Genomic DNA, 54167 nt, shown 5'->3' with positions numbered 1-54167 from the left:
CTGGTTCCTCGCCGCGACCGGGCTGCTGTTCGGCTCGGCGATCCTCGGCGCGTTCTTCGACAACATCCCATACGTGGCGACGATGGCGCCGATCGTCGAGGACATCGTCGCCACCACCCCCGACCCGGCCACCGGCCAGTCGCTGTGGTGGGCGTTCGCGCTCGGCGCCGACTTCGGCGGCAACGGCACCGCGGTCGCGGCCAGCGCCAACGTCGTCGTCCTCGGCATCGCCGCCCGCTCGGGCGAGCCGATCAGCTTCTGGCAGTTCACCCGCTACGGCATCGTCACCACCGTGATGACCACGGTCGTCGCGTGGGGCTACGTCTGGCTGCGGTACTTCACATGACCGCCGAAGGAGGCATCATGCACACCACCAGCACTCCCCTGCCCGGCATCGGCACCCTCCACCTGCTCGCCGCCCGGGACGGTCACCGCGTCGGGGTCGTCCGGCACGCCGACGACCGCCGGGAGCTCGTCGTCTACGACCCGGCCGACCCGGACACCCGCCTCACCGGTGTCCTGCTCACCCCGGCCGAGGCGGCCGTCCTCGCCGACCTGGTCGGAGCGGCCGGCCCGATGACGCACTGCGCGCGGCTGGACCGGCACGCCGGCGGCGTGTCCGTGCTGCAGGTGCTGATCGGCGCCGACTCGCCCCGGGTGGGCCGTCCGCTGGCCGGCACCGGCGTCGACGGCGCGGCAATCGTCGCGGTCGACCGTGGCGAGCACGTCATCCCGGCCCCCGGCCCGGCGCTGCGGTGCCGGGCCGGCGACGTCGTCGTGGTCATCGGCCGCCCCGACGCCGCGTTCGAGGTGATCGACGCGGTCACCTGACGCTCCTGATCCGGAAAAGACCTGGTGCACCACAGGTCTTTTCCGGATCACAGGGAGGTCAGGTCCACCGAGGTCCCCAGCGGGATGCGGGAGTAGTCGGTGCCGGCGGTCTCCGTCAACCAGTCGTCGAACGACTCGAGACCCTGGGCGCTGAGGTTGATGTCGTGGATCGGGAACGCGCGGGCCGGGCGGACGGCGCGGGTGAACTCGATGACCTCGCCGAGCTTCACCCACGGGCCGGAGGCCGGGACGAGCAGGGTGTCGACCGGCTCGGCGGGCACGAACAGGGCGTCGCCCGGGTGGTAGACGCCGTCCACGATGTATCCGACGTTGGGGCAGCCGGGCAGGCCGTCGACGATCTCGGCGTGCACGCCACCGACGACGCGGACGGTGAACCCCGCGGCGGTGAACGTGTCGCCCACCTCCACGGCGACCGCGCCGACCTGCGCGGCGAGGGCCGGGTGGGTGTAGACGGTGAGTCCTGGATGGGCGGCGAGGGCGTCGACGTCGACGTGGTCGGCGTGCTCGTGGGTGACGAGCACCGCGGTGGCGCCGGTCAGCGCCTCCGGCTCGGAGTACACGCCCGGGTCGATCACCAGGGCCCGGTCGCCGTCGTCGAGGCGCACGCAGGCATGGCCGTACTTGGTGATTCGCATCCGGTCAATCTACCCGCGGACGACCGCGACGCCGCCGACGCGGGCCGTGACGCCGCCCGCGGTGGCGGTCGCGGTGGCGTGGACCAGCGACGGGCGGCCGAGCGCGGCGCCCTGGTGCACGTCGATGCGGCCGGTGCCGTGCAGCACGGCGAGATGGGCGGCGAGGCAGCCCGTGCTGTTGGCGTTGACGACGTCCTCGGCGACGCCGATGGCCGGGGCGAACATCCGCGCGGTGAAGCCGGGCACATCCGTCCGCGCAGCCACGCCGGGCGCGTAGACGAAACAGCCGAGCAGCCCGAGGCGGCGGCTCTCGGCGGCGAGCCGGTCCAGGTCGGGCCGGATCGCGGCGAGCACCCGGGTCGTGCGGACCGGCAGCAGCAGCCGCGGGGTGCCGGGCGACGCGACGCACGCCTCGTCGCCGACCTCGCCGGGCCGCAGGCCCAGCGCCGCGACGATGCCGCCGAACCCTTCGGCCGGCCGCAGGTCCACGGTGCCCTGGTCGAACCAGACCTCGACGCCGTCCGTGCCCCGGACCGCCTCGACGGCGATGACCCGGCCGCCGGTGCGCTGCCCGCCCCGATGCGCGGTGACGCCACGGCGGGTCAGCAGGACCGCCTGCGCGGCGATGGTGCCGTGGCCGCAGTTGACCAGCTCGCCCTGCGTGGTGAAGAAGCGGACCGCCGAGGTGTCGCCGGCGGTGACGAACGCGGCGTGGGAGGTGCCCGCCCGCCGGACCAGGTCGCGGCGGGCGGCATCGGTGAGCTCCGGATCGTCGTCGAACACCGCGGTGGGGCTGCCGCCGCCCGCGTGCAGCGTGCAGGCGTCGACGATGACCATGCGTCGAAACTACCCCGCGTCGTGGATCTCGATCACCAGTGCCGGGCACCGCGTCGCGGCGTCGTGCGCCGACTCGTGGTGCCGGGCGTCGGGATGCTCGTCGAGCAGCACCACGACGCCGTCGTCGTCGCGCTGGTCGAACACCTCCGGGGCGAGCAGCACGCAGACCCCGGAGCCGATGCACCGGTCCGCGTGCACCTCGACCCGCATCAGGCGCCCGATTCCACGGCCGGGAGGATCTCGTCCCAGGCGACGGGCACGGCGACCGGGCCGAGCACCGAGCTGTTCACCTTGAACCGGATCTCGTCGAACGGCACCGCGAGGCGCAGCGACGGGATCCGCCCCGGCAGGGTGGCCAGGACGGTGGTGAGCTCGAGGCGGGCCAGCTGCTGCCCGACGCACTGGTGCGGGCCGTGGCCGAAGCCGAGATGCGCGCCGCTGGCCCGGCCGACGTCGAGGCGGTACCCGTCGGCATACAGGGCGGTGTCGCGGTTGGCGGACTGGACCGCGACCACCACGTAGTCGCCGGCCTTCACCGGCTGCCCGGCGATCTCGGTGTCCTGGGTGACCTCGCGCAGCAGCCCGCCGCCGACGCCGAGGTAGCGGACCAGTTCCTCCGTGGCGGTGGCGGCCAGCGACGGGTCCGCGCGCAGCCGCTCCAGCTCCTGCGGGTGCTCCAGCAGCGCGAGGACGCCGTGGCTGATCAGGCTGGCGGTGGTGTCATACCCGGCGATCAGCAGCGCCGCGGCCATCGTAACCAGCTCCATGTCGGTGAACGGCTGGTCGGTCTGGTCGCTGCGCACGATCATGCGGCTGATGACGTCCTCGCCCGGAGCGGCGCGGCGGGTCACGACGGTCATGTACAGGTACTCGAACAGGGGCTGCAGCGCCGCCGCGACGTCGGTGGCGCTCGACCCGCCCGCGGACAGCGCCTCGGCGGCCCGTTTGAACAGCGGCTGGTCGGCCTCCGGGACGTCGAGCAGCTCGGCGATGACGGCGGTGGTGACGGGCCGGGCGAAGTCGGCGTACAGGTCGACCGGCTGCGCGGTCGCGGCCAGCGCGTCCAGCTGCCGGTCCACGATCCCCTGCACCAGCGGGCGGAGCTGGTTGATCCGCTTGATGTTGGACACCTCGGGCGCCATGTGCCGGCGGAAGCGCAGGTGCTCGGCGCCGTCCATGCGGGGGAACTCGCCCTCGCTGACCGGGACGTCGGTGCCGCCGCCGAACCCGAGCAGGATGTGCGCGGCGACGCCGGCCCGGTTGCTGAACAGCTCCGGGTCCCCGAGCACCCGGCGGACGTCGGCATACCGGCTGACCAGCCACGCGTCGACGCCGGTCGGGCAGGCCACCCGGATCACCGGCTGCCCGGCGCGCAGGTCCTCGTATTCCGGCGGCGGCCCGAACGGGCACTTCTGCTCCCCCGGCAACGGTATCGGCGGCAACGCACCGGCCTGATGTTCGCTGACTGCGGTCACAAGAAACCCCCGACGTCGTGACTGGCGACAACCATCCACCTGCATCAAATCATCGATGAAACGCGACGGGCAAGTAGGGTGGACGCCGATGGTCACGATGCGGATCGAGGACGCCTTCACCGGCCCGGACGGGCGCACGGTCGTGACCGGCCGCCCGGACGGCGGCGACGTGCCGCTGGGCACGCGACTGTGGCTGACCGGTGACGACCACGCGCCGTGGCCGCTCACCGCGGCGGCGTTCCTGCGCATCTGCGGCCGGCACGACGCGACGCGCGCGCGGGACGGCGAGAACACCGCAATGGTCCTCGACGGCGTCCCGCCCGGCGCCGTCCTCGTCGGGCGGACGCTGCACACCGGCGAGCCGTCAGCGTGACGGCAGGCCGAGGCGCTCCAGGACCTGGCGCAGCCGGTGCCGCCCGGCCATCGCCTCCGGGCCCCTGAGCCGCTCCAGGACCCGACCGCTCCAGTCGCCCGTGAGCCCGAACCTGGTGTTGTACGCCGTGAGCCGCTCGTCGTAGGCGGCGATGTGCTTGTCGGCGGCGTCGGCGTCGTACCGCTCCCGGTGCAGCACCGCGTCCTGCGGCAGCCGCGGCTTCACCCCGGCGTGTTCGGTCGGGTCGGGCCGGCCGACGGCGAGCCCGAACGTCGCAACCGTGTGCGCCGGCAGCCCGAGCTCGGCGGCGACCTCCTCGGGGTGGTTGCGGATGCCGCCGACGAACACGGTGCCGAGGCCGAGCGACGCGGCCGCCACGACCGCGTTCTGCGCGGCGAGGGCGGTGTCGACGAAGCCGATGACGGTGGTCTCCAGGTAGTCCGCGGCGCCCAGCGCCGTCCCGGCCCGGTCCGCGAGCCGGCGGGCCCGGCCGAGGTCGGCGACCCAGACCAGGAACAGCGGCGCCTGCACGATGAACGCCTGGTGGCCGGCCAGCGCCGCCAGTCGCGCCTTGCGGTCGGGGTCGCGGACCGCCACGACGCTCCACGGCTGCAGGTTCGACGACGTCGGCGCGGACTGCGCCGCCGCGATCAGGGCGGTCAGCTCGTCGTCGGTGACGTCGCGGGGCTGGAATTTCCGCACGGAGCGGTGCGCCAGCTGGAGACTGATCACGTCGGTCAGCGCGGCCAGGGTCGCGTCGGGATCGGCGTATCGGATGGCGGCGGTCGTCATGCCGGGATCTCCTCGGGAGCGGGTCGCGAATGGAAGGTCATGCGGCGGCCGGCTGTGCCGCGGGCCGGTGGCAGGTCGCTGTCCAAGGTGTAGCAGGAACCCGAGCCGGCCCCGATGCCGGTCACAGTCGCAGCCCGGTGCCGTGCACGCCGTGCTCGTCGATCAGGGCCAGCTCCTGCCCGGTCAGCGGCGGGAACTGCAGGGCCTTCACGTTGTGCTCCAGCTGCCAGGTGGAGCTGGCGCCGATGAGCGCCGAGGTGACCTGCGGTTGGCGCAGGACCCACTGCAGCGCGAGCTGGGCCAGGGACTGTCCACGTTGGACGGCGAGGTCGTTGAGTGCCGACGCGCGCTGCCGGTAGGTGTCGTCGATGACGTCCGGGGTCAGGAAGGCGCTGTCCCGGGCCCGGGCCCCGGCCGGGATCCCATCGAGGTACTTGTCGGTGAGCAGGCCCTGCGCCAGCGGCGAGTACACGACCAGGCCGAACCCGTCCTCGGCGGCGAGTTTCAGCAGGCCGTCGAGCTCGGGGCGGCGGTCGAACACGGAGTAGCGCGGCTGGTGCACAAGCAGCGGCACACCCGCGTGGCGCAGCAGCTGCGCGGCCTCGTGGGCGCGTTCGGGGGCGTAGTTGGAGACGCCGACGTAGAGCGCCTTGCCCTGTTCGACGGCGCTGACGAGCGCGCCGACGGTCTCGTCGAGCGGGGTGGTGAGGTCGGGGCTGTGGCTGTAGAAGATGTCGACGTGGTCGGTGCCGAGGTCGCGCAGGCTGTGCTCGAGGGAGGTGAGCAGTGACTTGCGGGAGGCGCCGCGCAGATACGGGCCGGCCCCGATCGGGTTGCCGGCCTTCGTCGACAGGATCAGTTCGTCGCGGTGCGGCGCGAGGTCGCGCTTGAGGATGCGGCCGAAGAACTGCTGCGCGGCGCGGTGCGGCGGGCCGTACCGGTCGGCGTTGTCGAAGTGGGTGATGCCGAGGTCGAAGGCGCGCAGCACGATGTCACGCTGGGCCTGGAACGGGTGGTCGGTGCCGAACTTCTGCCACAGGCCGAAGGAGAACGCCGGCAGGTCGAGACCGGAGTTGCCGGCCCGCCGGTATTCGAGGGTCTCGTAGCGGTCAGCTGCCGCGGTGTACGTCATCGGTGCGGTCCCCTTCAGAACAGGCCGGTGGTGGGCGGTTCTTCGCCGGTGATGTGGTATGCGCCCGCGACCGCTGCCTTCCACTGTCGCGGGTTGTGGTTGGCGACCGTGCGGGCGTTGCGCCAGTGCCGGTCGAAGCCCAGGCCACGGTCGGTGATGGAGCCGCCGCCGACGTCGAAGAGCAGCTCGGCGGCGCGCAGGGCGGACTCGATGGCGATGACCCCGGTCTGCGCGACGGTGACCGCGGCCTCCGCGCCGGCGGCCCGGGCCGGTGCGCCGGTGAGCCCGCGGACCCGTTGCACGGCCTCGGCGGCGAGCGTCACGACGGCGCGGGCGGCGTGCGCGCGGGCGGCGATCTCGCCGACGGTCTGCCGCACGTACGGGTCCTTGACGCTGCGGCGGGCGCTGCTGTGCTTGATCGGGCGGGCCCGCTCCCGCACGAACCGGGCCGCGTCGTCCAGGGCCGCCGCGGCGATGCCGGCCTCGACCGCCGCCAGGTACAGCTGCGCGAACGAGCCCAGCCACGGGTTGTCGAGGCCCGCATGGTCCCGGGCGAAGACCTCGTCGGCGGCGACGCGCACGTCCACGAGGCGGGTGGTGCCGCTGGCGGTGAGCCGCTGCCCGATGGCGTCGAAGTCGTCGAGGCGGTGCACGCCGTCACGGTCGACGGGCACGGTGAAGCTCACCACGGCGCCGTCCTCGTCCTTGGCCAGGCCGGTGAACCACGACGCGTACAGGCCGCCGGTCGAGTAGTACTTCTCGCCGTTGACGACGTACCCGGCGCCGTCGCGGCGGATGGTGGTGTTGACGGCGCCGCCGGGCCCGCCGCTGCGCTCGTTGGCGGTGCCGGCGAGCAGGTCGCCGTCGCGCAGCCGCCGCAGGACCACCGCGCGGTTGGGCAGGTCGGGCCGGCTGGCGACCTGGTTGGCGATGAGGAAGCTGCTGCGCAGTGCCTGGGCGATGTTGGAGTCGGCGCGGGCGACAGCGATGATCAGGTCGGTGACGTCGCGGACGGTGCCGCCTGCGCCGCCGTCCTCGGTGGCGATGCCGAGCAGGGTGATCCGCGCCTCGGCGAGGGCCCGCACGTCGGCGAACGCGTGGTCGCGGCCGGCCTCGCGCTCCCGGGCGGTCGCGGCGAGCCGGCGCAGGATCGGTTCGGCGGCCGCGCGGATGCCGGCCACGGTGTAGCCGACCTCGACGAGTTCGGCGCTCACCCGGCCACCTCCGCCGGCGAGGGCAGGCCGAACGCGGCCCGCAACGTCGGCGGGCCGGGGTTGGGGACGGTGACGTTGATGTGCGGTCGACGGGTCACGTCGCGCTCCCTACTGCGAGCCGGGCCAGGACGGTCTTGACCTGCTCCTTCCACGACTCGTAGCCGAATGGGCCTGGAGCAATCCGGAGGCATTCTATACTATACCTATCGGGCTGATATGATTTATATGGTGACGCGGACCACAGATCCCCCTGGAGGAGATCGATGACGGTAACCGCTGCGACCATTGCAAACCGCATAGGGTATTTTCCTACCGCCATAGTGGGTATTATGGGTGCGCCGCAGCCGCAGAGAGGAACCGCGCATGAGCCGACCGCCCGCCCGACACATCGCCCGGTGAAGGGGCACCGGCTGCCGGTCACCCACCGGAACTCCGCGCTCGTCGCCCAACTGGCCGGGGCCCGGGCCAACCCCGGCCCGGCCGCGCTGGCCACCGTCACCGGCCTGCTCAACGGCATGACCATGGTCGCCGCCGCCGCGGTCGTCGGATGGTCCACGGACCACCTGGTGATCCCCGCGCTGGCGCACGAGCCCGTGCCGGCCCGGGTCTGGTGGACCAGCGCGCTGCTCATCATGGGCATCTCCGTGCTGCGGTGGGGCACCATCCTGGTGCGTGGCATCGCCACAGGCCGGGTCCAGTACCGGGCCCAGGCCGAGACCCGCCGCGCGGTGGTGCACCGCTACCTCGAGCGCGACCCGGACTGGTTCCGGCGCCACTCCCCCGGCCAGCTGCTGGCGCATGCCGTGTCCGACGTGGACGCGCTGTGGTCACCGATGCAGTTCGCGTACTTCGCGCTCGGCCAGGTGTTCATGCTGCTGCTCGCGCTCACCGAACTCTTCGTCCGCGACCTCGTCCTGGGCCTGGTCGGGCTGGTCCTCGTGGTGCTGGTCCTCGCGCTCAACGTCCTGTACCAGCGACTGCTCGCACCACGCGCCCGGGAGGCACAGGCGGCCAGGGGCACGGTCGGCGGGGTGGCGCACGAGTCGATCGAGGGCGACCCGGTGGTCCGCAGCCTCGGCCTCGGCGCCGTGGAGGACGCCAGGTTCACCGTCGCCGTCGAGCGGCTGCGGACCGCCGAGCTGCGGATGGCCGCGGTGAGCTCGGTGTTCGACCCGCTGCTGGAGCTGCTGCCCACGGCGGCCGTGCTCGCCGTCCTGGCCGTCGGCGCGCCGCGGGTCGACAGCGGCCACGGCAGCCTCACCGTCGGCGAGCTGGTCGGCGTGGTGTTCCTGCTGATCACCATCGCGATCCCGCTCAACGTCATCAGCCGGTTCCTGTCCATGCTGCCCATGTCCGGGGCCGGTCGCGCCCGGGTGCACGCGGTGCTGGACGGCCCCGACCCGGCGCGGACCGGCGACCGGCGGCTGACCGGACCGCACCGGCTGCGGGTCGAGGTGCGCGGCGCCGCCGTCCTCCGCGACGGGCAGCGGCTCCTCGACGGCGTGGACCTCGTCCTGGAGCCGGGCACGGTCACGGTCGTCGTCGGCACCGTCGGCGCCGGCAAGACCACGCTGCTGGACCTGGCCGGCGGGCAGGAACCCCCGTCCCGCGGGGTGGTGCGCTTCGACGGTGTCGACGTGCGGGACCTGGCCCCGGGGACCGTGCCCGCGCACGTGGCGCTGGTGTCGCAGACCTCGTTCCTGTTCGCCGAGTCGATCCGCGACAACCTCAGCCTCGCCGGGCATCCCCGCACCGGGCACCCCTACACCGACGCGCAGCTCTGGCACGCGCTGCGCGTCGCGGCCGCCGACGACGTGGTCCGGGACCTGCCGGACGGACTCGACACCGTCGTCGGCGAGCGCGGCGCCACCCTGTCCGGCGGCCAGCGCCAGCGGATCTGCCTCGCCCGCGCGATCCTGCGCGAGCCGCGGCTGCTGGTGCTCGACGACGCCATGTCCGCCCTCGACCCGCGGGTCGAGGGCGCGGTGCTCGACGGCCTGGTCGCGCAGACCGCGGCCGGCGGCCCGACCGTGCTGCTGGCCACCAGCCGCCCGCGGGCCGTCGGGATCGCCGATCAGGTCGTGCTGCTGCACGGCGGCCGGATCGCCGCCGCCGGCACGCCCGCGCAGCTGCTGGCCGTCGAGGCGTACCGGCGGATCGTGACCGCATACGACCACACGGAGGAGGTGGTCGACGGTGTCCGGTGAACGGCAGGGCTTCGTGGTGACCGGCGGGCTCGCCCTGCTCGCCGGCGCCGGGCGGGTGATCGCGCCGCTGAGCGTCCAGCACGCCGTCGACGCGGACCTGGACCCGGCCACCGTCGTGCGGGCCGTCGCGGTCGGCGCCGGCGCCGTCCTGGTCGCCGGGACCGCGTCGATCCTGCTCAACCGGCGGCTGCACGACCAGATCGGGCGGAGGCTCGCCGGGATGCGGCGGGCCGGCCTGCGCCGCGTCCACGACATGGCCGCCAGCACCGCCGACCGCCTGCCGAGCGCCGACCTGACCGCCCGGCTGACCAGCGACCTCGACCAGGTCACCACCTTCGCGCAGGGCGGCGGCATCCAGTTCCTCACCAACGCCGCGCAGCTGGTCATCGCGACCGGGATCATGCTCGCCTACAGCTGGCAGCTCGCGGTGCCCGTGCTCGTGCTGGCCGCCGCCGCGTTCGCCGTCATGCTGGGGATGCAGCGGGTGATCGCGCGCCGGTACGGCCGGGCCCGCCGCGACCTGGCCGAACTGCAGGGCACGGTGACGGAGGCGGTCCTGGGGGCGCCGGTGATCCGCTCCACCGGCACCGGGGACCGCACCCGGGCGAAGCTCGACGCCGCGGTCGACCGGGCCCGCGACAGCCTGGTGCGGACCCTCGCACCGTTGCACACCAACAACGCGCTCGGCGAGCTGGCAATCTCCACGATGACCGTCACGGTCCTGCTCGGCGGCGTCTGGTGGGCGCTGTCCGGCGACCCGGACCGGCTCACCGCCGGCCAGGTCGTCGCGATGGTGTTCCTGGTCAGCTTCTTCGTCCGGCCGCTGCAGTTCCTCGTGCAGAGCCTCGGCGAGGCGCAGAACGCCCTCACCGGCTGGCGGCGGGCGCTGGAACTCATCACCACCCCGAGCGCCGAGGTCCACGACGGCGTGACGCTGCCCGACGGCCCCGTCGACGTGCGCGTCGAGCACGTCTCGGCCCGCTACGGCACCGGGCCGCTCGTCCTGCACGACGTGACCGTGTGCATCCGGCCCGGCGAGCACGTCGCCGTCGTCGGCCGCACCGGATCGGGCAAGTCCACGTTCGCGAAGCTGCTCACCCGCCGCCTGGAGCCGGCGACCGGCGCGATCCTGCTCAACGGCGTGCCACTGGACCGGCTCACCGACGCGTCGCTGGCCGGCCGGGTCGTCGTCGTCCCGCAGGACCCGTTCCTGTTCGACGACACCATCGGGCGCAACATCACCCTGGGCCTGCCCGGCGCGACCGGCGACGACGCGCTGCGCGTGCTGCACGACCTCGGGCTGCGCGAGTGGTTCGCGGACCTGCCGCGGGGCCTGGACACCCCGGTCGGGCTGCGCGGCGAGCGGCTCTCCGTGGGCGAACGGCAGCTCGTCGCCCTGGCCCGCACCGCCCTGGTCGACCCGGACCTGGTCGTGCTGGACGAGGCCACGTCGGGCGTCGACCCCGCCACCGACGTGGCGGTGCAGCGGGCTCTCGCCGTGCTGACCCGCGGCCGCACGACGGTCTCCATCGCGCACCGGATGATCACCGCGGCGACCGCGGACCGGGTCCTCGTCTTCGCCGCCGGCCGCCTCGTGCAGTCCGGCGTCCACGACGCGCTCGTCGATGCGCCGGGGCCCTACGCGGACCTCGTCGCCGCGGCGATGTCACGGTGACGTCGCCGCGCTCGTGACAATCGTCGTGCGTGGCCGGCCGGCACTGTGGCACGATCCCACCGCACGCCGCAGCACCAGCCGTGCGGACGTTGGGAGAGGACGGATGGCCGGACTGAGCATCATCGTGTGCCTGCCGCCGGACGCGACGGCGGACGTGGTCGGCGCGCTCGACGTGGCGTTGGCACCGTTCGAGGCGTATCAGGGCTATCCGGCCGAACGGGACCAGTGGGAATCCTGGCGCATCGCGGGCGGCAACGACGGCTACGGCTTCCACATCCTGCCCGGCGCCGAGGACGACCCCCGGCTCATCCACGACCAGCCGCACTGGAGCCTCGGGGAGCAGCCGAGCCTGCCCGGCATGTGCGCCGGCGGCCCCCGCGGGCTGCTCGACCTGACCAGCGCCGGCGCAGCGGCGGAGGCCGCCGCCGGGCAGATCTGGGACCTGTTCCACCAGCTCCGCGACGAGCTGCCGCCGGCCCTGCCCATGGAGCATTTCGCCCAGCTGCCGCAGCACCAGATCCCGCACGTGCCGATCGGGCCGGACGGGCAGGGCGGTTTCAAGCTCCTGCCGGACCCCGGCCGCCTGCAGGCCGGGGAGCAGTACCGGGCCCAGCCGCTGATCCGGCAGCTCCTCGAGTCGCCGCACTTCGGAGCGGGGGCGGTGGCCCAGCTACCGGAGATCCTGCCGTGGTTCGCCTTGTCCCGGGAGCGATACGTGGCCGCCCGGGCCGAGGAGATGCGACGCAGGTCCGCGCTGCTCACCCTCGACGGCTGGTGGGTCGACCTGGACCTTGAACCGGTCCACAGCGCCTGCGACAGCCTCAGCACCTGCCCGCACCGCGACGGCTGGACCGAGCCGTGGACCCGGGCCCGGATGGCCACCTACCTGGAGCAACTCCCTGACGACGTGATCATCGTCCGGCTGCGCTGCCAGGTGTGAAGCACCCTGGTGATCCGGAAGACCTTGTGCAGTCAGGGGTGCACAAGGTCTTCCGGATCATGAGAACTGGTCGGCGGCGGCCATCGTCTGCTGGTGGGCCAACAGGCCGGCGACGCCGTCGGCGGTCATCGGCCGGGCCAGGTGGTACCCCTGGCCGAGGGTGTAGCCGAGCTCCCGGAGCACCGCGGCCTGCTCGGCGCTCTCCACGCCCTCGGCGACCGTGTCCAGGCCGAGCGCGCGGGCGAGCTGGATCACCGCCCGGGCCACCGCCTGCCGGGCGTCGGCGGCGGCCGGCTGGCCGTCGTCGATCTCGATGCCGTCCACGAAGGACTTGTCGAGCTTGACGATCGCGGCGGGGAACGCGCGCAGCAGGCTCAGCGACGACTCGCCGGTGCCGAAGTCGTCCAGTGCCAGGCGGATGCCCATCCGGTCCAGCTCGTACAGGGTCCGGGAGACCTGCTGCCCGCGCAGCACCGCCGACTCCGTCACCTCGAGGACCAGCCGCTCGCAGGGCAGCCCGCTGTCGGCGAGCGCCGCGGTCACGTCGGACACGAAGTCGGGGTCGTGCAGCTGCCGCGCCGACACGTTGAGCCCCGCCTCCGGCAGCGCGTCCGGCCCGAACTCGGTCAGCCACGCGGCCGCCTGCCGGCAGGTCTCGCGCAGCACGAACCGGCCCAGCGGCACGATCAGGCCGGTCCGTTCGGCGGCCGGGATGAACTCGGCCGGGCTGATCACGCCACGGGTCGGGTGGTGCCAGCGGACCAGCGCCTCGACGCCGACCATCCGGTGATCGGCCAGCCGCAGGATCGGCTGGTACACCACGCGCAGCTCGCCGTCGTCCAAGGCCCGCCGCAGCTCACCGCCGAGCTGCATGTGCGCCAGCACCGGCTCGCCCATGCCCTCGACGTATCGCACGAAGCCGGCCTTGCCGCGCTGTTTCGCCGTGTACATCGCGACGTCGGCGTTGCGCAGCACCGAGTCGACGGTCGCGCCGGGCGTGGCGGTGGCGATGCCGATGCTCGCCTGCACCAGGAGGCGGTGCTCGCTGATCGGCTGGTTGAGCGCGTCGACCAGCCGGCCGGCCAGCTCCTCGGGCTCGGCGTCGGCCGCGGTGAGCAGCACCGCGAACTCGTCGCCGCCGACCCGCACCGCCAGGCCGTCGTCGCCGACCTCGGCCCGCAGCAGCCGCGCCACGGACACGAGCAGGTGGTCACCGACGCCGTGGCCGAGCAGGTCGTTGACGGTCTTGAAGTCGTCCAGGTCGACCAGGAGCACGGTCGCCCGTTCCGTCCTGGTCAGCGCGGTCGTCAGCCGCCCCCGGAACAGCGCCCGGTTGGCCAGCCCGGTGAGGGCGTCGTGGCTGACCTCGTACTGCAGCCGCTCCTCCTGGACCCGCGTGTTGTGCAGCAGCCGGGCGTTCTCCTGGAACGCGAGGTACTGCCGGACCGTGACCAGCCCGGTCACCACCACCGCGGCGATCACGACCACGCGGGCCGGCCAGTGCACCGGCGCGCCGAACGCGACCGCGATCAGCGGCGCGTCGACCGCGACCACGGCCAGGTAGGGCAGCAGCACGCCGCCGCGGTTCGTGTCGCGGCGGGGACCCCGGTCGGCCCGCCACTGCGCCGCGACACCGAGCGCGACCAGCGCCGGGGCGAGGGGCATCACGACCGCCTGGGCGGGCACGGTGGCCGCATACCCGAACCGCACCGCGAGCACGGCGACGACCCCGGCGATGACCCCACCGCTGGCCGCCACGAGCCGCAGGGCGGTGGGGTCGATGGGCCCGCCGGCGACGTACGACACCTTCGTCACGGCGCCGACCGTGACCAGGAACGCGAGCGCGGTCAGCACCATCGCCTGGCGGCTCCACGGTTCGCGGGCCGACAGCATGGGGGCCAGCACGGCATACCACAGCACGGCCGCGCAGCCGAGGAACGCGATCGCGCGGTCGAGCAGCATCCGCGACCATTCGGTGCTGCCGGTGGTGGCGACCGGCACCCGGGCGATGGCCCAGATGGCGATCCCGAACCCGACCGCCGCACAGGCCGCGGCCGGCACCGGCATGGTCCGCGTGTGCGCCGTGTCGGCGTGCACCAGCATGTCGACCGCCAGCCAGCCGTAGCCGACCGAGACCGTGCCGACGGCGACGAGCACCGTGCGCCAGAACCGCCGGGCGACCCTGCCGAGGTGCCCGCTGCGGGCCAGCCGGTGCACGGCCGCGATCGCGAACACCCCGCCGAGCGGCGCGAACGCATACGCGAGGGCCTCCGTGCCGGCGCCGACCGTGAGGAACGCGACGCACCAGGCGATGCCCAGGACGGCGTTGACGATGCTGGCCGCGACGTACCGACGGGTCACCGCATCGACCGCGGGGGCGGCCGTTGATCGAAGCGCCTCCCGCGTCACGTCCCGACACTATCGTGCCGGTTACGTACCGGATCTCACCCGAACGTTCGACTTTCCCCGCCTGGTCAGAGCCTCAGCATGCCGTCCACCAGGCGGTGCCGCACGTCCCACTGGCCGTCCTCGCCGGACGGCCAGGGGAACCCGCCCTCGCTGAACACCCAGTTCAGGTAGGACACGAACGGCATCGTGGTGTCCCAGCTGAACAGCCCGTCGACGCACCGGTCGGGCAGGACGATCCCGTAGGGCCCGCCGCCACTGACGTTCTCCTTGTGGTAGCGGTCCGGCGCCAGCGGCAACACGAACAGCCCGGCGTAGCCGGGGTCGTCCTCCCGGTCCTTCTGCCAGTCGGTCCAGTCCTCGTCGAAGTAGTCACGGATCGACGAGTCCGGGTGGTGCGTGCCCTCCACCTGCAGCACCAGCGGGTCGGCACTCGCCGAGGTGGCCCACTGCGGGTGCGTGCCGACCAGCCAGACGTCGCCGACGATCCGCACCCAGGACAGCAACGTCATCGGCACCGCCCCGAACCGCTCCTGCAGCCAGGCCGCCTGCGCCTCGGCGCCAGGCCCCGGCGGGATGTGGCCCCGCGTCGGGGTCTCCTCGTCGTCGTTGTGGTGGAAGCGGTACCCGTCCGCGGTCAGCCGCTCGACGATGAGCTCGACGTTGTGCCGGGCCCGGTGCGCCATCTCGTCGCAGACCAGCTGCGCCTCCCCGGCCCACTCGGACTCGCGGACCGCGCCGCCGAGCATGCGCAGCTCCTGCCAGACCTGATCCTGCTGCCCGTCCCTGTACCGGCTGAGCCACCGCGGCGAAGTCCCCATGCGTCCATCCTGCCGGACCCTCCGGCCGCGCCTCCGACCGGACCCGCGGGCACCGTGCCGGGCGACCTCAGGACGGCGGGGTGACCGGAATCGATCGCCGTGGGACGGTGAGCGCCGCGCCGGCCAGGGCGCCGAGCAGCGCCGCGCCGCCGTGGATGTCGGCGAGGACCAGGAGCGTCAGCGCGGCGATCAGGCTCACCGCGGCCGCCGAGCGGCCCCGGCGGTCCACGTCGCGGCCGACGACGGCGGCCGCCGCGAGCGACCCGGCGAGACCGAAGATGACCAGGGACGTGCCGGCGCCGACGGGCTGGACGACGAGGCCCCACAGGTTGCCCAGGACCTGCACGGCGAGCGCGATGGCGACCCACAGGGCCGGGCCCCAGCGGCGTTCGGCGAGGGTACCGATGACCGCGAGCGCGGCAAGGTTGAAGATCGTGCCGGTCCAGCCGCTGTCCTGGACGGTGAACGACGTCACCAGGCGCCACAGCTCGCCGTCGCCGATCGCCGTCCGGTCCCGGCGCAGCGCCTCGAACAGGCCCGGCGCCACGGTGAGTTGCACGAGCGACGGCACGGCGGTGAGGGCGAACGCGATCATCGTGGCGATCGGGGCGCGGCGGGGCGCGGAACGCACCAGCTGCGTCCCGGCCATTCCGGCGGTGACCAGCAGCACGACGTACAGGACGGACAGGAGAGCGGACACGGGACCATGGTGGACCACGACCCGCCGGGTAGCGTGCCGGTGGTGCGGATCCTCACTGTCGGGCACGGGGCGCGGTCGATCGGGGCGCTGCTGGAGATCCTGGTCGAGGCCGGCGTCGGCACGCTGGTCGACGTGCGCCGTTCGCCGGGGTCGCGGCGGCACCCGCAGTTCGGCCGGGACGCGCTCGCCGACGCCGTGACCGGGGCCGGGCTGCGGTACACGTGGCGGGGCGAGACGCTCGGCGGGCGCCGCGAGGCCCGCCGAGACTCACGGCACGCCCTGCCCGGCCACCCGGCGCTGGCCGGCTACGCCGATCACATGGACACCGCGGCGTTCCGCGGCGCCGTCGACGACCTGATCACGCCGGCCGCGACGGAACCGCCGGCGATCCTCTGCGCCGAGACGCTGTGGTGGCAGTGCCACCGCATGCTCATCGCCGACGCGCTGGTCCTGCGCGGAGCGGTGGTCGAGCACCTGGTGGAGGCCGGCGTCCGGCAGCCGCACCGCCGCACGGACGGGGTCCGCGCCGGCGCGGACGGCTGGCCGGTCTACGACGCCCAGCAGGCGCTGCCGGGGCTGTGAGGGTCACGCCGGAGCGTGTTCCTTGAGGAACGCGTCGATCAGGTCGGTGACCTTCTTCGCCTGGCCGCCGCCGAGCAGGCCGGTGCCATGCTCGGCGCCGATCGACAGGAACACCTCATGCGGGACGGTCTTCGGGGCGGTGGCGGCGAACTCCTGCGCGGCCTCCGCGAACGGGTGGTCGTTCTCGGCGGCCAGGAACAGCGCGGGCGACGCCAGCCGCGGGACCGCCTCGCCGGCGGAGATCCCGGCGAACAGGGTCGGGGCGGACAGCGTGACGACCGCCGCCGGGGGCGGGCTGAGCGTGACCGCGGCGGCGAGCGACGCGGTGCCGCCCTTCGACGCGCCGATCAGCACGATGGCGCTCGCGCCGCCGGCCCGCAGGTGGGCGGCGGCCGCGGTCACGTCGTCGTCGAGCCGGTCGTCGCCGAGGTGCCCTTCGGAGTCGCCGTCGCCACCGAAGTCGAACGCGAGCACGTGGTAGCCCAGGCCGGCGAGGCGCTCACCGAACGGCAGCCACTCGCACAGGTTTGACTGGTTCTGGTGGGCGAGGACGACGCCTTTCGGGCCGGCGCCGAGCTCGATGCCCACCAGCCGGGTGCCCGCCGGGGTCGTGAACCGGACCGCCTTGCCGTGCGCAGCGGCGTCGGCGCACTGCGACCCCGCCTTCAGCGGTGCCGACGACGGGTCCGCCGCCGGCGCGGCATCGGAGCAGCCGGCCAGCAGCAGCACGAACAACGGGACCAGGGTGCGACGCATGCAACCTCCTTGGGAGCGCTCCCGCGATGGTACCGGCGACGCCCGCGCCGCGGTGCCCGTGTTAAAAGACGTCGTTCGATATTGCCGGGCGCTCGACGGAGGAATTCGGGCGGCCTACCTTCGCTGGCACGGCTCCCGCCGCCGCCACGAGGGGAATGTCGAATGAGCAGTGCAATGGACCGCCGCGCCATGCTGCGCGGGCTCGGTGCCGCCGGGATCGGCGCCGGCTGGGCGCTCGGACCGGGTGACGCCGCCGCGACCAGGCCGAACATCGTCGTCGTGCTCATCGATGACCTGGCCCGGCGGGAGCTCGGCTGCTACGGCAACACGTTCAACGAGACCCCGCACATGGACCGGCTCGCCGCCGACGGGGTCCGGTTCACCGCCGGGTACACCGCCGCGCCGGTCTGCTCGCCGACCCGGGCCAGCATCATGACCGGGCAGTACCCGGCGCGGGTGGGCATCACCGAGTTCCTCGGCCCGTCCGGCGACGACTTCCTGCCGACCAGCCACCGCACGCTGCCGGAGACGCTGCGCGACGCCGGGTACCGCACCGGCCTGATCGGCAAGTGGCACCTCAGCGAGACCTACACCGGCCCGGTCACGTCCCGGCCCGGCAACCCGTGGTCGCACGGGTTCACCGACGTCATCGCGTCCGAGCAGCAGTACATCGCCGGCGGCGACTACTTCCACCCGTACTTCATGCTGCCGGACCTGCCCGCCCGCAAGCCGAACGAGTACCTGGTCGACCGGCTCAACCTCGAGGCCGTCGACTTCATCACCGGATCGCACCAGCAGGGCACGCCGTTCTTCCTCTACCTCGCCCACTACGCCACCCACGCGACCCTGGCGGCGCCGCAGGCGCTCGTCGACAAGTACACCGCGAAAACCGGCAGCGGACAGCCCGGCCGCAATCCCGTCCTGGCCGCGATGCTCGAGGTCATCGACGACGGGGTCGGCGCGATCCGGGCCACCCTCACCCAGCTCGGCATCGCCGGCAACACCGTCATCGTGCTGCTGTCGGACAACGGCGGCGACAGCGCCGTCGCGACCAACGCACCGCTGCGCGGCAGCAAGGCGACCCTGTACGAGGGCGGCGTCCGGGTACCGATGATCACCTACCATCCGGCGGGCGCGCCCGGGCGGGTCGTGGACACGCCGTTCAGCACCGTCGACTTCATGCCGACGCTGCTCGACGTGGCCGGCGTGGCCCGGCCCGCCGGGCAGCAGCTCGACGGGGCCAGCTTCGCCGGGCTGCTCAGCGGCGGGGCGGCACCGACCCGGGAGGACCTGTTCTGGGTCTACCCGCACTGGCACGCACCGGGCGCACCGACCGCGTCCGTCCGCAGTGGACGGCACAAGCTGCTGCGGCACCTGCACGACGGCCGCGAGGAGCTGTTCGACCTGGTCGCCGACCCGGGTGAGGCCACGGACCTGGCGGCGAGCCAACCGGCCCGGGTGCAGGCGCTGCACGCGGCCCTCGACGCGCACCTGCGCGACGTCGACCTGCTGCCGCCGTTGCCGACGCCGGAGAACTATCCGGCGGTGGTGCTGGAGCAGGAGTTCGACGCCGGGCTCGGCGGGTTCACGGTGCTGGCGCCCGCGCCCGAGGGCCGGGCCGGGACCGTGCAGGCCGCCGGCGGGGTGCTGACCGTCGCGGCGGGCGGCGCGCCGGCGTTCGCGCTGCTGCGCTCGACCGTGGCCGCGACCGTCTCACCCGTCGCGGTCATCGCCAGCCAGCGCTCCTACGCCAACGCGGCCGCCACGGGCCAGGACACGCTGTTCGCCGGGCTGGTGAAGGACGCGCAGAACTACCTGCTCGTCTGGTACAACCACAAGCTCAAACGCACCGGCTGGGACGTGCGGATCGCCGGCACGCTCACCGGCCAGCGCGTCACCCAGCTCGACGGAAACATCAACTATCCCGGCCCGAACGCCCGCCTCGCGTGCGTGCTGCACCGCGACGAGCTCAGCGCCTACGCCGTCGCCGCGGGCGGCGCGTGGCAGTACCTGTTCACCGCCGACGTGGGCCGCTTCGCCCGTCTCGACGATCCGGCCGTGCGGGCGCAGTACCGCTACGGCTTCGGGATCCGCGTCGACGGCGGGACGTTCACCGCTGAACGGTTCGCCGTCCGCCGTCGCTGACGTCAGCGGGGGCTCAGGCCGTCGAAGACGATTTCGAGGGCCCGGGACGTCACCTCGGCCTCGGTGGCCAGCCGGGACGTGGCCACCAGCAGCGCGTAGACCTCGGGCAGCTCGACGTCGTCGCGGACGGCGCCGGCCCGCTGGGCGCGCTCCAGCAGGGCCCCGACGGCGCGGCGCAGGCCGTTGGACGCCTGCACCGCCTGGCCGTCGCTGTCGCCGCCGGCGTGCAGCAGCGCCTCGCCGATGGCGATCTTCGTGGCGGCGTCGGCGACGAGGTGGCGGAAGAAGTCGCGGAACGCGGTGCCCGGGTCCTCGGCGGCGAGCAGGGCTTCGGCCTGTTCGCGGAGGCGGTCGTACCGCCGGACGAGCACCGCCTGCAGCAACGCCGCCTTCGTGGGGAAGTGCCGGAACACGGTGGCGATGCCGACCCCGGCCCGGCGGGCCACCTCCTCGGTCGACGCGGCCTCACCGCCGGCGCCGAACACCTCCTCGGCGACGTCGAGGATCCGGCCACGATTGGCCTGGGCGTCGACCCGCTGGGTCCTGGGCATGCGGCGTCCCTTGATATCCGGAGTGACGACTCCATATAATCGGAGTCAGCACTTCGGATACTACGTGAGGAAACGCATGACTCCGCGAGAGGTGTTCCTGGCCCTGGTCCACGGCGTCTCGGAGGGGCGGTGGGACGAGCTTCCCGACCTCTACGCCGAGCAGACCGACGTCGTGCACCCGTTCGACCCGCTGCGCGCACCCGCGCTGCGCACCCGCGACGAGCTCCGCGAGCACTTCCGGCCCACCGGCACCGGTCCGGAGCTGGACCGCCGGCCGGTCAACATCACCGTCCACGAGACCACCGATCCCGAGGTCATCGTCGCCGAGTTCGAGTATCAGGGCACCGCCGCCGGCGAACCGTTCTCACTGCCGGGCATCTTCGTGCTCCGCGTCCGCGACGGTCAGATCGTCAGCTCCCGCGACTACTTCGACCATCTCACCGCTGCCCGGATCCGCGGCCGCCTCGAGGAGGTCGTCGCCGCCGTCCAGCAGCGACCGGCCGGAGGCTGAGCAACAGGGCGACTCACGTGTCGTAGAGTCCGTCGAACGGCGGGAAGAACCCCATACCCTGCGGGTAGAGCTCGGCCGAAGCGCCGCCGCGGTCGGGGTGGGACTCGTCGACCAGACCGAACCGGACCCCGTCCTGCACCACCTGGAACAGGCGGATCGCGATGTCGCCGAAGACCGCGTCCGGCAACTGCGAGAGCAGCTCCGCCAGCACCGCGTCCGCGTCGTCCAGTGGGATGCGGCTGCGGATCGTGGACCCGGTGTGCACTCCGCCGTGGTCGAACAGGTGCAGCATCACGGTGATCTCACCCAGGCCGTCGATGTCCGTCCCGTGGATGTCACCATAGAACTGGCCCTGCGCGTAGCGGCCGATCGTGGACGTGCGGAAATCGGGCTCGTGTGCGATCGGAATGACGTCGGGGAGATCCATCCGGCGCAGCCTACGCGACGACGGGCTCAGCGGTGGCGGCTCGCGGCGGTCAGGCTCCGGTGGCGGCGGACGGCGTCGCGGTTGCCGCAGGCCGGGGAGCAGTACCGCTGCCGGCCGGTGCGGCTCAGGTCGGCGAACGGCTTGGCGCAGCCGGCGGCCGAGCAGCGGCCGAGGCGGTGCATGCCACGGCCCGACAGGTGCAGGGCGGTGCCCACGCTGATGAGCGCCCGCAGCGCGCCGGCCAGCGGCAGGTCGGGATCCCGGTAGTGCAGGTGCCAGCCGTCCTCGGCGTGGTTGGACAGCCGGGGATACGCGGCGGCCCGCTGCAGCAGGACGTTCAGCCGCCCCGCCCGGGTCGCGTCGTCGGGGGCGTCGACGACGGCGAGCCAGTCGTCGAGGAAGGCCAGGGTCTCGGTGAGGTCCTCCGGGCGCACGGCGACATCGATGACGAATCCCGCCTCCCGGCACCGTGCGGCAAGCGCGGCCGCCGTCGCCGGCGGGTCGTTCGCCAGGGCGAGGGCGAGCCGCACCGGCTCCTCGCCGTAAGGGTTGATATGCACAAGACCATTACAGCATGCTCGGAGTCATGCAGGAGCACACTTGGCGGACCACATCGAGCCATGTCACCAGCGGCGGCCGGGTCAGGTACGAGCACTGCCGGTGCGGACAGTGGCGTGTCGTCGTCGACGAGGCCGCCGCGCCGGCCTGGCGGACCGTCGCGACGCCGGGCGCACCCGACCGCTGACCGCACGGCCGGGTCAGCGGCGCACCGGCGTCTCCCGGCCGATCCGGGACAGTTTCTCCGGGTTGCGCACGGCGTAGAGCCCGGTGATGCGGCCGTCGTCGATGCGCACGGTGATGACGGTGTCGACCGCGTCGCCGACCCGGAGCATCAGCGCCGGATGCCCGTTGACCTGCGCCGGTTGCAGCACCGCCCCGGCGGGCACCTTGCGGCGGCCGACGAGCAGCAGCCTGGCCACCTTGCCGGCGCCGGCGATCGGCCGGCGCACGGCCTGCACCACCCCGCCGCCGTCGCCGAACAGCACGACGTCGGGCGCGAGGATGTCGAGCAGCGGTTGCAGGCCACCGGTTTCCACCGCCCGCTGGAACGCGGCGAGCGCGTCGCGGGTCTGCGCCGCCGACACCTCCCCGCGCGGCCGTCGGGCGGCGACGTGCGCGCGGGCCCGGTGCGCGATCTGCCGCACCGCCGCCTGGCTCTTGTCGACCGCCTCCGCGATCTCCTCGTACTCCAGGGCGAACACGTCGCGCAGCACGAACACCGCCCGCTCCGTCGGCGCGAGCGTCTCCAGCACCAACAGCATCGCCATCGACACGCTCTCCGCGAGCTCGACGTCCTCCGCCACGTCGGGCGCGGTCAGCAGCGGCTCCGGCAACCACGGCCCGACGTAGGACTCCTTGCGCCGGCGCAGCGTCCGCAGCCGCATGAGCGCCTGCCGGGTGGTGATCCGGACCAGGTAGGCCCGCTGGTCCAGCACGGCGTCCAGGTCGACGCCCGCCCATTTCAGCCAGGTCTCCTGCAGGACGTCCTCGGCGTCCGCGGCCGAGCCGAGCATCTCGTAGGCGACGGTGAACAGCAGGTTGCGGTGCGCGACGAACGCCTCCGTGGCCGGGTCCATGGTTGCTGCCTGCTCCTTCATTCGACGGTGCCACCCCACCGGATGCCGGTCCCGGCCGCGATGTGACAACCGCGGGCGGTGGCGTACGTCACGCCGCCACCCTGTCACGGGGGCGGGACCGGCGGCACCTGAATGGCACCCGAACACCGATGCAACCAAGGAGCTTCCTGATGAACCTCGCCCTGTGGATCGCCGCCGGTCTGCTGACGACCGTCCTGCTGATCAGCACGTCCAAGATGTTCGTGCCGAGGGAGAAGATCGCGGCCATGGGTGGCCACGCCGCCGCATGGGTCCTGGACTTCAGTCCGGGGGCGCTGCGGGCCATCGGCACGCTGGAGATCCTGGCCGCGGCGGGCCTGATCCTGCCCGCCGCGCTCGACATCGCGCCGGTGCTGGTGCCGGTCACCGCGGTCTGCGTGGCGGCGCTGTTCGCCGGTGCGGTGGCCATGCGCCTGCGCCGCGGCGAACGGGCGACGATCGTGCCCGACCTGATCTACCTGGCCGTCGCGGTGTTCGTGGCCTGGGGCCGGTTCGCCGGTTGAGCCGGTTCAGGCTGAGCACCGCGCTACAGGTCGTCGTGGGCCGCCGGCACGCCGTGGCGGACGCACCGGGGGCAGCAGTGCGGCCCGCCGGTGGTGCGTTCGCCGAACCATCCATACCGCCGCAGCACGCTCCAGGCGAGATCCCAACGGTGCAGGGCGGCCCCGAGACCGCGCAGGATCAGTCCACAGCCGTCGCATCGCAAACCGAAGTCGGTGCCGTCAACCGCGGTCATCATTGATGCCCCCTTGAACCGCCGTTCCGGTCGAACTCTCACCATCGTCACGCCGCTGCATTGCAACAATCCCTCGAAAATATGACAGCTGTACGACAACCTCACCCGACCAGCGCGTCGCCCAGCGGGGTGCGGCGATACAGCACCGACCGGCCGGACCTGGCGCGCTCCACCAGCCGGGCGCGGTGCAGGACGGCGAGGTGGTCGCCGACCGCGCCGGTGGCCATGCCGAGGGCCTGGGCGAGCTGGCTGGTGCTGGCCGGGTCGGCGAGGGTCACCAGGAGCACCGCCCGGGACCGGCCGAGCAGTGCCGACAGCGACGCGGGCGCCTCGGGCGGGCCGTGCTCCAGCAGGGTGCCGACGCCGCGGGCCGGGTAGACGACCGCCTTCGGCCACGGCTCGTCCGTGTAGAGGGCGAGCTGGGGCCAGACGAACACCGACGGCACGAGCAGCAGCCCGGCGCCGTCGAGCCCGATCTCGCGGCGCCCCCGGCCGATCACCTCGACCGCGCCGTCGCGCCACCGCACCTTCGGGTGCAGCCCGGCCAGGGCGGCGGCCCAGCCGGCCCGGCCGAGCTCGCCGACGCGGTGCACCACGTCGCGTTCGCACAGCAGGCGCAGCCGCGGCCAGTCGTCGGCGAGCAGCTCGGCCCACGCGGTGGACAGCAGCCCGGCCAGCCGCTCGACGACGTCGGGCCCGGTCAGGACCGCGCGCGCCGCGTCGGTGATGTCGCGCCGGCGCAGGTAGAAGTCGATCTCGGCGCGGACCGCCCCGGGTGGCGCGGCCCGCAGCTCGGCGAGGTCGTCGTCGATCGTCTGCCCGAGCGCCCGCGGCGGCGGGGAGAAGAACGTCGCACCCGACCGCGGCGCGTGCAGGGCCAGCACGGCGTCCATGACCGGGTCGGCGCGCAGCGGCGCGAACCGCGGGCGGAGCCGGGCCAGCCACGCCTCGGGCACGCCCTGGCGGTGCCGGCTGGCGAGGGCGCAGATCAGGTGGTGCAGCTCGAAGATCGGCGAGAGCGCGAACCGGGTGCGCAGCAGGTCCTCGGCCCCGACCACGAACCGTGGCATCCCCCGACCTTACGCCACACGGCGAATCAATCGCTGCCGCGCAGGCCCGGCCCGCACGCTCGTCACATGACTGTCGTCGACCGCCCCGCCACCTACCGCGAAGTGTTCGCGGAGGGGTCGTTCCGGGCCCTGTTCGCCGCCCGGACCGTGGCCATCGGCGCCACCACCCTGCAGATCTTCGCGCTGTCCGTGCTCGTCTACGCCAGCACCGGCTCACCGCTGCTGAGCGCCCTCGCGTTCGGTGCCGGGTTCCTGCCGCAGGTCGTCGGCGGCCTGCTGCTCGGCTCCCTGACCGACCGGCTGCGCGCCCGCCCGCTCATCGTGGCCGGCTACGCGGTCGAGGCGCTGCTGGCCGCCGCGCTGGGGCTGCTCGACCTGCCCGTCGCGGTCAGCCTGACGCTGGTCGCGGTCGTCGCCTGCGGCACACCCGTCTTCGCCGGCGCGGCCGCCCGGGTCATCGCCGAACGGCTGACCGGCGACGCGTACGTCCTCGGCCGGTCCGTGTCGAACATGTCCTCCTCGGCGGCGCAGCTGCTCGGGCTCGCCGGCGGTGGCGTCGCGGTGGCCGCCGTCGGACCACGCAACGCGCTGCTGTTCGCCGCCGGATGCCACGTGCTGGCCGCCGCAGTCGTCCGGTTCGGCCTGCCCACGGCCGGTCGAAGCGCGGCGAAATCGGGCGGGGCGGTCCGCGACAGCTGGACCGGAGCCGTCGCCCTGCTGTCCGACCGGACCATCCGGCGGCTGCTGCTGGCGCAATGGCTGCCGTCGGCGTTCGTCGCCGGCGCGGAGGCCCTCCTCGTCGCCTACGGCGCGAGCCGCGGGTTCCCGCCCGGGACCGGCGCCGTGCTCATGGCCGCGCCCGCGGTCGGCATGCTGGTCGGCAACTTCGCCGCCGGCCGGTTGATGCGCCCGTCGCTGCGGGAACGGTCCTCGCCGGCCTTCCTGCTGGTGCTCGGCACGCCACTGATCGGGCTGCTCGCCGCGCCGCCGCTGCCGCTGCTGGTGGCTCTGCTCGTCGTGGCGGGCACCGGCTTCGCCTACGGGCTGGGCCTGCAGCGGGCCTTCCTCGCCGCCGCCCCCGAGGACCGCCGGGGCCAGCTGTTCGCGCTGCTGTCGACCGGCCTGATGGCGCTGCAGGGCGTCGGACCGCTGCTGCTGGGCACCCTCGCCCAGCTCACCACGCCGGCCCTGGCGATCGCCGTCGCTGGTGTTGCCACGGTGCTGGTAGCGCCATCCCTGCGCCGTGCCCAAGACAGGGCGGCACCGCTCAGCTGACGGCCAGCCGGGCGGCGGTGACCGCGCTGTTGAAGGACACCTCGCTGAGCAGGCCCGGCGCGGCGACCAGGTCGCCGGCGAGGTACACGCCGTCGCCTCGGTCAACGGCCGGCCGGTCGTGCCAGGTGTGGCCCGGCAGGTCCAGCGCGCCGGAGCGACGGTTGGCGACCCCGTCGCGGCGCCAGGTGGTGCGGGCACGCCAGCCGGGCACGGCCAGGTCGACCAGCGCCTCCAGCCGGGCCAGCCCGGCGGCCTTGCCTTCGCCGTCGAGCAGCGGCAGCTGCGCCTGCACCAGGGACTCGCCGGCCGGCGCCAGGCTCGGATCCGGCAGGGTGTAGCGCTCCAGCCAGCCCGCCGCGTCCAGGTCGGACACGACGAAGGCGTCCCGGCAGTCGGCGCGCACCGCGAGGTCCAGCAGCACCGCCCGGCCGCTGGGCACGGCCGGCAGCGCGGTGCCCAGCAGGCGGGCCGCCGCGTCGAGTGTGGTGGCCACGACGACCGGGGGCGTGGGCAGTTCGGTGACGCGGGCACCCGTTTCGATGGTGACGCCGAGGGTCCGGGCGTACGCGGCGAGGCGGTCGATGAGCCCGTTCCAGCCGCCGGTGAGGTACCGGGCCGGTGGGCTCGGCGCGAAGACCCGCAGCAGCCGCGGCCAGACGAACGCCGCCGACAGCCGGCCCGGGTCGGCGTCGAAGGTCGCCACGCCCATGAGGTTCGACGCGGCCGATGCCGCCGCCTCGCCGTGCCGGTGGCTGATCCAGGTGCGGAAGTCGACGTCGACCGGGGCGCTGCGGCGGCGCCGTGCCAGGACCGGCAGCAGCGCGGCCGGCGGGGTGCGGCGCAATCGGCCGCCGTGCCGGAAGCGGAAACCGGCGAGGCCGGACAACGGCACCCCGGACGACCGGCCGATCAGGTCGCGACCGGCGAGCCACCGCCACCACGGTCCGTCGCGGTACAGCACGTGCGGGCCGTCATGGGCGACGTACGGGCCCGCGGTGGCCCGGGCACGCCCGCCGAGCGTGTGATGCGCCTCCAGGAGCCGGACCCGCGCTCCGGCCTCGGCGCAGGTGACGGCGGCGACAAGGCCGGCGAACCCGCCGCCGACCACGGTGATCCTCTGCATGCCCGGGTGACGACGTAGGCCACAATCGTGTGACATGGACGATGGCGAGCAGCACCGCCGCTACCTGTTCGCGGTCGCCTACCGGCTGCTCGGCAGCGCCGGCGACGCCGAGGACGCCGTGCAGGAGGCGTTGCTGCGCTGGCACGCGTCGCAGGCCGACGTGGCGAACCCGCGGGCCTGGCTGACCACCGTGACGTCGCGGATCTGCCTGGACCTGCTGGGTTCGGCCCGGGCCCGGCGCGAGACCTACCCCGGCACCTGGCTGCCCGAGCCGCTGCCCGGCTACGACGACACGGACCTGGGCGACGCGGCCGCGCTGCGGGAGTCGGTGCGCACCGCGGTCCTGCTGGTGCTGGAGAGCCTCTCGCCCGCCGAGCGGGTCGCGTTCGTGCTGCACGACGCGTTCGGCATGGACTTCGACCGGCTCGCGGCCGTCGTCGACCGGACCCCGGCGGCGTGCCGGCAGCTCGCGTCGCGGGCCCGCCGTCGGGTCCGCGCCGAGGCCCCGGCGCGCGAACCGGTCTCCGCCGAGGAGCACCGGCGGGTCACGGCCGCGTTCCTCAAGGCGGCCACGGACGGCGACCTCACCGAACTGGTGAGCCTGCTGGACCCGCGGGTCGTGCTGCGCTCCGACGGCGGCGGCGAGGTGCTCGCCGCGCGGGTGCCGGTGCTCGGTCCGGAGCGGGTGCTGACGCTGTTGTCCGGGCTGGGCCGCCGCTACGCGGGGGTCCAGGCCCGGCCGGTCCGGCTGGCCGGCGGGGCCGGCTTCACGCTCGAGCTCGGCGGGACCCTGATCGGCGTGATCGGCATCGAGCTCGCGGGCGGCCGGATCACCGAACTGAACCTGGTGGTCAACCCGGCGAAGCTGCGGAGGCCGGCCTGAACCGGCTCAGGTGTCGCGGTCCGCGATCCAGGTGAACCGGTCCGGGCCTGCGCCGGGACGGTCGCGGAACACCCACCAGCGCGAGGCGACGTAGGTGAACACGGCGACGGTGCCGGACGCGGCGAGGCGGGCGACGCGGAAGTCCAGGCCCAGCGCGGCAAGTCCGGAGGACACACCGACGGTCAGCAGGTAGTCGCCGACCGCGACGAGCGCATACCGCAGCGCCTGCCGGCCCACCGGCGCGTGGGACCGGAAGTTGACGGTGCGGTTGAGCGCGAAGTTGAGCCCGAAGGCGACGAGGTACGCGATCGAGACCGCCACCGGCAGCGGCAGTCCGGTCGTCCGCCGGAGCAGGACCAGCAGCGCCAGGTCGACGGACAGCGTGAACCCGCCGAGCATCGCGAATCCGACCAGGTCGCGTGGCAGGAACCGGCGCAGTCGCGGCGGCAGCCGGTCGACCCAGCCGGTCAGCAGGTCGCCGGTGCGTTCGGCCAGCCGGGTCGCGCCCATACGGCAGATCCTGCCGCACGGTCCCGGCGCCGAAGTGTCCACCCGGTGACGTCCGGATCACGGACCCGCGGCGGATCACGGGCCGCTTCGAATCACGGGCCGCTTCGGTTCACGGGCTGCCTCGGTTCACGGGCCGCTTCGGTTCACGGACCCGCTTCGGTGGCGCGCAGTGCGAGCATGGCGAGGCGGACCCGGTTGGGGCTGCCGGTCTTCGTCATCAGGCTGGTCACGTGCGACTTGACCGTGGTGACGCCCAGGTGGAGCTGCTCGGCGATCTCCTGGTTGGACAGGCCCGCCGCGATCAGGCGGAGCACGTCGCGCTCCCGGGGGGTCAGCCTCGGCAGTTCACCGCCCGGCGCCGGCTGGCGGGAGCGGACGGCCCGGTCCACCAGGCGGCGCAGCACCCCGGGGCTGAACGGGCTGTCCCCCTCAGCGGCCCGGTGGATCCCGGCGAGGAGGTCGGCGGGCGCGGCGTCCTTGACCAGGAAGCCGCAGGCGCCGGCGGCGAGCGCCGGGTACAGGTGGTCGTCGTCGTCGAACGTGGTGACGACCACGACCCGGCAGGCGGGGTGCGCGGCCCGGATCCGTGCGGTGGCGGTGGTGCCGTCCATGCCGGGCATCCGCAGGTCCATCATCACGACGTCGGGGCGCAGCTCGTCGACGAGCCGCACGGCGTCGCGGCCGTTGTCGGCCTCGGCGACGACGTCGATGCCCGGATCGGACTCGCACAGCATGCGCAGGCCGGCCCGGACGAGGTGCTGGTCGTCGACGAGGAGCACCCGGATCATGCCGGCTGCTCCGTCCGGGCGGAGGTCGCCGGTGGCGGCAGCTCCGCCCGGATCCGCCAGCCGGCCCCGGCCGCGATCGGGGCGGCCTCGAACGTGCCGCCGACCACCTCGACCCGCTCGCGCAGCCCGATGATGCCGTGCCCGGTGCCGTGGCCGTCGCTGTCGGCCGAGGCGCCGGGACCGTCGTCGGTGATCTCGCACTCCAGCGTCTGCTCCCGCATCGTCAGGCGCACCCGGGCGCGGGCCGCCGGGCCGGCGTGGCGGGCCACGTTCGTGAGGCCCTCCTGCACCAGCCGCAGCACCGCCAGGCTGCGGATCGCGTCCAATGTGGACACGGCGGGGTCGACGGCCGTCTCCACGGTCACGCCGCCGCGCCGGGCGCGGTCCACGGCCGCCTCGATCCCGGCCGGCAGCGCGGCCGGCTCGATCGACATGACGGCTGCCTCGCCGACCGGTGCGTGCGGGTCGCGCAGCAGGACGAGCAGCCGGCGCAGGTCGGCGAGGGCGGCGCTGCCGGTGGCGTGCACGTCGTCGAGGACGGCGCCGGTCCGCGGGTCGGTGCCGGCGAGCACGTGCCGGGCCACGCCGACCCGCAGCACGATCGAGGCGACATGGTGGGCCAGCACGTCGTGCAGCTCCCGGGCGATCGCCGTGCGCTCGTCGGCGCGGGCGGCGCGGGTGTCCGCGTGCCGGCGCTGCTCCTCCGCCTCCGCCCGCTCCTGCGCCTGCCGGGCGATCCGGCGGGCCGCGCGGATGTTGGCGCCGAACAGGACCGGCACGCCGACCAGGATGACGACGTTGAACAGCACCCCGACGGTCCCGCCCGGCAGCAGCCGCCAGTCGTCGGCCACGTGCACGAGGCTCAGCGCGGCGACGGCGGCACCGAGGCGCCGGCCCGGCACCCGCAGCGCCAGCTCGAGGACCGCCCAGCTGGCGCCGACCGCCGGCACGACCGGCTCCGCGGGTGACCAGGTGTCGGCGACGGCGAGCACGGCGGCGAGCGCGAGCGCACCCGCCAGGGGCCACCGGGCGCAGCCGACCGTCAGCAGCACCGCCGCGGCGTCGGTCGCCCAGGTGATCCAGGTCCGTGGTTCGGCCGGGTCGCGCAGCAGCACAACGTACCCGAGGCCGGCGAGGGCGAGCAGGAGGAGGCGCCGCACGGCGTACCGCTCGTCGAACAGCCGGGTGAGCACCGCCTCACCATAGGGGGTCATCGGTGCGGCGTCCGCAGCACCGACGCCGCACCGACGCCCACCGCCACGGTCAGCAGCCCGAGCGCCGCCCAGGTCGCCGCGTCGGGGCGCAGCAACGGCTGGCCGCGCAGCGCCTGCCAGGTGAGCAGGACGATCAGCCCGACGTAGCCGGCCGCGCCGACCAGCACGAGGCGGAACCGGCGCCCGGCCGACACCCCCAGGACCATCGCCAGCAGCGGCAACGCCTGCAGCCCGTGCATGCCCACGAAGTGCGGGATCCGCAGGTCGCCGCCGGTCAGGCTCCACCCGGTCAGCGGCATCCCCGGTCCCCCGTCGGGCACGCCGACGCTGTGCGCGCCGACGACCGTCTCGACGTCGGCCGACGCCTGCTCCGGGGTGGGCCTGAGCATCAGCAGGCCCACCGCCATGCCCCCGAGGGCGACGAGGACGCCCAGCCGCACGGCCCACCGGCTGGCCGGGTCACCGATCGGGCTGAAGAACAGCACCACTGCCAGGACCAGGGTGGCGACCCACAGCACGCCGATGGTGATGCCCATCCACATCCACAGCGTGTCGTCGAGGTCGGTCGCCACGTTGTAGTGGCTCAACCGCCCCCGCGCCGCCTGGAGCACGATGATGCCGACCTCGGCGAGACCGGCGACGGCGACCGCGGTGCCGGCCGCTGCGGCGATCCGGCGGCCGCGGGTCACCAGCGACAGCATCCAGGCGAGGGTCAGCGCGTAGACGCCGAACGAGAGGCCGAACTTCAGCGGCTTGAGCCAGACCGACACCCCGAGCAGGCGGCGGTCGTCCACCAGCAGGCCGACGACGCAGACCAGGACCAGGAGCGCCATGACGGCGGCGAGCGCGAGCAGCGGCCGGTGCCACCGCAGCGCCGGGCGAAGATTCATCATGCCCTCGACGATCCCGAGCGCCGCAGCCCCGCACCTCCTGCCCGGCGCCGCACCCACGGCCCGCGGATGGTGGTGCGCCTCCTACCAAAGGAGGAGGCGGCTGTCCCACGACGTCGAGTTCGACGAGGTGGCGCCACGATCGACCGCGTCGCGTCGGACATGACGGGCGACCCCTGACACACGGTGGCAAAATGGGCGAGCGTGGCCGACTACCCGCACCTGCTGCACACCGTGCTGGACACCACCGACGCGCGGGGGCTCGCCGAGTTCTACCGGCAGCTCCTGGGCCTGCGGTACCGGCCTGGCGACGAACCGGGCGGCGACGACAAGGACTGGCTCGTCCTCGTCGACGCGGCCGGCACGCGAAAGCTCGCGTTCCAGCAGGTCGACCGGCTGGAGCCGACGACGTGGCCGGACCACACCGTGCCGATGCAGCTGCACCTCGACTTCACCGTGCCCAGCGTCGAGGAACTGGAGCGCCAGCGGCAGCGGGCCGAGGCCCTCGGCGCCCGGCTGGCGCTGGACCGGACCGCCGACGCCGGTGAGCCGCTGTACGTGTTCCGGGACCCGTCCGGACACCCGTTCTGCATCTTCGTTGGCTGAGGCCGTCCGCTGGCTGGCCGGCCGGCGAATGGACGGCCCGGTGCGGGGTAACCACCGGGCATGGCTACCCACAGGCAGAAAACGAACGAACTGGACGCCGCCGACCGCAACGCCATGAAGGACAGTGCCTTCGCGTTCCCGCGGCTGCGTAAGGAACCGCTCAACGACGCCTCGCACGTGCGGAACGCGATCGCCCGGTTCGACCAGGTCCGCGACGCCACCGACGCGGAACGCGACGAGGCGTTCCGCCGGATCAAGCGGGCCGCGAAGCGGCACGGCGTGGACGTGACCGAGTCCCGCTGGCAGGAGCTCGGCAAGCCCCGCGCCGCGGCGAGGGCACCGCGCGATCAGAAGGCACCGCGCAACCGACCCCGGTCGGAGCGCTCACGGGACGAGCTGTACGCCGAGGCGAAGCGCCGCAACGTCAGGGGCCGCTCCACGATGACGAAATCCCAGCTGACGGACGCGCTCAAGTGACGGTGACGGGCGCGTTCAAGCGCGGCTGACCGGCCGGAGGGTGCTGTGCCCGGTCCCCTCCGGCGGCGAGCGGTGAACTGCACGGCGGTCCTGGACCGCGCCGGCCTGGAGCGCTACTACGCCCGCCCCAGGTCCGGCTCAGCCGGACTTGCTGGACTTGCCGGGCTCGACGCGGGCGTCCACACCAGGGAAGACCAGCGCGTCGTTGCCGGTGTCCAGCCAGTGCACCTCGTACGGCGGGGTGCCGTCGTCGTGCCGCAGCGCGGTCACCACCCCGACCCGGCGGTGGTCCCCGACGTGGGTGCCTTCCTCGATGATCCGGTCGCCGACCTTCGCCTTCATCGTCATCTCCTTGACGTCGTCAGTCTGTCGGTCATGACCTTCCCCGCCCTGCAGGCTGTAACCCCGGGCGAACCGCGGTGCGTGTTCGGATCGGATGCCGACGCCGATGAGGTACGCCGGCACGACGGACAGTCGCGGAAATCGCCGCAGCAGGGCGAGGACGGCCGCGGGTGGGCCGACCCGCCGGCCGGCGATCGCCGGTGCGATCAGTCCCCGGTGCAGGAGCCGCTGCATGGCCTGCACGGCGACGGTCGGCAGGAGCCGGCGGGCGCGGACCGCGGCGAGCGCCGCCGGGGTTGGCGGGCCGTGCCGCAGCGGGCCGGCGAGCAGGGTCGCGGCGGCGACGGCGTCCTGCACCGCGAGGTTGATGCCGACACCGCCGACGGGTGACATCGCGTGCGCCGCGTCGCCGATGCACAGCAGGCCGTCGGTATGCCAGCGGCGGAGCCGGTTCAGCCGCACGTCGAGGTGCTTGACGTCGTCCATCGACGCCAGCGCGCCGAGCCGGTCGGCCACCTCGGGCAGGAGCGCCGCCAGGTCCCGCCGGAAGTGCTCGATCCCGGCCGCGCGCAGCCGCTGGTCGGCGCCCTTCTCCGCGAGGTAGGCGATCTGCAGGTACCCCGCCCGCGGGATCACCACGGCGAGCCGGCCCAGTGCGGCGCGTGGTGTGAGTGCGTTGCCGTCCTGCGGCAGCCGGGGCAGACGGAACCACCAGGCGTCCATCGGCACCGGGAACTCGCGGGGTTGCAGGCGCGCGTCGGTGTGCGCGATCGACCAGCGGCCGTCGCAGGCCACGGTCAGCGCCGCCGGCAGTTCCCCGGTGGTGCCGTCCGCGGTGCGGTACCGGACCCCCCGCACCCGGCCCGACTCGTTGATGAGTCCGGTCACCTCGGTGTTCATCCGCAGCGTGAAGGACGGCTCCTGCCGCGCCGCGTCGGCAAGCAGGTTGAGCAGATCCCATTGCGGCACCATGGCGATGTACGGGTGCGGCTGCCGCAACCGGCGCAGGTCGGCCAGGACCACGGACCGGTGGGCGTCGACGGGCCAGCGGATCTCGTCCAGCCGGCTGTGCGGCAGCTCCTCGAACCGCCGCCCCAGGCCGAGCTCGTCGAGCAGCCGCAGGGTGGACGGGTGCACGGTGTCGCCACGGAAGTCCCGGAGGAAGTCGCCGTGCCGCTCGAGCACCTCCACCCGCACGCCGGCGCGGGCCAGCAGCAGTCCGAGCATCATGCCCGCCGGGCCGCCTCCGATGATGACGCAGGTGGGATCGGCCATTTCGGTGGCCTACCCACCGGTCCCCCGTCCATGCCGGCCGCCTCACCCGGGCGTCCGGAGGGCCTCGCCCGGATGGTGATCCTCGCGGGCCGGGCCGGGTGGAGTTCGGGCACCCGCGTCGCTGCGGCCCGTGAAGCTGCCAGATTGGCGGGCAAAGCGGCGTGCGGCGCCGCAGCACATCGCGTGGGAAGGAGGGGCGATGGTGGCGCACGAGGTGCGGCGGCACCGGGCACCACGCCGGTTCGGCCGGCTGGGACTCGCCACGGCCGGGGTGGCGTGCCTCGGCGCGGGTGCCGTCAGTGTCTGGCTGCTCGTCCAGTCCGTCGCCGGGCTCTATCGCGCCCCGGCCGGTGGGTCGGTGCCGGAGTCGGCGGAGGTCACTGGGGTGGCCGCCGACGCGAGGTCCGCCGCACCGACGGACCGGGCCGTCTTCCCCGAGCTCCGCGGCCTGAAGTGCGGCCAGGCGTTGCAGCGGCTGCGGCTGCTGGGGTTCGAGCGGGTGACGCTGGTGTCGGTGGACCTGAAGATCGTCGACGTCAGCGCGCCGAACGACTGGTCCGTCGCCGCCGAGGCCGCGACGCCGAACCTGGCCGGCGAGGTGGTCGCCCTGCACTCGCTGATCACCGTGCGGTGCCAGTGGGACGGCGCGGGCATCGTGACACCGCCCGCCGACCCGCACGCACGGCGCGCGGCGTGACCCAGCCCGCCGACCCGCTGCCAGTGACGGGCCGGGCCGGTCAGCCGCGCTGGACGGTGCTCTCGATCAGGTCATGGCCCAGGTCGAACCGGATGCCGTCGGGGTTGGTGAGACGCGAGTCGGCGTACCACGTCTGGTCGGCCTCCGGATGGGGACCGACGACGCCGACCCGCCCGGCGCCGTAACCGGTGACGACGGCCGCGGCACCGCCGGTGCCGTACGTGGCCAGGACGGTGGCGTCGGCACTGGTCCGGGGGCGGAACAGCGCGCCGTCCTGGAAGTACATGTGCCGCCGCCGCCCCCGCCAGTCCACCTCGACGACGGTGTCGTCCGGCTCGTGGACGGCGGCCTCGGCGCTGTAGATGTAGCCCTCGACGCCGACCCCGATGAGCAGACCGAACCCGGGGTCGGCGCCGGCGAGGTACGCGCCCAGGCAGAACCCGAGGTAGCTCCCGCCGTTGTGGACGAATGCGCGGACGTCGTCGGCGGTGGTGCGCAGGCGCCGCCACGCCTGCCGGACGTCGCCGCCGCCGGGCTGCGCGTACACCGCGGCACCGGCGAGCGTGGCCGCCGACACCTGGAGCGCCTCGCCGGGGCCGCAGAACTCGGTGCGGAACCGGGTCGGTGTGCCGCGCAGCAGCGCCGCCACCGCCTCGGAGCAGCCGGCGCAGGACGCCGGGCCGCGGTAGACGAGCGCGAGGGGCCGGTCACCGGACAGGACGGCGTATCCGGCCCCGGCCACCCCACCCAGCGCGGCGAGGACCCCGGCGGCGCCCGCGCCGAACAGCAGGCGCCGCCGGTTCACCGGCCGCTGGCTCATGCGCCGGTGGCTCACGGCCCGGCACCCGGCAGTGACCGGCGGCGCGCGGTGCGGCGCCGGCCGTCTTCCGAGCGGTGCGGCCGGCGCGGCGCCGGCGGCTTCACCGAACCGGCGACCCCCACGGGCGGCAACAGCACCGCCGTGACCGGTCGGACCACGGCGGTCCTGGCCGCGACCCGGGACGCGGTCCAGCGCCGGGCGCGGGTGGCCAGCGCGGTGACCGTGGCCTCGAGCGGCCCCCGCCCGACCGTGGCGCGGACCGCCAGGGCGATCAGCACCGCCCCGATGACCTGCACGAGGCAGCCGGTGCCGGCGCTGTACGTGTCGAACTCCGAGTTGATGAACAGGACGTGCGCGGTGTAGAAGGTCAGCGTCATGCTCCCCACCGCGGCGACCGCCGCCAGCACGACCGTGCACAGTGGACGCAGGATCCGGTGCCGGACGTGCCCGGCGAGCAGCAGCAGGCCCAGCACGGCGATCGCGCAGCCGCCGGAGCCCAGGATCTCGAACGAGGTGCTGGTGTGCGGGCCGTTCACCGCCAGCCACCACCACGTCGAGGACGGCGTGAAGCCGTCGCCGCCGAACTTGAGCAGCTCGGTCGTCTCCGCCTCGGTCAGTCCGCTGCCGGGTTGCGCGGCCCAGATGTGCGCAAGCCCGCCGAAGCGGTGCAGCAGCAGCGCCGAGACGGCGTTGGCCCAGACGGCGACGACCGTCCCGCCGGCGACGAGCAGCGCGGCGAACCGCGGCCTGGTCAGGTCCGACCGGCCGATGACGAGGCCGGCGCACACGTACGCCAGCCACGTCGGCGACGGGTAGAACCCGGTGAGGGTCAGTTCGGTCAGCATCCCGACCGGGTCCCCGACGAGCCGGCTGAACGACGGGTCGCCCAGCGACGGCTCCGGCAAGTGGGGCAGCAGGACATGGTTGACGAACGGCCCGACGGTCGCCAGCAGCACCCCGATCATCGCGACGACCCGGGTGCGCAGGAACACCAGTGGGATCGCGAGCAGGAACACCACCCCGTAGTACGGCAGGATCACCGCGTCCAGAACCGTGTCGGCGGCGCACACCAGGAAGCCGATCGCGGCGATGACGAGACCCCGGGTCGCGATCATCGCTGCGACCGCGGGACGGTCGGCGCGGCTGACCTGACGGCGGCCGGTCACGAACGCGATGCCGACGCCGACGAGCAGCGCGAACGCGGCCGCGGCCCGCCCGCTGAAGGCCGTCGCCGACCAGGTCGGGTTACCGGCCGCGTCGGCCTCGTACAGCGCGTGCAGGCAGATCATGCCGAGCAGTGCCACGCCCCGGGCGGCGTCGACCCCGGCCAGCCGGGGCCGCTTGACCGGCACCGGCACCTGCACCACCGCCGCGTCGCTGGCCGGCGGGTCCAGGACCGCGGTCATGCCGCCACCTCCGCTGCGCTCCGGCGTCGGCCTGACCCAACCCTGCCACATGATGACCGGCCCGAGACGCTGCGCTGGCCGGTCATGCCGCCACATGATGAGCGGCCCGAGACGCTGCGCTGGCCGGTCATGCGGCCATCACCGCGTCCACCAGGTCCAGGCCCAGGTCGACACCGAGCCGGTCGACGCACAGCCCGGCGTCGCTGAACCAGTCGCCGGTGGCCTCGGGATGCGGGCCGACGACGCCGACCCGGCCCCGGCCGAAGCCGGCGACGAGCGCGGCGACGGTGCCGTTGGGGTAGGTGGCCACGACGGTGGCCTCCGCGCTGGGCCGCACCCAGAAGTACGGGCCGTCCTGGAAGAACAGCGTCCGGCTGCGGCCCCGCCACGCGACCTCGACGAGGGTGTCCGCCGTCGAGCCGACGGTGGCCGCCGTGGACGCGATGTACTGGTCGGTGTCGCCCGGCAGCAGGTCGAAGCCCGGGGTGGCACCGGCGAGGTACCCGCCGAGGCAGAACCCGAGGTATCTGCCGCCGGAATGGACGAAGCCGCGGATCGCGGCGCGGTGCCGACGCAGCTGCCGGTAGCCGTGCCGGAGCTGGCCGCCGCCGGGCTGGGCGTAGACGGCCGCGCCGGTCAGGGCGAGCGCGGAGACCGGCACGTCCTCGCCGGGGCCGGCGTAGCGGACGTCGAAGCCCCAGCGGCTGGAGCGCAGCAGCGCGGCGACCGCCTCCGGGCAGCCGGGCGTGGACGCCGGTCCCCGGTACACCAGCGCCACCGGTGACCGGGTCACCTCGACCCCCTCGGTGGCGGGTTGTCCAGGGTCAGCGCGGTGCACCGCACGCCGCCGCCGCCCTTGGTGAGCTGGGTCGTGTCCAGTTCCATCACGCGCAGCCCCCGGGCCCGCAGCATGGCCGCCAGCTTCGGCGCGCCCCGGGTCATGGTCACGGTGGTGCCGTCGCTGATCAGGTTGAGCGCCAGCCGGGTCGCCTCGCCGAGATCGACCTCGATGAGCTCCAGCCCGAGCCCGCGCAGGCGGGCCAGGCTCGGGTCGTCGAGCGCCTGCGGGCAGTAGGCGACGGTGTGCGGCCCGATGACGGCGAGGGCCAGGTCGAGGTCGTACCAGCGCGGACCGACCGTGCGCAGCGGCACCACGTCGTAGTCCAGTTCGTGGGCGAGCACCTCGTGCATCCGCCGGTCGGTGCGCTGCCCGTAGCCGGCGAACAGCAGGTCGCCGCAAGCGAGGGCGTCACCCTGGCCGCTGAACGGGAACGGCGCCTCCAGCACGTCGTAGCCGCGGTCGACCAGCCACTCCTGGAAGTAGGACGTCTCCGCCTTGCGTTCCGGCGGCGGGAAGCCCAGGACGGCACGGTCGCCGCGGACCACGGCGGCGTTGGCGGTGAAGACCATGTCCGGGCATTCCGGGGCGGAGGCCACGTGTTCGACGCGGCGTCCGGCCGCCAGGTGCGCGGCGACGATCGCGGCGTGCTCGGCCGTCGCGGCGGCCGGGTCGGGCTGCAGTTCGGTGTGCATGTACGGGTTGATCTCGTAGTCGATGCGGAAGTGGGCGGCGTCGGATACCAGCAGTTCGGTGTTCACCGGATGGTGCGCTCCTTGTTGTGTGGTGTGCGATGGGTTGTGCCTGTTCAGACGGCGACGATCACCGGTTTGGCGACGCCCTTGGCGGTGATCGCCGGTTGGGTGGTGACCCCCTGGGCGGGGATGCCGCGCCACCGGCTGCCGGGCGTGAGGTGCTCGCCCTTCATCAGCAGCGACAGCGAGCCGAGCGACACGTCGTCGCCGACGACGGCGTCGTACAGCACGATCGCCCGGGTGCCGAGGGTGGCGCCGGCGCCGACGGTGACGACGGACATCTTCATCACCCGGTCCTCGAACAGGTGGGTCTGCAGTGACACCTCGGCACCGACCGTGGCGTCGTCGCCGATCTCGACCAGGTCGAACTCGGTGAGGTACGTGGTGCCGATCCAGGTGCGCCGGCCGATGTGGGCGCCGAACCAGCGCAGGACCGGCGGCAGGAACGGGGTGCCGACGAGCATCCCGACCCCGGCCGGGATCGCGGCGGCCTCGTACAGGCCGGTGACGAACTCGGTGCGCCGCACGAACGTGCTCCACAGCGGCTCCACCCGCGGCCGGTAGACGCCGATGACGCTGCGTTTCGTCGCCGCGCAGCAGCCGATCACCGCGGCGCCGGCGGCCATGACGACCAGCGGCGAGACCAGCGCCGGCACCGGCAGGTCCCGGCCCCGGGCGAGGCTGGACAGCACCCACAGGTACAGGTACACACTCATGCCGAGCAGCGACGCGGGCGCGGTGACGCGGGCGAACTCGACCGCGAGGCGGTGCACGACGAGCCGCCGCGGCGGGCTGAACGTCTGCTCCTCGCTGAACGTGCCGCTGCTCTGCCGCAGCGGCAGGTGCATCGCCGGCGACCCCAGCCACGACGTCCCGTCCGGGACGTCGTCGTCCGGTGGCAGGGTCTGCACGCCGACGAGGCTGCCGGCGCCGAGGGTGGTGCCGGCCGGCACGAACGCGGCGTTGCCGACGAACGCCCGGTGGCCGACCTTGGTCGGCAGCAACGCCATCCGGCCGTTGGCGAACGTGGCGGCGCCGACGCTGGCCATGTCGGCGACGAAGCTGTCCGGTTCCAGGGTCAGCAGGTCGGGGTCGAGGTGTGCGGCGGTGGAGACCTCGGCGCCGCGGCCGACGCGGGCGCCGAGCAGCCGCAGCCAGGGCACGGTGTACAGCGTCGAGTACAGCGAGTTGGTGAAGAGCAGGCTGAACTCGAGCAGCTTGTCCGTGATCCACTTGCGCACGCCGAGCCCGGAGCGCGCCGGGTGGATGCCGGCCGGGGCGTGCCGCAGCACCAGCCGCTTGCCGAGCGCCACGACCGCGCAGGTGGTCAGCACGTACAGCGGCCCGGCGGGAACCGTCGCGAACAGGCCGGCGAGCAGCCCCCATTGCAGCAGCACCCACCACACCAGCACGACACTGGGCAGGATCGTCGCGATCGCGCTGAGCTCCAGGCCGACGACGCCGAGCGTGGCGGCGAGCAGATGCTTCGGGTGCCAGCCGCGGGCGAGGCCGCGGCCGGCGGCGCCGAGCATCGTCTCGACGGTCGGGCCGAGCGCGGCGACCGGCGTCGCCGGCGAGCCGGCCCAGCGGCTGCCGGGCGGCACGGTCTCGCCCTGTTCGAGCACGGACTGTTCGCCGAGCCCGGCGTTCGCGCCGACCGTCGATCCCGGTTCGAGGACGGCGTTCGCGCCGACGAACGCGTGCGGTGCGACCCTGATCGGTTCGACGACGACCCAGCCGTCCTCGACCCGCCACGGCCGCATCGACACGCCGTAGCCGACGCTGGCGTCGGAGCCGACCTCGATCAGGGTGGGCAGGCTCACCGAGCTGGTCGCGATGGTCGTCCGGGCACCGACGCGGGCGCCGAGCAGCCGCAGGTACAGCGCCATCAGCGGCGACCCGCTGAGCACGGCCATCGGCCCGATCGCCAGCAGCAGGTTCAGCGTCCACAGCCGCAGGTAGGTCGGGCCCCACAACCGGTACCGGCCGGGTCTGATGCCGGCGGCGACCGGCCGGGCGAGCAGGACCGGCACGATCCATCGCACGCCGAGGTAGCTGACCAGGATCGCCACCATCAGCTGGACGAGGACCTCGACCGACACCCGGCCGTTGTTCCAGGTGTACACGTAGGACACCGGCAGCGTGACGAGCAGCACCAGCAGGTAGATGACCAGTGCCTGGCCGGTGCCGGCCGCGGCGATCCGGCGGCTGTCGTGGCGCACCGGCGCCAGGCGGGGCGGGGCGGTCGGCCCACTGGTCACGGCCATCCGCCGGGCCATGCCGCGCACGGTCGGGTGGCTGTACAGGTCGCGGACCGCCGCGCCGGCGCACACGTCGCGGGTCCGCAGCAGCGACACGACCCTCGCTGCGAGCAGCGAGTGCCCGCCGAGGTCGTCGAAGAAGTCCGCCTCGACCGACAGTTGCTCCGGTGGCAGGCCGAATGCCTCGGCCCACACCGCGCGCACCTGCTCCTCGAGGTCGCCGTCGGCGGCCACGATCGGGCCGGCGCTCCGGGCGGGCCGCCGGTTGACGGGGGGTGGCAGCCGCTTGCGGTCCACCTTCCCGCTCGGCATGGCCGGCAGCGCCGCGACCACGTCGAGGTACGCGGGCACCATGTAGGCGGGCAGGCGGTCCTGCAGCTGCTCGGCCAGCCGGCGCACCACCACGTCGTCGGGCTCGCCGCCGGCGGCCGGACGCACGACGTAGGCGGCGAGCTCCTGGGCCTTGTCGAGGGCCACGACCGCCTCGGCCACGCCGGTGTCCTCCAGCAGCACGCTCTCGATCTCGCCGAGGTCGACCCGGTGGCCACGGATCTTGACCTCGGCGTCGGCACGGCCGAGGTACTCGATCTCGCCGTCGGCGGTGAGCCGGCCCAGGTCGCCGGTGCGGTACAGGCGGGACCCCGGCGGCGCGAGCGGATGCTCGATGAACCGGTCCGCGGTCAGCTCGGGCCGCCCGACGTAGCCACGCGCGACGCCGGGCCCGCCGATGCAGATCTCGCCGACCTCGCCGTCCGGGATCGGCCGCCGCTGCTCGTCCAGCAGCACGACGCTGTAGGTCGGCAGCGGCCGGCCGATGGTGACGGTCCGCCCCGGCAGCAGTTCGCACCAGGTGGCGGTGACGGTCGCCTCCGTCGGGCCGTACGTGTTGAGGATGCGCCGGCCGGGCCGGCTCCACCGCTCGACCAGCTGCCCGGGGCAGGCCTCCCCGCCGACGAGGATGCTGCGGATGCGGGGCAGCTCCCGCGGGATCGTGGCGAGCAGCGTCGGCACGCAGTAGAAGACCGTGACGGCGTTGACGTCCAGGAAATCGGCGAGTTCGACACCGAAGCGCCGCGAGTCGGTAGGCCCGGCGACCAGGGTCGCGCCGACCGACCACGTCGGCCAGATCTCCTCGATCGAGAAGTCGAACGCGATCGTCATGCCCTGGTACACCCGGTCGCCGGGGCGCACGTCGTACACCCGCGGCACGACGTCGAGGAAGTTGCAGATGCTCGACTGGGCCACCTCCACACCCTTCGGCCGGCCGCTCGACCCGGACGTGTAGATCACGTAGGCGGCCTGGTCGCCGCCGAGGTCACGGGTCGGGCGGTGGCTGTCGGTGTCGGGGGTGTCCTCGGCGATCAGAACCGGACACGGCAGCCCGTCCGCCCGATCGGCGAGTTCCGCCGATGTCAGCAGCAGCGCGATGCCGGAGTCCTCGGCGATGTAGGCGACCCGGTCCGCGGGCGACTCGGGGTCGATCGGCACGAACGCCCCGCCGGCCTTGCCGACGGCGAGCAGCGACACGTAGGTCGCGACGGACCGCTGCATCAGGATCGCGGTGCGGGCGCCCCCGCCGATCCCGTGCGCCCGCAGCCGATGGGCGAGGCGGTTGGCGCGTTCGTCGAGCTCCCGGTACGTGAGGCTGGCCCCGTCGCACTCGAGCGCGACGGCGGTGGGGGTGCGGTCGCAGGCGGCTTCGAACACCTGATGCAGGCGCCTCGCGGCGCGGTCACCCGGCTGGCGCGGCACGACGCTCGCCGTGGTGCGTGCATGGCTCACTAATACAGCCCAATCTCTGCTGATGCCGGCGGTGGCCCTGGGCGGACCGGCAGCGGGCATGACGAAGCACCCGCGGCGGGGCGCGGGTGGCGATGCTTGATCGTTTTTGGTCAAACGCAGAAGCGACACCCTTGATGGGGTGCCGCTCCTTCAGGTTGCCGTTCTGTTACGCGCTGTGCGGCTAACGTCAGGCAGTTCTCACCACGAGACCACCCTCAATCGCAGGTGGCGGTGTTTCCGGGCTTCTGCGCCTCACACAACGCCTCACGCTCGGGTCAGGCCGGAGCGGCCGGTCGGGAATCCGGGGCCGGGTGGGGTGGACTTCGCCATCGCCGTCGTGCGCCCGACCTTGACCGCCGCCTTGGCCGGTGTCGCCTTGGCCGCCGCCGCCTTTCGACCTGTTGCCTTGGTGCCGGTCTCCGCGGCTTTCGCAGTTTTGGCCGCTTTCGCGGTCTTGGCTACTTTCGCGCCTTTGCCGCGGGGCGCCGTCCTGGCGGGAGCGGCCTTGGCCCGCCCCGGCGAGCTTGTCGTTTCGGCCGTGTAGGTGATCAGGAGATCCGCAACCGCGATCGTCTTCCCATGTTTTGCCGCATCGCGGGCCTCGGCGACAAACGCCTCCAAAGCCTCTGCCGCGGCGGTCCGGTCACCCAGCCGGCCGGCCAGTCTGTCGAGGAATGCGTCGCGATTCATGACCCGGTCCAATCTGAATCTCCGCTTCCCGCACGACGATACTCGCGGCACCAGCCGGCAAGACAGCCGCCAAAAGTGTCGCATCATGGAAACACCGGGACCGTGTCGACCGACATGGGGGTTGCGCCGTGAGCGACATCGTCAAAGGAATCATGGGCGGCGGCTGGACGCTGCTGGTCGGCTGGTTCCTGCCCGCCGCGGTCAACGTGTTGCTGCTCGCCTATGTGGTGCTGCCCGCCAGCGAAGCCGAGGCCCTGCTCACCTCGCTGGACCGGGCCGGCGTCAACAGGGACCTCGCCGTGGCCGGCGCCGGCGTTCTCCTCGGGGTGCTCCTCGCCTCTGTCCAGACACCGCTGTACCGGATTCTTGAGGGCTACATCGGCTGGCGGCCGCAGGCCGCGGCGCGGCGCGCGCTGCCGCGCTGGGTCCCGTCGCTGTCGCTGACGCGCTGGCAGGAACGGCAGGTGAGCCGCAGAAACCAGCTCCTCGGCCGCCGTGATCTGCTGGAGCTCACCGAGCTCGAGGCGGGCGGCACACTCGACGCCGACGATGTCGCCCGCCTCCGCGAGTTGCGCGCCGACGACACCCTCCGGCGCTTCTTCGTCGAGGATTCCAGACGCAGTGCGGCACAACGAAACCTGCTCGACGAAAAGCTGCAACGGTATCCGGTCGACGAGCAGCAGATTGTCCCGACCCGTCTCGGAAACGCCATTCGCCGGTTTGAGGAATACGGCTACGACCGCTACCGTCTCGACTCGCAGAGAATGTGGAACGATCTCACCGCGACGGCGCCCGAACGCGCTGCAAAACAGGTCGAACAGGCCCGCACCACGGTCGATCTGTTGATCTGCCTGCTCTACGGACATCTCATCGTCGGTGCGGTCGCGCTGGGCACAATACCCATCGCCGTTGCCGATCACGAATGGTTGTTGGCGGCCGTCGGGGCAGGGCTTCTCCTGCTCGCCAGGATCTGGTACGAGGTGGCCATCCGCAGCACCGACGACTGGGCCGCGGCGGTCCGTTCACTGGTGAACCTGGGGCGCAAACCCCTCGCCGAGGCATTGGCGCTCGACCTGCCGGAGACCATCGAGCAGGAGCGGCAGATGTGGGGCCTGGTCGCGACGTTGACCGCCCGCCCGTATCACCGGGGCCGGCGGGCGGCGCTGGACCAGTTCCGGACCCGATCGGGCGCCGGCGGCAGTCAGCCGCCGAGGACGCCGTAGACGCGGGCCGGGTCGATCAGGACGGCGGTGCGGCGCTGCTCAGCCATGACCCGGTCGTACTCGTCCCAGTCGTCGTGGCTGCCTCCGGCCGCGGTGAACACCTCGCGCAGCAGCAGGCGCAGCCGCTCCGCGTCGACGCCCGGGGCAGGGTCGTCGGGGCCGATGAGCGTGGCCGCACCCTCGACGGTCGCCCAGGCCCAGCCGGACCGGATCGTCACGGCCAGCTGGGGGCGGGCCCGCAGGTTGGTCAGCTTGACCTTGCCGTAGGTGACGAACGCGAGCGCCGGTGCGCCGGTGAGCGGGTGCGGCAGCACCCCCGCGTTGACGAGCGACGCCTGGATCGTGCCGTCCGACCGCAGCGTCGACACGACGACCAGGCCACGCTCCTTGGCGGCCAGCGCGGCGAACCCGTCCAACGTTGTCATACCCACTCCCGTCGTAGGCGATCCCAGCAAACATATCGCGTCAGGAAAAACCATTTGACAGCCGCGATACGTTGATCCTCCGTACCTTTGGGCCGGCCGCACAGGCGCAGACCCGGGAGTTCGAGGGGGGCCATGCCCCTCCCGAAACCCAGGAGTCACGATGCGCCGGGCACCCGCCCTCTCCTTCCTCCTCGTCACCGTGTTCATCGACATGCTCGGCCTCGGCCTGATCGTGCCGATCGTGCCGGCGTTGCTGACCGACCTCACCGGGACCGCCGCCGACGGCGCCCGCTGGAACGGCCTGATCGGCTCGAGCTACGGCCTGCTGCAGTTCCTCGCCTCGCCGCTGCTGGGGCGCCTCTCCGACCGGTACGGCCGGCGACCCGTCCTCCTCGCGTCGTTGACCTGCCTCGGCGTGGACTACCTGGCCCACGCGGCCTCGCCCACGGTGTGGTTGCTGGTGCTGTTCCACGCCGTCGCCGGTGCCTGCGCGGGGACGAACACCGTCGTCAACGCGTACCTCGCCGACGTCACCGCACCCGAGCTGCGGGCCCGCGCGTTCGGGCTGGTCGGCTCCGCGTTCGGGCTCGGCTTCATCGCCGGTCCGACCGTCGGCGGCCTGCTCGGCGCGGTCGACGTCCGGCTGCCGTTCTACGCCGCGGCCGGGCTGGCGTTCGCCAACGTCGCCTACGGCTGGCTCATCCTGCCCGAGTCCCGGCCCGGCGACCGGACCACGCCGCTGACCCTGCGGGTCGCAAACCCGGTCGGCGCGCTCGCCGCCGTGCTGCGCCGCCCGGTGCTCGGCCGCCTCGCGTGGGCGCGGCTGTGCGCCGACGTCGCCCGCATGACCAGCCAGGTGATCTGGACGTTCTTCGTCACCGTCCGGTTCGGGTGGAGCACGGCACAGGTCGGCACCGTCATGGCCGCGGGCGCGCTCGCCGGTGTGCTGTTCCAGGCCCGGGCCGTCGGCCCGCTGGTGCGGTGGCTCGGCGATAAGCGGGCCGCGCTGCTCGGCGGCGCGGTCGCGGTGGTGGCGCTCACCGGGACCGCGCTGGCCACCGAACCGTGGACGATCTACGTGCTGCAGGCGGTCGGTGTGCTCGGTTCGGTCGGCGGCGCCGCGGCGCAGTCCTGGCTGTCCCGGGCCACGGGCGCCGACGAGCACGGCACCGTCCAGGGCGCGGTGACCGGGATCGGCGCCCTCGCGGAGACGGCGGTGCCGGTCGCGGCGAGCGCGGCGTTCGCGTGGTCGCTGACCTGTGCCCAGCCGGGCCTGGTCTTCCTCGGTGCCGCCTTCTTCGCCGCGGCGTCGGTACTGGTACTGGCCGCGTCGCCCGCGGCCCAGTGAACCGCCGCGATGGGCGGGGTCGCCGGGCACGTCGCGGGCCGTCACTCCCCCTTCGGCGCCTGGTCCTTGATGTCGTCGTAGCCGGCCGCGGCGGGCGCCTCGGCCGGCGCGTAGATCACCCGGAGCACCCCGGTCGGGAACGCCTCCGTCGCGACCACCTTCAGGTGCAGCGGCGCGTCGCCGTCGTCGAACAGCTTGCGGCCCTTCCGCGCCGCCACCGGGTGCACCAGCAGGCGCAGCTCGTCGACCAGCCCGGCGGCGAGCAGCTGCTGCACCACGGAGATCGAGCCGGGAATGAGGACGCCCTTGATGCCGGGGTCGGCCTTGAGCGCGGCGACGGCCTCGGTCAGGTCACCCTGGATCAGCTCCGAGTTGCGCCAGGTGAACTCCAGCGGCTGGCGGGACGCGACCACTTTGCGCGTGTCTCCGAGCTGCTTGGCGAACGACGCGTCCTCGCCGCCCGCCGCCTCCCGCCCGGGCCACGCCCCGGCGAAACTGTCATAGGTCTCGCGGCCGATGAGCAGCACATCGGAGGTGGCGTAGTCCTCGGTGACGGCACGGCCCATGTTCTCGTCGAAGTACGGGAAGTGCCAGTCGGGGTCGATCTCGGCCACACCGTCGGCGGAGACGAACAGGGTGGAGATGACCTTTGCCATCGGCGATGTTCCTTTCGAGTCAGGTCGGCTGACCCACCTATCAAACCGCATCGGCCCGCGCCGGGCTCCCGTCTCGGCGGCGTGGCTGGCAGAGTTGCTCCCATGTTGTTGGGCTACCTGCCGAGCCCCGCCCGGGGCGTCTGGCACCTCGGGCCGCTGCCCATCCGCGCCTACGCGCTGTGCATCCTCGCCGGCATCATCGTCGCGGTGCTCATGACCCAGCGGCGCTGGGTCGCCCGCGGCGGTCGCGCCGAGCAGGTCCTGGACGTGGCCGCGTGGGCGGTCCCGTTCGGCATCGCCGGCGGCCGGATCTACCACGTCATCACCAGCCCCGAGCTGTACTTCACCGGCGGGCGCGACCCGGTCCGGGCCCTGTACATCTGGGACGGCGGCCTCGGCATCTGGGGTGCCGTCGCCCTCGGCGCGCTCGGCGCCTGGATCGGCTGCCGCCGCGCCGGGATCGCCCTGCCCGCCTTCGCCGACGCGGTCGCCCCCGGGCTGCTCGTCGCGCAGGCCATCGGCCGCCTCGGCAACTGGTTCAACCAGGAGCTCTACGGCGGTCCGACCACGCTGCCCTGGGCCCTGCGCATCGACCCCGCCCACCGCCCGGCGGACACCCCGGACGTCGCCCTCTACCACCCGGCGTTCCTGTACGAACTGCTGTGGTGCCTCGCCGCTGCCGCCGTGCTCCTGTGGGCCGAACGGCGGTTCGACCTGACCCACGGGCGGCTCATCGCGCTGTGCATCGCCGCGTACACCCTCGGCCGGCTGTGGATCGAACTGCTCCGCGTCGACCACGCCAACCACATCCTGGGCCTGCGCCTGAACACCTGGACCAGCCTCGCGGTGCTGCTCACCGCGACCGCGTTCCTGATCCGCTCCCGGCACCGCGCCGACATCGCCGGCTGAGTCCCGGCGGGGCCCTGCGGCGACAGGACCCCGCCGGCGTCTCTTCAGTGGTCGGTGCGCTGCCCGGTGAGGAAGCCGACCGCGAGGAGCAGGGCGAGCAGGGCGTTGGCCAGGTCGGCGAGGTTCACCTGGAGGGTGTGCCGGTCGCCCTGGAAGAAGCCGGTGGCGACGCCGCCGAGCGTGTACGCGAGCGGGGCCCAGCGGCGCAGGCCGTGCAGGCGCCGGTTGGCGGCGATGAACACCGACGCGACCAGGGCGGCGAGCGCGGCGCTGATGGCGCCGATCGGCAGCAGGACGGTGTCGGTGCTGCCGGTGACGGCTGCGACCACGCCGCCGGCGACGAGGACGGTCTGCGCGACCGCCCACAGGGTGAGGAAGCCGCGGCCGGTGTGGCCGTCGCCGGTCTCCCGGGCGGCGATCATGCCGGTGATCATGATGGTCTGGCCGGCGATGGCCAGGGTGCCGATGATGCTGGCGACGGTCCACTGGGTGGTGCCCGGGGCGGCGTCGGACAGCAGCAGCGCCCAGCTGACGAACGTGAGCGCGGCACCGGCGAGGCCGGCGACGGCGGCCAGGCGCACCCGGTGCCGCAGGGTCGGACTGGAGATGCCGGGTGTGGTCAGCAGGTGATCGGTCATGGCGACGCTCCTTCGGGTGATGGCGATGCCGTCACGATGCGCCGCGCCGGGCGGGCCCCGCATGAGGCGAACCTCCCCGGCGGGTGCGGTGCCGGCGGGAGGTTCCTCCCGGGTGAATCGGGAATCTCAGGTGCAGACCGGAGGCGGCCGGGACCGGGATACTGACGCTCGTGACGGCTGCCGGCGCCCGGCCAGACATCCGGGTCGTGCTCGCCGACGACCACGTCGTGGTGCGCCGGGGCCTCGCCGTGCTGCTCGACACGCTGCCCGGGATCTGCGTGGTCGGCGAGGCGGACAACGGCGCCGAGGCGTTGCATGAGGTCGCCCGGCACCGGCCGGACGTGGTCGTGATGGACCTGCGGATGCCGGACGTCGACGGCGTCGAGGCGACCCGGCGCATCATGCGGGACTTCCCCGACACGGCCGTGCTGGTCCTGACGATGCTCAGCGACGACGCGCTGGTCGCCGACGCGATGCGGGCCGGCGCCCGCGGCTATCTGCTCAAGACCGCGGACCAGCACGAGATCGAGCGCGCGCTGCACGCGGTCGCCGCCGGGCAGGCGATCTTCTCCAGCGCCGTGGCGTCGCACGTGCTGCGACGGGTCGGCGCCGAACCCCGGTTCCCGGCGCTGTCGGCCCGGGAGCGGGAGATCCTGGGGGTGCTCGCCACCGGCGCCGGCAACGCCGCGATCGCGGCGCGGCTGTTCCTGTCGCAGAAGACCGTGGCCAACCACCTCTCGGCCATCTTCCAGAAGCTGGGCGTGTCGACCAGGGCCGAGGCGATCGTCGTCGCCCGCGACGCGGGGCTGGGCCGCGATGGCTGACCTGGCCGGGCATCGGCTCCGGGCCGCCGCCTGCACCGCCGCCGGTGCCGGCCTGACCGGCGCGGCCGTGGTGTTCGCGGTGCTCGCCGACGTCACCTGGACCCAGGTGGTGGACAGCTACACGTTCACCAACCTGGCCATCGGCCTCGGTTTTCTGCTGTCGGGCACGACGATCCGCTGGTTCGTGCCGCGCAACCGCATCGCGACGCTGTTCATCGTGTCCGGCCTCGGCGCGCTCAGCACCGCGACGGCCAGCATGATGCTCTGGTACGGCCTCCCCCGCGACTGGCCGTCACCGGTGTTGCGGGCCCTCGCCACGGTGTACATCGGCGCGTGGCAGCTCGGGATCGGGCTGTGCTTCGCCGTCGCGTTGCTGCTGTTCCCGACCGACCGGCTGCTGTCGCCACGGTGGCGGCCGGTGGTCTGGCTGACCGTGTTCACCGGCAGCTACCAGCTGCTGTCCGGCGTCATGTCCAGCGCGCAGGTCAACGGCGACCCGGCCGCGGTGTCGCTGCTGTCGGTGGGCTGGGACGTCGCCGGCACCGTCTACAACCAGGTCTTCGGCTTCGCCGGGCTGGGGTTGACGCTGCTCACCGTGGTCGCGCTGGTGCTGCGGTACCGCCGCGGCGACGAACTGGTCAAACGCCAGGTGCAGTGGCTGCTGCTGGCGTTCGTCATCATCACCGTCATCAACTCGCAGCGCTGGATCACCGGGTCGGGGCCGATCCTGTTCCTGCTGACGTTCACGCTCGTCCCGGTCGCGATCGGCGTCGCCGTCGTGCGGCACGAGCTGTTCGACATCAGGTTCGTGCTGTCCCGCACGCTGCTGTACACCGCGACCGTCACCGTCGTCGTCGTGGCCTTCGCCGGGCTGGTCGCCGCACTGTCCGCTGTGGTCTCGGACCGGCTGAGCCCCGGCGTGCCCACCGGCGCGGCCCTGGCCGTCGCGATCACGTTCAACCCGCTGCGGGTCCGCCTGCAGCGGCTCATCGACCGGGCGTTCTACGGTGGCCGCAGCGACCCGGCCGGCACCGCCCGGGACGTCGGCGAGCAGCTGCGCCAGGCCGACGAGCTCGCCGACGTCGTCGACCTGGCCCGCGTGGCGCTGCGGCTGCCGTGGATGGTGCTGGTCCGGCTACCCGACGGGGCCGAGCTGGCGCGGGCCGGCACCCACACCTCCGGCGCCGACGCGGCCGTGCCGCTGACCTACCGCGGCGAGCCCGTCGGCACTCTGCGGCTCGGCCTGCGCCGCGGCGAGACGACGCTGCACGAGTCGGACCGGCACACCCTCGACCTGATCTGCACGCCACTGGCCATCGCGCTGCACGCCACCGCCCTCGCCGAGCAGGTGCGGCAGGCCCGGACCGCCACGATCGAGGCGGCGGCGACGGAGCGGGTGCGGCTGCAGCGCGAGCTCCACGACGGGCTCGGGCCGGTCCTGACCAGCATCGCGTTCCGGGCCGACGCCGCCGCCAACGTCATGCGCACCGACCTGGACCGGGCCGACGGCCTCATCGGTGAGGTCCGCACCGACCTGCGCGCGGTCATCGGCGACGTCCGGCGCATCGTGTATGGCCTGCGCCCGCTCGAACTGGAGGACCTCGGCCTGGTCGGCGCGCTCCGCCAGCACATCGCGACGATCCCGGCGCAGACCCGGCGGCCGTTGCGGGTCGAGCTGGCCGCCCCGGACCCGATGCCGGTGCTGTCCCCGGCGGTGGAGCTGGCGGCGTACCGCATCGCCGTCGAAGGGATCACGAACGCCCTGCGGCACTCCACCGGGCGGGCGTGCCTGGTCGCCGTGACCGTCGGCGCCGACCTCGAGGTCACCGTCACCGACGACGGCGACGCCCCGGCGCACTGGCGTCCCGGTGTCGGCCTGCGCTCGATCGACACCCGCGCCGAGGAGCTCGGCGGCACCGCCCGGGCCGCACCGGGCGACGCCGGCTGGACCGTCCGCGCCCGGCTCCCGCTCAGCGCGGGCCGAGACGCCGCCGCGGGCCGAGACGCCGCGGGCCGAGACGCCGGTGCGGTCAGGGACGGATGAGCACCTTCAGTGCCTGCCGGTCGGCCATCGCCTGATATCCGGCGGGGATCTCCTCGAATCCGATGGTCCGGTCGAAGACCCGGCCCGGCTCGATGTTCCCCTCCATGACGTCGGGCAGCAGCTCCTCGATGTAGGCGCGGGCCGGCGCCACCCCACCGGTGATGGTGATGTTGCGCAGGAACGTGTCGAAGTCGAACGGCACCTGGCGGTACTGCGCGGCGCCGACCCGGCCGATCGTGCCGCCGTCGCGGACGATGTCAATGGACATGTCGACGGCGGCCTGGGTGCCGACGCACTCCAGCACGGCGTGCGTGCCGTCGCCGCCGGTCAGCTCCCGGACCGCGGCGACGCCCTCCTCGCCGCGCTCGGCGACGACGTCGGTGGCGCCGAACTCGCGGCCGAGGTCGGTGCGGTCCTTGTGCCGCCCGGCGAGGATGATGCGCTCGGCGCCGAGCCGTCTGGCGGCCAGGACCGCGCACAGGCCGACCGCGCCGTCGCCGATGACCGTCACCGTGGTGCGCGGGTTCACCCCGGCGGTGACGGCGGCGTGGTGGCCGGTGCAGAACACGTCGGAGAGCGTCAGCAGCGACGGCAGCAGCTCCGAGTCCACCGCGACGGGCAGCTTCACCAGGGTGCCCTGCGCCTGCGGCACCCGCACGGCCTCACCCTGCCCGCCGTCCACGCCGTCGACGCCCCACCCGCCGCCGTGCCGGCAGGACGTCTGCAGCCCTTCCCGGCAGAAGTCGCAGGTGTTGTCCGCCCACACGAACGGGGCGACCACCAGGTCCCCGATCTGGAACCCGGGCACGGCGGTGCCGACGTCCTCGACCACGCCGAGAAACTCGTGTCCCATGCGCCGGCCCTGCTCGCTGCGGGGCATCGACCCGAACGGCCACAGGTCGCTGCCGCAGATGCAGGATGCGACCACGCGCACGACGGCGTCGGTCGGCTGGCGCAGCACCGGGTCCGGGACGGTCTCCATACGCACGTCACCGGCGCCGTACATGATGGTGGCAAGCATGCGGGTGCTCCTTCCCGCTCTGGCCTGAACCCCCTCATCAGTCCCGGGTGGTCTCCAGCTTCGCCTTGTCCAGGGCCTCCCGGACCTGGGTCCACGGCTCGCCCTCGGGCCACGCGTAGTCCTCGACGACGAGCAGCACCAGGTCGAAGCGCTGCGTCCACTCCGCGTAGCCGAGTGCGCCCATGTCGGTCAGCACGGACTGCGGGTGCAGGTACACGCTCGTGCTCGGCACCCGCAGGTACTCCACGACGAGCGGCAGCTGCGCCTCGTCACCGGTCGGCGGCGGCACGGGCACCCCGTCGGCGGTCGCCGTGGTCAGCTCGAGGACGCCGTGGTGCCCGGCCCGGGCCCGGTGCACGAAGCGCAGTTCGAACCGCTCCGGGCGGTCCACGCCCATCCACCGCGACCGGAGCCGGACGGTGGCCGTGTCGTCGTCGAGGTCGAGCTCGACGGAGCCCGACCCGCTGCCGGTGGCGAGGAAGCTGTCGAAACGCTGCACCGGCCCCACTCTAACCAGGTGGCGGTGTCCGCCTCCGGTCCGTGCGACGGTTGCCCCATGGTGCCGGACTCGTCCGCGGTCACGGCCGCGATGTCGGTGGCGGAGCGCTACTTCTCACCCGCGTTCCTCAACCACTCCGTGCGCAGCTATGTCTGGGGCGCGATGTACGCCGAGGCCCACGGGATCGACCGCGACGACGAGCTGTACTGCGTGGCGGCGCTGCTGCACGACATCGCCCTGGCGCCGTCCTTCGACAGCCACACGGTGCCGTTCGAGGAGGCGGGCGGTGAGGTGGCCCGGGTGTTCGGCCTCGCCGCGGGCTGGCCGGCCGCCCGCACGGACCGGGTCGCGGAGATCATCGTGCTGCACATGCGCGACGACGTCTCCGCGGACGTGGACCCGGAGTCGCACCTGCTGCAGGTCGCGACGAGCTGGGACGTGGTCGGCCGGTGGCAGGACGAGTTCCCGCCGCAGGAGAGGACGGCGACGCTCGGCCGCTATCCCCGGCTGGGCTTCGGCAAGGAGTTCCTGGCCCACTTCGAGGACCAGGCCGCGCGCAAGCCCGGCAGCGCCGCCGCCGCGTCGGTCGCCAGGCACCTCGCCGCCCGGATCGCCGCCCATCCTCTCGACGCCGGCCCGTGACCGCAGGAGACGCCGGCGCCTGACCTCAGGACGGGACCAGGGCCATCGCGGTGCGGCACACGCGGTCGAACGGTTCGATCGACGCGGCCGCGCGGCACAGCACGTGGGCGCCCTCCAGCAGGGTGATCAGCGTGGTGGCGAGGTCGCGCGCGGTGTCCGTGGGCAGGCCGGCGGTCACCAGCCGGCCGGTGAGGGCATCGATCCACGAGGCGAACGCGGCCGCCGAGGCCTCGTGCGGGAGCTGGTCGGTCGCGACGGCGACCGCGGCCACCGCGCACCCGCAGCCGGTGCTCGACTCGATCACCACCGGCCGGACCAGGGTCAGGAAGTCCTCGACCAGCTGCCGTGGGTCGGTGGCGGGCAGCTCCTCCAGCCGGGCCCGGACCTGGCCGCCGTTGAACGCCGCGGCCTCGGCGACGAGCTGGGTCTTGCCGCCGGGAAAGTGGTGGTAGATCGCGCCGCGGGCGGCGCCGCTGTCGGCGAGGATCTCGGTGAACGACATGCCGGCCACGCCGTTGCGGCGCAGTGCGGTCACGGCCGCCTCGACCATCCGCCCGCGCGTGTCGTTCGGCACCGGAGGCTCCCCCCTTGACTCGTACGGTCATCCTAGCCCATAGTGCAACTAGCTAGGATGTACGTACTAGTCCATGGAGGAGAACGTCATGCCCATCACCGTCACCGCGCCGCGCGGGGTCCTCACCACCAGCGGCCGCCAGCGGGTGCTGCCCCTGCTCAGCCAGGCCGTCATCGAGATCAGCGGCGCCACCGGCAACAGCTTCTTCACCCCGATCGT

The 54167-nt window shown here is 73.6% G+C and carries 58 protein-coding genes (2 of these 58 cut by a window edge); 23 read left to right on the top strand and 35 right to left on the bottom strand.

Features of this window, described 5'->3' with window-relative positions:
• A protein-coding gene (locus ACFPIJ_RS09385) for an ArsB/NhaD family transporter (protein WP_380114296.1) crosses the window boundary here: on the top strand, positions 1-346 show its 3' portion. Its footprint begins 941 nt before the window's first position; the window shows 346 of its 1287 coding nt (coding positions 942-1287); its start codon lies off the left edge, out of view; the stop codon is at positions 344-346.
• Positions 343-831, top strand: a complete 489-nt coding sequence (locus tag ACFPIJ_RS09380) for a cation:proton antiporter regulatory subunit (protein ID WP_380114295.1) — start codon at positions 343-345, stop codon at positions 829-831. The genes ACFPIJ_RS09385 and ACFPIJ_RS09380 overlap by 4 nt, the downstream gene beginning before the upstream one ends.
• Before the next feature lie 47 nt (positions 832-878).
• On the opposite strand, the gene ACFPIJ_RS09375 is transcribed toward ACFPIJ_RS09380, so the two are convergent.
• From ACFPIJ_RS09375 to ACFPIJ_RS09360, 4 genes are read right to left on the bottom strand one after another with little or no spacing between them, the layout of a single operon-like run.
• Positions 879-1487: an MBL fold metallo-hydrolase gene (locus tag ACFPIJ_RS09375; RefSeq protein ID WP_380114294.1), complete on the bottom strand. Its 609-nt coding sequence runs from the start codon at positions 1485-1487 to the stop codon at positions 879-881.
• Positions 1488-1496: 9 nt separating this feature from the next.
• Complete coding sequence (locus ACFPIJ_RS09370; RefSeq protein ID WP_380114293.1) at positions 1497-2324, bottom strand: PhzF family phenazine biosynthesis protein; 828 nt, start codon at positions 2322-2324, stop codon at positions 1497-1499.
• A gap of 9 nt (positions 2325-2333) precedes the next feature.
• A complete protein-coding gene (locus ACFPIJ_RS09365) occupies positions 2334-2534 on the bottom strand; it encodes a ferredoxin (protein WP_380114292.1) in 201 nt (66 codons plus the stop codon).
• Positions 2534-3799, bottom strand: a complete 1266-nt coding sequence (locus tag ACFPIJ_RS09360) for a cytochrome P450 (protein ID WP_380114291.1) — start codon at positions 3797-3799, stop codon at positions 2534-2536. The genes ACFPIJ_RS09365 and ACFPIJ_RS09360 overlap by 1 nt, the downstream gene beginning before the upstream one ends.
• 88 nt (positions 3800-3887) lie before the next feature.
• Here ACFPIJ_RS09360 and ACFPIJ_RS09355 point away from each other — a divergent pair, with 88 nt between their 5' ends.
• The gene (locus tag ACFPIJ_RS09355; protein ID WP_380114290.1) at positions 3888-4172 is read left to right on the top strand and encodes a hypothetical protein; all 285 of its coding nucleotides are present in this window, start codon (positions 3888-3890) and stop codon (positions 4170-4172) included.
• On the opposite strand, the gene ACFPIJ_RS09350 is transcribed toward ACFPIJ_RS09355, so the two are convergent.
• The 3 genes from ACFPIJ_RS09350 to ACFPIJ_RS09340 form a co-directional block, all read right to left on the bottom strand.
• Positions 4164-4964 carry an NADPH-dependent oxidoreductase gene (locus ACFPIJ_RS09350; protein ID WP_380114289.1) on the bottom strand — a complete coding sequence of 267 codons (801 nt, stop codon included), beginning with the start codon at positions 4962-4964 and terminating at the stop codon, positions 4164-4166. The genes ACFPIJ_RS09355 and ACFPIJ_RS09350 overlap by 9 nt on opposite strands.
• Positions 4965-5085: 121 nt before the next feature.
• The gene (locus ACFPIJ_RS09345; RefSeq protein WP_380114288.1) at positions 5086-6096 is read right to left on the bottom strand and encodes an aldo/keto reductase; all 1011 of its coding nucleotides are present in this window, start codon (positions 6094-6096) and stop codon (positions 5086-5088) included.
• A gap of 14 nt (positions 6097-6110) precedes the next feature.
• On the bottom strand, positions 6111-7310 hold the full coding sequence (locus ACFPIJ_RS09340) for an acyl-CoA dehydrogenase family protein (protein ID WP_380114287.1): 1200 nt from the start codon (positions 7308-7310) through the stop codon (positions 6111-6113).
• A gap of 395 nt (positions 7311-7705) precedes the next feature.
• Between ACFPIJ_RS09340 and ACFPIJ_RS09335 the strand changes: the two genes are divergently transcribed.
• The 3 genes from ACFPIJ_RS09335 to ACFPIJ_RS09325 all read left to right on the top strand — a co-directional run bounded on the left by ACFPIJ_RS09335 (position 7706) and on the right by ACFPIJ_RS09325 (position 12132).
• Positions 7706-9517, top strand: coding sequence for an ABC transporter ATP-binding protein (locus tag ACFPIJ_RS09335; RefSeq protein ID WP_380114286.1), 1812 nt, complete (start codon positions 7706-7708; stop codon positions 9515-9517).
• Positions 9507-11192: an ABC transporter ATP-binding protein gene (locus ACFPIJ_RS09330; RefSeq protein WP_380114285.1), complete on the top strand. Its 1686-nt coding sequence runs from the start codon at positions 9507-9509 to the stop codon at positions 11190-11192. The genes ACFPIJ_RS09335 and ACFPIJ_RS09330 overlap by 11 nt, the downstream gene beginning before the upstream one ends.
• Positions 11193-11295: 103 nt before the next feature.
• The gene (locus ACFPIJ_RS09325) at positions 11296-12132 is read left to right on the top strand and encodes a hypothetical protein (RefSeq protein ID WP_380114284.1); all 837 of its coding nucleotides are present in this window, start codon (positions 11296-11298) and stop codon (positions 12130-12132) included.
• Positions 12133-12189: 57 nt separating this feature from the next.
• Here the strand turns inward: ACFPIJ_RS09325 and ACFPIJ_RS09320 are convergent, their stop codons facing one another.
• The 3 genes from ACFPIJ_RS09320 to ACFPIJ_RS09310 form a co-directional block, all read right to left on the bottom strand.
• Positions 12190-14493, bottom strand: coding sequence for a putative bifunctional diguanylate cyclase/phosphodiesterase (locus ACFPIJ_RS09320; protein WP_380114283.1), 2304 nt, complete (start codon positions 14491-14493; stop codon positions 12190-12192).
• A 113-nt stretch (positions 14494-14606) separates the two neighbouring features.
• A complete protein-coding gene (locus ACFPIJ_RS09315) occupies positions 14607-15359 on the bottom strand; it encodes a hypothetical protein (RefSeq protein ID WP_380114282.1) in 753 nt (250 codons plus the stop codon).
• A 67-nt stretch (positions 15360-15426) separates the two neighbouring features.
• Positions 15427-16059: a rhomboid family intramembrane serine protease gene (locus tag ACFPIJ_RS09310; protein ID WP_380114281.1), complete on the bottom strand. Its 633-nt coding sequence runs from the start codon at positions 16057-16059 to the stop codon at positions 15427-15429.
• Positions 16060-16101: 42 nt separating this feature from the next.
• Here ACFPIJ_RS09310 and ACFPIJ_RS09305 point away from each other — a divergent pair, with 42 nt between their 5' ends.
• Positions 16102-16641 carry a DUF488 domain-containing protein gene (locus ACFPIJ_RS09305; RefSeq protein ID WP_380114280.1) on the top strand — a complete coding sequence of 180 codons (540 nt, stop codon included), beginning with the start codon at positions 16102-16104 and terminating at the stop codon, positions 16639-16641.
• Between the two features lie 3 nt (positions 16642-16644).
• Here the strand turns inward: ACFPIJ_RS09305 and ACFPIJ_RS09300 are convergent, their stop codons facing one another.
• Complete coding sequence (locus ACFPIJ_RS09300; RefSeq protein WP_380114279.1) at positions 16645-17397, bottom strand: alpha/beta hydrolase; 753 nt, start codon at positions 17395-17397, stop codon at positions 16645-16647.
• Positions 17398-17559: 162 nt separating this feature from the next.
• On the opposite strand from ACFPIJ_RS09300, the gene ACFPIJ_RS09295 reads away from it, so the two are divergent.
• Positions 17560-19542 (top strand): sulfatase-like hydrolase/transferase, encoded by a 1983-nt coding sequence (locus ACFPIJ_RS09295; RefSeq protein ID WP_380114278.1) that lies wholly within the window; start codon positions 17560-17562, stop codon positions 19540-19542.
• A 2-nt stretch (positions 19543-19544) separates the two neighbouring features.
• On the opposite strand, the gene ACFPIJ_RS09290 is transcribed toward ACFPIJ_RS09295, so the two are convergent.
• The gene (locus tag ACFPIJ_RS09290) at positions 19545-20093 is read right to left on the bottom strand and encodes a TetR/AcrR family transcriptional regulator (RefSeq protein ID WP_380114277.1); all 549 of its coding nucleotides are present in this window, start codon (positions 20091-20093) and stop codon (positions 19545-19547) included.
• 76 nt (positions 20094-20169) lie between these two features.
• Between ACFPIJ_RS09290 and ACFPIJ_RS09285 the strand changes: the two genes are divergently transcribed.
• Positions 20170-20604, top strand: coding sequence for a nuclear transport factor 2 family protein (locus tag ACFPIJ_RS09285; protein ID WP_380114276.1), 435 nt, complete (start codon positions 20170-20172; stop codon positions 20602-20604).
• Between the two features lie 13 nt (positions 20605-20617).
• Here ACFPIJ_RS09285 and ACFPIJ_RS09280 read toward each other — a convergent pair whose 3' ends face one another.
• Positions 20618-21031 (bottom strand): hypothetical protein, encoded by a 414-nt coding sequence (locus tag ACFPIJ_RS09280; RefSeq protein WP_380114275.1) that lies wholly within the window; start codon positions 21029-21031, stop codon positions 20618-20620.
• A gap of 26 nt (positions 21032-21057) precedes the next feature.
• Positions 21058-21591, bottom strand: a complete 534-nt coding sequence (locus ACFPIJ_RS09275) for a CGNR zinc finger domain-containing protein (RefSeq protein ID WP_380114274.1) — start codon at positions 21589-21591, stop codon at positions 21058-21060.
• Between the two features lie 26 nt (positions 21592-21617).
• On the opposite strand from ACFPIJ_RS09275, the gene ACFPIJ_RS09270 reads away from it, so the two are divergent.
• Positions 21618-21776 carry a hypothetical protein gene (locus ACFPIJ_RS09270; RefSeq protein ID WP_380114273.1) on the top strand — a complete coding sequence of 53 codons (159 nt, stop codon included), beginning with the start codon at positions 21618-21620 and terminating at the stop codon, positions 21774-21776.
• Positions 21777-21789: 13 nt separating this feature from the next.
• Here the strand turns inward: ACFPIJ_RS09270 and ACFPIJ_RS09265 are convergent, their stop codons facing one another.
• Positions 21790-22668 (bottom strand): RNA polymerase sigma-70 factor, encoded by an 879-nt coding sequence (locus ACFPIJ_RS09265; RefSeq protein ID WP_380114272.1) that lies wholly within the window; start codon positions 22666-22668, stop codon positions 21790-21792.
• 170 nt (positions 22669-22838) lie between these two features.
• Between ACFPIJ_RS09265 and ACFPIJ_RS09260 the strand changes: the two genes are divergently transcribed.
• Complete coding sequence (locus ACFPIJ_RS09260; protein WP_380114271.1) at positions 22839-23210, top strand: DoxX family protein; 372 nt, start codon at positions 22839-22841, stop codon at positions 23208-23210.
• Positions 23211-23233: 23 nt separating this feature from the next.
• Here ACFPIJ_RS09260 and ACFPIJ_RS09255 read toward each other — a convergent pair whose 3' ends face one another.
• Both ACFPIJ_RS09255 and ACFPIJ_RS09250 read right to left on the bottom strand, forming a co-directional pair.
• Positions 23234-23446: a hypothetical protein gene (locus ACFPIJ_RS09255; protein WP_380114270.1), complete on the bottom strand. Its 213-nt coding sequence runs from the start codon at positions 23444-23446 to the stop codon at positions 23234-23236.
• 98 nt (positions 23447-23544) lie between these two features.
• Positions 23545-24513, bottom strand: a complete 969-nt coding sequence (locus tag ACFPIJ_RS09250; RefSeq protein ID WP_380114269.1) for an ArsR/SmtB family transcription factor — start codon at positions 24511-24513, stop codon at positions 23545-23547.
• A gap of 66 nt (positions 24514-24579) precedes the next feature.
• Here ACFPIJ_RS09250 and ACFPIJ_RS09245 point away from each other — a divergent pair, with 66 nt between their 5' ends.
• The gene (locus ACFPIJ_RS09245; protein ID WP_380114268.1) at positions 24580-25788 is read left to right on the top strand and encodes an MFS transporter; all 1209 of its coding nucleotides are present in this window, start codon (positions 24580-24582) and stop codon (positions 25786-25788) included.
• Here the strand turns inward: ACFPIJ_RS09245 and ACFPIJ_RS09240 are convergent.
• A complete protein-coding gene (locus tag ACFPIJ_RS09240) occupies positions 25781-26911 on the bottom strand; it encodes an FAD-dependent oxidoreductase (protein WP_380114267.1) in 1131 nt (376 codons plus the stop codon). The two genes, ACFPIJ_RS09245 and ACFPIJ_RS09240, sit on opposite strands and share 8 nt — an antisense overlap.
• Before the next feature lie 34 nt (positions 26912-26945).
• Here ACFPIJ_RS09240 and sigJ point away from each other — a divergent pair, with 34 nt between their 5' ends.
• Complete coding sequence (gene sigJ, locus ACFPIJ_RS09235) at positions 26946-27794, top strand: RNA polymerase sigma factor SigJ (RefSeq protein ID WP_380114266.1); 849 nt, start codon at positions 26946-26948, stop codon at positions 27792-27794.
• Positions 27795-27800: 6 nt separating this feature from the next.
• Here sigJ and ACFPIJ_RS09230 read toward each other — a convergent pair whose 3' ends face one another.
• From ACFPIJ_RS09230 to ACFPIJ_RS09215, 4 genes are all read right to left on the bottom strand, one after another.
• Positions 27801-28304: a GtrA family protein gene (locus tag ACFPIJ_RS09230; protein ID WP_380114265.1), complete on the bottom strand. Its 504-nt coding sequence runs from the start codon at positions 28302-28304 to the stop codon at positions 27801-27803.
• Between the two features lie 143 nt (positions 28305-28447).
• Complete coding sequence (locus tag ACFPIJ_RS09225; protein ID WP_380114264.1) at positions 28448-29092, bottom strand: response regulator; 645 nt, start codon at positions 29090-29092, stop codon at positions 28448-28450.
• The gene (locus tag ACFPIJ_RS09220; protein ID WP_380114263.1) at positions 29089-30306 is read right to left on the bottom strand and encodes a sensor histidine kinase; all 1218 of its coding nucleotides are present in this window, start codon (positions 30304-30306) and stop codon (positions 29089-29091) included. The genes ACFPIJ_RS09225 and ACFPIJ_RS09220 overlap by 4 nt, the downstream gene beginning before the upstream one ends.
• Positions 30303-31199, bottom strand: a complete 897-nt coding sequence (locus ACFPIJ_RS09215; RefSeq protein ID WP_380114262.1) for a hypothetical protein — start codon at positions 31197-31199, stop codon at positions 30303-30305. The genes ACFPIJ_RS09220 and ACFPIJ_RS09215 overlap by 4 nt, the downstream gene beginning before the upstream one ends.
• Before the next feature lie 201 nt (positions 31200-31400).
• Here ACFPIJ_RS09215 and ACFPIJ_RS09210 point away from each other — a divergent pair, with 201 nt between their 5' ends.
• Together ACFPIJ_RS09210 and ACFPIJ_RS09205 are read left to right on the top strand one after the other, a co-directional pair.
• On the top strand, positions 31401-31802 hold the full coding sequence (locus ACFPIJ_RS09210; RefSeq protein ID WP_380114261.1) for a VOC family protein: 402 nt from the start codon (positions 31401-31403) through the stop codon (positions 31800-31802).
• 60 nt (positions 31803-31862) lie between these two features.
• A complete protein-coding gene (locus tag ACFPIJ_RS09205; RefSeq protein WP_380114260.1) occupies positions 31863-32279 on the top strand; it encodes a DUF6582 domain-containing protein in 417 nt (138 codons plus the stop codon).
• 138 nt (positions 32280-32417) lie between these two features.
• On the opposite strand, the gene ACFPIJ_RS09200 is transcribed toward ACFPIJ_RS09205, so the two are convergent.
• Positions 32418-33896, bottom strand: a complete 1479-nt coding sequence (locus ACFPIJ_RS09200; protein ID WP_380114259.1) for an FAD-dependent oxidoreductase — start codon at positions 33894-33896, stop codon at positions 32418-32420.
• 199 nt (positions 33897-34095) lie between these two features.
• Between ACFPIJ_RS09200 and ACFPIJ_RS09195 the strand changes: the two genes are divergently transcribed.
• Positions 34096-34593: a hypothetical protein gene (locus tag ACFPIJ_RS09195; RefSeq protein WP_380114258.1), complete on the top strand. Its 498-nt coding sequence runs from the start codon at positions 34096-34098 to the stop codon at positions 34591-34593.
• A gap of 40 nt (positions 34594-34633) precedes the next feature.
• On the opposite strand, the gene ACFPIJ_RS09190 is transcribed toward ACFPIJ_RS09195, so the two are convergent.
• The 6 genes from ACFPIJ_RS09190 to ACFPIJ_RS09165 all read right to left on the bottom strand — a co-directional run bounded on the left by ACFPIJ_RS09190 (position 34634) and on the right by ACFPIJ_RS09165 (position 43145).
• Complete coding sequence (locus ACFPIJ_RS09190; protein WP_380114257.1) at positions 34634-35413, bottom strand: BPL-N domain-containing protein; 780 nt, start codon at positions 35411-35413, stop codon at positions 34634-34636.
• Positions 35414-35424: 11 nt separating this feature from the next.
• Positions 35425-36819 carry a heparan-alpha-glucosaminide N-acetyltransferase domain-containing protein gene (locus tag ACFPIJ_RS09185; RefSeq protein WP_380114256.1) on the bottom strand — a complete coding sequence of 465 codons (1395 nt, stop codon included), beginning with the start codon at positions 36817-36819 and terminating at the stop codon, positions 35425-35427.
• Positions 36820-36946: 127 nt separating this feature from the next.
• The gene (locus ACFPIJ_RS09180; RefSeq protein ID WP_380114255.1) at positions 36947-37612 is read right to left on the bottom strand and encodes a BPL-N domain-containing protein; all 666 of its coding nucleotides are present in this window, start codon (positions 37610-37612) and stop codon (positions 36947-36949) included.
• A complete protein-coding gene (locus tag ACFPIJ_RS09175; protein WP_380114254.1) occupies positions 37609-38418 on the bottom strand; it encodes a dimethylarginine dimethylaminohydrolase family protein in 810 nt (269 codons plus the stop codon). Before ACFPIJ_RS09175 ends, ACFPIJ_RS09180 begins: the two co-directional genes overlap by 4 nt.
• 47 nt (positions 38419-38465) lie before the next feature.
• A complete protein-coding gene (locus ACFPIJ_RS09170; RefSeq protein ID WP_380114253.1) occupies positions 38466-42455 on the bottom strand; it encodes a Pls/PosA family non-ribosomal peptide synthetase in 3990 nt (1329 codons plus the stop codon).
• Between the two features lie 264 nt (positions 42456-42719).
• On the bottom strand, positions 42720-43145 hold the full coding sequence (locus ACFPIJ_RS09165; protein WP_380114252.1) for a hypothetical protein: 426 nt from the start codon (positions 43143-43145) through the stop codon (positions 42720-42722).
• Positions 43146-43273: 128 nt separating this feature from the next.
• Between ACFPIJ_RS09165 and ACFPIJ_RS09160 the strand changes: the two genes are divergently transcribed.
• Entirely contained in the window at positions 43274-44368 is a 1095-nt protein-coding gene (locus ACFPIJ_RS09160) for a hypothetical protein (RefSeq protein ID WP_380114251.1), read from the top strand.
• Here the strand turns inward: ACFPIJ_RS09160 and ACFPIJ_RS09155 are convergent.
• Entirely contained in the window at positions 44347-44793 is a 447-nt protein-coding gene (locus ACFPIJ_RS09155; RefSeq protein ID WP_380114250.1) for a TIGR03618 family F420-dependent PPOX class oxidoreductase, read from the bottom strand. The two genes, ACFPIJ_RS09160 and ACFPIJ_RS09155, sit on opposite strands and share 22 nt — an antisense overlap.
• Positions 44794-44953: 160 nt before the next feature.
• On the opposite strand from ACFPIJ_RS09155, the gene ACFPIJ_RS09150 reads away from it, so the two are divergent.
• Entirely contained in the window at positions 44954-46141 is a 1188-nt protein-coding gene (locus tag ACFPIJ_RS09150; protein ID WP_380114249.1) for an MFS transporter, read from the top strand.
• 41 nt (positions 46142-46182) lie between these two features.
• Here the strand turns inward: ACFPIJ_RS09150 and ACFPIJ_RS09145 are convergent, their stop codons facing one another.
• On the bottom strand, positions 46183-46797 hold the full coding sequence (locus ACFPIJ_RS09145; RefSeq protein ID WP_380114248.1) for a dihydrofolate reductase family protein: 615 nt from the start codon (positions 46795-46797) through the stop codon (positions 46183-46185).
• A 102-nt stretch (positions 46798-46899) separates the two neighbouring features.
• On the opposite strand from ACFPIJ_RS09145, the gene lgt reads away from it, so the two are divergent.
• Positions 46900-47706 carry a prolipoprotein diacylglyceryl transferase gene (gene lgt, locus ACFPIJ_RS09140; protein WP_380114247.1) on the top strand — a complete coding sequence of 269 codons (807 nt, stop codon included), beginning with the start codon at positions 46900-46902 and terminating at the stop codon, positions 47704-47706.
• Positions 47707-47750: 44 nt separating this feature from the next.
• On the opposite strand, the gene ACFPIJ_RS09135 is transcribed toward lgt, so the two are convergent.
• Positions 47751-48344, bottom strand: a complete 594-nt coding sequence (locus tag ACFPIJ_RS09135) for a hypothetical protein (RefSeq protein WP_380114246.1) — start codon at positions 48342-48344, stop codon at positions 47751-47753.
• A gap of 170 nt (positions 48345-48514) precedes the next feature.
• Here ACFPIJ_RS09135 and ACFPIJ_RS09130 point away from each other — a divergent pair, with 170 nt between their 5' ends.
• Both ACFPIJ_RS09130 and ACFPIJ_RS09125 read left to right on the top strand, forming a co-directional pair.
• Positions 48515-49168 carry a response regulator transcription factor gene (locus ACFPIJ_RS09130; RefSeq protein WP_380114245.1) on the top strand — a complete coding sequence of 218 codons (654 nt, stop codon included), beginning with the start codon at positions 48515-48517 and terminating at the stop codon, positions 49166-49168.
• Positions 49161-51212, top strand: a complete 2052-nt coding sequence (locus ACFPIJ_RS09125; protein ID WP_380114244.1) for a sensor histidine kinase — start codon at positions 49161-49163, stop codon at positions 51210-51212. The genes ACFPIJ_RS09130 and ACFPIJ_RS09125 overlap by 8 nt, the downstream gene beginning before the upstream one ends.
• On the opposite strand, the gene ACFPIJ_RS09120 is transcribed toward ACFPIJ_RS09125, so the two are convergent.
• The gene (locus ACFPIJ_RS09120; protein ID WP_380114243.1) at positions 51199-52233 is read right to left on the bottom strand and encodes a zinc-binding dehydrogenase; all 1035 of its coding nucleotides are present in this window, start codon (positions 52231-52233) and stop codon (positions 51199-51201) included. The genes ACFPIJ_RS09125 and ACFPIJ_RS09120 overlap by 14 nt on opposite strands.
• A gap of 37 nt (positions 52234-52270) precedes the next feature.
• Complete coding sequence (locus ACFPIJ_RS09115; RefSeq protein WP_380114242.1) at positions 52271-52732, bottom strand: hypothetical protein; 462 nt, start codon at positions 52730-52732, stop codon at positions 52271-52273.
• A gap of 57 nt (positions 52733-52789) precedes the next feature.
• Here ACFPIJ_RS09115 and ACFPIJ_RS09110 point away from each other — a divergent pair, with 57 nt between their 5' ends.
• Positions 52790-53374, top strand: coding sequence for an HD domain-containing protein (locus tag ACFPIJ_RS09110; protein ID WP_380114241.1), 585 nt, complete (start codon positions 52790-52792; stop codon positions 53372-53374).
• 25 nt (positions 53375-53399) lie between these two features.
• Here ACFPIJ_RS09110 and ACFPIJ_RS09105 read toward each other — a convergent pair whose 3' ends face one another.
• On the bottom strand, positions 53400-53948 hold the full coding sequence (locus tag ACFPIJ_RS09105) for a TetR/AcrR family transcriptional regulator (RefSeq protein ID WP_380114240.1): 549 nt from the start codon (positions 53946-53948) through the stop codon (positions 53400-53402).
• 88 nt (positions 53949-54036) lie between these two features.
• Between ACFPIJ_RS09105 and ACFPIJ_RS09100 the strand changes: the two genes are divergently transcribed.
• Positions 54037-54167, top strand: partial view of a tautomerase family protein gene (locus tag ACFPIJ_RS09100; RefSeq protein ID WP_380114239.1) — the start only. Its footprint extends 289 nt past the window's final position; only the first 131 of its 420 coding nucleotides appear in the window; its start codon is at positions 54037-54039; its stop codon lies off the right edge, out of view.

It is taken from the genome of Dactylosporangium cerinum, from assembly GCF_042653625.1.
Classification (GTDB): Bacteria; Actinomycetota; Actinomycetes; order Mycobacteriales; family Micromonosporaceae; genus Dactylosporangium; species Dactylosporangium cerinum.
This window is presented reverse-complemented; position numbering and strand designations above follow the sequence as displayed.

What these genes read in the sequence shown, in the direction of transcription:
- ACFPIJ_RS09150 (WP_380114249.1), top strand. Translation starts at nt 44,954, where the DNA reads ATGCGCCGGGCACCCGCCCTCTCCTTCCTCCTCGTCACCGTGTTCATC.
- ACFPIJ_RS09205 (WP_380114260.1), top strand. Translation starts at nt 31,863, where the DNA reads ATGGCTACCCACAGGCAGAAAACGAACGAACTGGACGCCGCCGACCGC.
- ACFPIJ_RS09120 (WP_380114243.1), bottom strand. Translation starts at nt 52,233, where the DNA reads ATGCTTGCCACCATCATGTACGGCGCCGGTGACGTGCGTATGGAGACC.
- ACFPIJ_RS09200 (WP_380114259.1), bottom strand. Translation starts at nt 33,896, where the DNA reads ATGGCCGATCCCACCTGCGTCATCATCGGAGGCGGCCCGGCGGGCATG.
- ACFPIJ_RS09315 (WP_380114282.1), bottom strand. Translation starts at nt 15,359, where the DNA reads ATGGGGACTTCGCCGCGGTGGCTCAGCCGGTACAGGGACGGGCAGCAG.
- sigJ (WP_380114266.1), top strand. Translation starts at nt 26,946, where the DNA reads ATGGACGATGGCGAGCAGCACCGCCGCTACCTGTTCGCGGTCGCCTAC.
- ACFPIJ_RS09135 (WP_380114246.1), bottom strand. Translation starts at nt 48,344, where the DNA reads ATGACCGATCACCTGCTGACCACACCCGGCATCTCCAGTCCGACCCTG.
- ACFPIJ_RS09215 (WP_380114262.1), bottom strand. Translation starts at nt 31,199, where the DNA reads ATGATGAATCTTCGCCCGGCGCTGCGGTGGCACCGGCCGCTGCTCGCG.
- ACFPIJ_RS09285 (WP_380114276.1), top strand. Translation starts at nt 20,170, where the DNA reads ATGACTCCGCGAGAGGTGTTCCTGGCCCTGGTCCACGGCGTCTCGGAG.
- ACFPIJ_RS09280 (WP_380114275.1), bottom strand. Translation starts at nt 21,031, where the DNA reads ATGGATCTCCCCGACGTCATTCCGATCGCACACGAGCCCGATTTCCGC.
- ACFPIJ_RS09300 (WP_380114279.1), bottom strand. Translation starts at nt 17,397, where the DNA reads ATGCGTCGCACCCTGGTCCCGTTGTTCGTGCTGCTGCTGGCCGGCTGC.
- ACFPIJ_RS09145 (WP_380114248.1), bottom strand. Translation starts at nt 46,797, where the DNA reads ATGGCAAAGGTCATCTCCACCCTGTTCGTCTCCGCCGACGGTGTGGCC.
- ACFPIJ_RS09195 (WP_380114258.1), top strand. Translation starts at nt 34,096, where the DNA reads ATGGTGGCGCACGAGGTGCGGCGGCACCGGGCACCACGCCGGTTCGGC.
- ACFPIJ_RS09255 (WP_380114270.1), bottom strand. Translation starts at nt 23,446, where the DNA reads ATGATGACCGCGGTTGACGGCACCGACTTCGGTTTGCGATGCGACGGC.
- ACFPIJ_RS09250 (WP_380114269.1), bottom strand. Translation starts at nt 24,513, where the DNA reads ATGCCACGGTTCGTGGTCGGGGCCGAGGACCTGCTGCGCACCCGGTTC.
- ACFPIJ_RS09325 (WP_380114284.1), top strand. Translation starts at nt 11,296, where the DNA reads ATGGCCGGACTGAGCATCATCGTGTGCCTGCCGCCGGACGCGACGGCG.
- ACFPIJ_RS09125 (WP_380114244.1), top strand. Translation starts at nt 49,161, where the DNA reads ATGGCTGACCTGGCCGGGCATCGGCTCCGGGCCGCCGCCTGCACCGCC.
- ACFPIJ_RS09155 (WP_380114250.1), bottom strand. Translation starts at nt 44,793, where the DNA reads ATGACAACGTTGGACGGGTTCGCCGCGCTGGCCGCCAAGGAGCGTGGC.
- ACFPIJ_RS09355 (WP_380114290.1), top strand. Translation starts at nt 3,888, where the DNA reads ATGGTCACGATGCGGATCGAGGACGCCTTCACCGGCCCGGACGGGCGC.
- ACFPIJ_RS09240 (WP_380114267.1), bottom strand. Translation starts at nt 26,911, where the DNA reads ATGCAGAGGATCACCGTGGTCGGCGGCGGGTTCGCCGGCCTTGTCGCC.
- ACFPIJ_RS09190 (WP_380114257.1), bottom strand. Translation starts at nt 35,413, where the DNA reads ATGAGCCAGCGGCCGGTGAACCGGCGGCGCCTGCTGTTCGGCGCGGGC.
- ACFPIJ_RS09185 (WP_380114256.1), bottom strand. Translation starts at nt 36,819, where the DNA reads ATGACCGCGGTCCTGGACCCGCCGGCCAGCGACGCGGCGGTGGTGCAG.
- ACFPIJ_RS09265 (WP_380114272.1), bottom strand. Translation starts at nt 22,668, where the DNA reads ATGGACCCGGCCACGGAGGCGTTCGTCGCGCACCGCAACCTGCTGTTC.
- lgt (WP_380114247.1), top strand. Translation starts at nt 46,900, where the DNA reads ATGTTGTTGGGCTACCTGCCGAGCCCCGCCCGGGGCGTCTGGCACCTC.
- ACFPIJ_RS09245 (WP_380114268.1), top strand. Translation starts at nt 24,580, where the DNA reads ATGACTGTCGTCGACCGCCCCGCCACCTACCGCGAAGTGTTCGCGGAG.
- ACFPIJ_RS09350 (WP_380114289.1), bottom strand. Translation starts at nt 4,964, where the DNA reads ATGACGACCGCCGCCATCCGATACGCCGATCCCGACGCGACCCTGGCC.
- ACFPIJ_RS09290 (WP_380114277.1), bottom strand. Translation starts at nt 20,093, where the DNA reads ATGCCCAGGACCCAGCGGGTCGACGCCCAGGCCAATCGTGGCCGGATC.
- ACFPIJ_RS09270 (WP_380114273.1), top strand. Translation starts at nt 21,618, where the DNA reads ATGCAGGAGCACACTTGGCGGACCACATCGAGCCATGTCACCAGCGGC.
- ACFPIJ_RS09225 (WP_380114264.1), bottom strand. Translation starts at nt 29,092, where the DNA reads ATGATCCGGGTGCTCCTCGTCGACGACCAGCACCTCGTCCGGGCCGGC.
- ACFPIJ_RS09110 (WP_380114241.1), top strand. Translation starts at nt 52,790, where the DNA reads ATGGTGCCGGACTCGTCCGCGGTCACGGCCGCGATGTCGGTGGCGGAG.
- ACFPIJ_RS09260 (WP_380114271.1), top strand. Translation starts at nt 22,839, where the DNA reads ATGAACCTCGCCCTGTGGATCGCCGCCGGTCTGCTGACGACCGTCCTG.
- ACFPIJ_RS09345 (WP_380114288.1), bottom strand. Translation starts at nt 6,096, where the DNA reads ATGACGTACACCGCGGCAGCTGACCGCTACGAGACCCTCGAATACCGG.
- ACFPIJ_RS09365 (WP_380114292.1), bottom strand. Translation starts at nt 2,534, where the DNA reads ATGCGGGTCGAGGTGCACGCGGACCGGTGCATCGGCTCCGGGGTCTGC.
- ACFPIJ_RS09380 (WP_380114295.1), top strand. Translation starts at nt 343, where the DNA reads ATGACCGCCGAAGGAGGCATCATGCACACCACCAGCACTCCCCTGCCC.
- ACFPIJ_RS09230 (WP_380114265.1), bottom strand. Translation starts at nt 28,304, where the DNA reads ATGGGCGCGACCCGGCTGGCCGAACGCACCGGCGACCTGCTGACCGGC.
- ACFPIJ_RS09375 (WP_380114294.1), bottom strand. Translation starts at nt 1,487, where the DNA reads ATGCGAATCACCAAGTACGGCCATGCCTGCGTGCGCCTCGACGACGGC.
- ACFPIJ_RS09220 (WP_380114263.1), bottom strand. Translation starts at nt 30,306, where the DNA reads ATGACCCCCTATGGTGAGGCGGTGCTCACCCGGCTGTTCGACGAGCGG.
- ACFPIJ_RS09165 (WP_380114252.1), bottom strand. Translation starts at nt 43,145, where the DNA reads ATGAATCGCGACGCATTCCTCGACAGACTGGCCGGCCGGCTGGGTGAC.
- ACFPIJ_RS09370 (WP_380114293.1), bottom strand. Translation starts at nt 2,324, where the DNA reads ATGGTCATCGTCGACGCCTGCACGCTGCACGCGGGCGGCGGCAGCCCC.
- ACFPIJ_RS09295 (WP_380114278.1), top strand. Translation starts at nt 17,560, where the DNA reads ATGAGCAGTGCAATGGACCGCCGCGCCATGCTGCGCGGGCTCGGTGCC.